The organism is Arcticibacter eurypsychrophilus, from assembly GCF_001730525.1.
GTDB lineage: Bacteria > Bacteroidota > Bacteroidia > Sphingobacteriales > Sphingobacteriaceae > Arcticibacter > Arcticibacter eurypsychrophilus.
In genome coordinates this window covers 1-44,078 of sequence record NZ_MDFN01000038.1, presented here as the reverse complement: position 1 = coordinate 44,078, position 44,078 = coordinate 1, and the positions used below count along the sequence as shown (strand labels likewise).

The window sequence follows — 44,078 nt, the reverse complement described above, 5'->3', positions numbered from 1 at the left end:
AAGGGAGAAACTTACAGGAAGGAAGCTTTTGCCGTCAAAATATCCCAGTACCAACATCCGGTACCCCAGCACATAACGCATGGATACATGGTCCCATAAACGGCTGATGTTTTCCATTATGGTGCCCGACTTGGGCAACAGGCTGTCATCAATGATCAGCATCCGGTGCCCTGGAGCAGCACCAGTTCCTTTGGCTAAACAGATTTTTACAAATCGCCCTGCGAATCCAAACAGCAGCTTCTCCCAGTTGATTTCATGCATCTTTTTCATCCTATAAAAGCTATCCTTACGGGCTGTGAGTGGTGTACTACTGCTTTGTAAAAGAGAATGCATATTCGTTTTTCCGGTAAAGGGTACTATTAAAAGCATACCGAGTAAATCGGAAATCTTAAACCCTTTTTTCTTAAGTGGATCCAGTGATTTGTATATAGATTTAAATTCAAAGAACGATAACCAGTTTAGAAAACGTAATGTTATATTTTCCTTACAATCAAATTGTATTTTATTTCAGAAATTCTATTGGTATCTTTGGAGTGCAGCATGTTTTTTTGTTTTGTTTTGCGACTTTAATATACTCATTTTTAGTGTATTATTCAAAAAAACTGCTGCTTTTCTATGCACTAAATACCTATAAAAGTCTCCTGCGAAGTTTTAGTTAATAATTCAATTGTGTATGCCGAACCACTTATTTTATATCTAATAAGTTTGAAGATATCGTAATCTGCATAACGTCCTTTTGATTTTCATTATTCTTTTTTCATTGCTGGCGTCAATTCATATTCCTGAATTTAATAGGAGTTTTCCCCGTTTTTTGCTTGAACAGTTTATTAAAGTATTGAGGATAATCAAAGCCTAATTCATATGCGATCTCACTAACAGATTTATTTGTACTTATCAGCTTGCTTTTAGCTTCCTCAATTAAATAAAAATGAATATGGTCCTGAGTATTTTTACCGGTTTCTTTTTTGAGTAAATCGCTTAAATATCCAGGTGATAAATGCACCTGTTCGGATAGGTATTTTACAGTAGGCAAGCCCTTTTCTTGCTTATTGTCCTGGTTGTAATACTCGGTGAGAATTTTCTCAAACTGAACGAGCACTGAATTATTGGAACTCCTCCTTGTTATAAATTGCCGTCCGTAAAAACGGCTGCAATAATTGAGCAGCAATTCAATCGTGGAGACGATAATGTCTTGGCTATGTACGTCTATATTTTCTTCAAGATCAGTGTTAATTTTGGATACGCAGTCATATAAAACATGCTTTTCCTTTTCGGACAAATGAAGTGCTTCCGAAGTTTCATAAGAAAAAAAGCTGTAGTCCTTCATTTTGTCATTTAAGGAAGTTGGCCGGATTAGATCAGGATGAAAGAATAATCCCCAACCCATTATGTTTTCTGACGCTTGCTCATTATTGTCAATTTCGATGACCTGATTGGGTGCCATGCAGATTAAACTACCATCCTGAAAATCAATGGTCTTGCGACCATACTTGATTTTATTATCAGGGTAGTTTTTAAACATGATTGAGTAGTAATCTGCAGACATTTTTATTTCACAGTCTATTTGCTGATTCACTTTGCTAAAGTCTACCACACCAACTAGAGGATGGTGGATATCGTTACCCAGTCCGAATAGTAAAAATATCTCCGAGATCGTTTGTAAATGAATAATTTTACTCATCATGTCATAGGGGTTTTCGTAAATATGATGATTATTGAAGCCATTACCAATGCAATGGTTCCAATAATCAGGTTAAAGGGACTAAATTCCGAATTGGGCTTTTATTCCTGCCTCAAAAGATTCATCATCATTCTGCTTGTGATTTGCGATCATAAATTCCGCATCTTCGCCTGCTATATATCTCAATTGCGTAGTATCATCTGTGGCTGCTTGGTAAATGACATTAGCAATAACACTTGCCGGTGAAGCATTTTGAAATAAGGACTGCATAGCTGACATGATTTTTCCAATAAAGGGTTGGTATTCTGTGTAAGTTTCATTGTTGCTAAAATCAAGGGAACGACCCGTAAAGTCAGTAGTGATAGCACCTGGCTCAATAATCTTTACTTTACCTCCAAATTCTGAAACTTCGTATTTCAAGGATTCAGAAATACCTTCCACAGCAAATTTAGTTCCGTGGTACAGAGCTCCTAACGGAAACGCCATTTTGCCTCCAATAGAAGAAATGTTAATGATTGTGCCGCTGCTATTTCCACGGAAATGTGGTAGCAATGCTTTGGTAACATCTAAAAGGCCAATCACATTTGTATTAAACTGACGGATGATTTTCTCTCTTGAAAAAGATTCTAAAGGGCCATAGGCACCATAACCCGCATTATTAAGTAGGACATCAATCCTTCCAAATGTTTCGATCCCCTTATTTACCGCGGTTTCAATAGAATCTAAATCCAAAACGTCCAGTCTGGTTACCAGAACATTTTCTAAGAGATTTAATTCAGTTTCACTTTCAGGTTTACGCATGGTGGCAATAACGTTCCAACCTTCCCGCTGAAATAGTTTTGCTGTTTCTTTTCCTAACCCACTGCTTGCTCCTGTTATTAAAATTGTCTTTCTCATTTCTTTGATTTTAAATTATGATATAAAGGTCGAATTAACGAATTGATGACAGCTAAGACGAATTCAGGAAATTTGTATTGTTTTTACTGAACTTTGTGCCAAAAGGGGGAAAAGACAGCCGTAAAATAGGTATATATGGCGCCTGAGCTTTAGGAGTCGATACTCTTGGTTCGCAGCATGATTAAACTACGTACCAGTCGACGCCACATTGATTTTATCAAAATTCCCTCCTTTTGTGATCAGCTGAAGACTTTCATAGTCTAATACAGATTCAAAAAGAGTCAGTAATATTGGGAACAGAAGTGTGATTGTATCAATTATCAAAAACTCATTTCATTAATCAAACGATAATTTTAGTTTTTGATAATGAGTAAATGATAAATATTGAACAGTGTTTTAACCTACTTAAAGTCAACATTCGTTTATGGCTTACTGCCTAATAATGAGATATGTTAGAGCCGCATAATTATAATATAAAGCTCCCTATATACCGCAATATTTATTAGATAAAAAAGGCTAAATGTAATACGATTAATCACATTTTTAAGTTTCTTCTAATCTACAAAATGCCACATACAGCTGCATATTTACAATTATCAACCATAGATGAAACCCTTGAAAGAACAAAGCCGACATCCTTCACATGGCCAATGTCAAAAACCCAGGGAAAGTAGAATTAGCAGAGAAAAAATATCCAAAAAAAAATCATGGAAGCTTCGTAAAACTGGACCGCTCCTTACTGTATTAAAAAAAAGAAATACCATTAGAATAGTGGACTCATTGAAACCGCTATTCCTTAGTTTTCTTAAACCAAACTCGCTTTCCTGGCAAATTATCAGGAATTACTGCCAATGATTTTACCGCTTTAACGCTCGCAGCAATTGGTGTTCCTAACCGAAAGTCAAGGCCGAGCAAGAGGAAATTTCCTTTATAAAACATCACTGTGATCTTTCCTTCCCTGCCAGGATAATCGGATGGTTGCATATTAACCTCTTTCAACGGGTATTGTGAAGGCTTTTCGGATTGAAAAGCACCAATAATAGCGCAAGGGCTGAACGCTGCACTATTCAGCAAAATGCTTTCATCTGTTTGACAAATAGTGGAGTAGAGCATTAGCGACATGCTTACCATTGCCAAACAGCCATCCGGAACGGACTCAGTAAAGTTGATCACCTGTCCTTTGAAGTTTTGATATCCTTCCAGATCAAGATCCTGAAAGCCCAAATTTTCATAATATTCTTCCCTGAAGTTAAAAGCCACAAGCATTAACCGGATCCGGTGCTTCATATAGGCCCCGTTTGCTCCTTTGGGCCTTTTGATCTCTGTTTTAGTGTTCAATGAACCTAACGTAACGCTCACCAAACCTGCTGCGTTTCTACCAACCGAGTGGCTCATCTGCAGCACTTCATGCAGTTTACTGTTCGCATTAAAGTCCAAACCATTAAGCGCAGAAAGGTCGCCATCATGCAAATCCCTTTTCCCTTTCTCTCCGCTTACATTATTGAGTATCGAACGGTACACCAATTGCGTACTCCTATAAGCTGCCGTTCCATCCTTAAAAAAATAAGCCGGTTCAAATGCAGTCCGAATTACTGCCGCTGCTGAACTCGAAAGACCAAACTCGGTAGCACTCCTGATTGTTTTTTCGGTTTGCTTAAATGTTCTTGCTTTGCCCTGGATGATGTTCTTTCCTCGGCACTCAAGGTAAATCACCGACCCTGCGGTTCCGTGTAGCATTCCTCTTTTATCTATAGTTGCCATATGATTAAAATTTATTTTCATAAAGAAACTATATAGAAATTTAAGAAGTGAAAGTAACACCAAATCTTCCTAAATCTTCTTTAATACAGCAAAAATTTCCAAAATAAGGTATGGATTTACAAGAGAGATTCTTATGTACTAATTTGACCAAAATCCCAAACTATAATCATACAGGATAGCTACTGAAATGAATCTGATTCTCAGCATTAAAAAAGCAATAAGAATCACTTGTAAGTCCGACTTTAGCTACCCAATACCGGACTTATTCCAGAGGCTTATTGCATTCTTACTAGACCATTTAACTATCAGGTATCATCATTACTTTGTTATTTTTTATAGAGATTGACTGCAAGCATGGTGCAACGCGTTATATTTGCTATTCAATCACATACAAAAATAACCCCATGCTGACCCACCACGTACTTTTCTGGCTTAAAGCCGACATGACTATTGATCAAAAGGTTGCTTTCAAACAAAGTCTTGAAGCATTAAAAAGAGTTGAAACCGCAAATTCAGTTTTCATTGGAACTCCGGCTCCAATTGAAAGGGCAGTTGTAGATTCAAGTTACACCTTTTCACTAACGGTTATTTTTGATGACCTGGCCGGCCATAATGTATATCAGACCCATCCGCTGCATTTAGCTTTTCTTGATTCGTTTAGAATGTATTTCGAAAAAATAGTGATATACGACGCCGAATAATTCCTCATTGATAAAAAAAAGCTTTTTTTTTTAAAAAAACACAATTTAGCTTTACTGTAAAGATTACTTTCAAACATCAAAATCGTCATTTTTAAATTATTAAATCCTCAGGATAAAGCCTTTAAAAGCAGAAATTCTGAGGATTTAATAATTTAAAATCAATCTATATCGAAAAAATAATAAAAATTGATTAACTTTCATTGTAAAAAAAAACCCTTCAATTGCTCAGCAAGAAAACAAGGCACATTTGCGCGTAAACTGATTATAAATCCTTTCTTTGATATCATATAAAAGAAAGCACATAAGCATGACAATCAATGGATTTCAACGAAAAAAACAAGTTAAATTTAGGTCTGCTCCCTAAAACACCAACCGGAATTTTAGGGCTTGATGATATTACCGGAGGTGGATTGCCTAAAGGTCGCCCAACCTTAATTTGCGGCGGAACAGGATCAGGAAAGACTTTGATGTCGCTTGAATTCATCGTAAATGGCGCAACCAAGTATGATGAACCCGGCGTTTTTATGGCTTTTGAAGAGAAAGCGGAGGAGTTGATTATGAATGTGGCTTCTTTAGGCTTCGATCTGGCCGCTTTGGTTGAAAGTAAAAAGGTAAGTCTGGACTATGTGTATATCGACCCAAATGCGATAGAGGAAACCGGACAATATGATCTGGAGGGTGTATTCATCCGACTTGGGTATGCTATTGATCAAATTGGGGCAAAACGGGTAGTGCTGGATACGGTTGAAAACTTGTTTTCTGATTTGACGAATGAAACCACTATAAGGGCAGAACTTCGCCGGTTATTCCAATGGTTAAAAGAGAAGGGAGTTACAGCAATTATAACCGGAGAGAAAGGCGACAAATTACTGACTCGTAGAGGGTTGGAAGAATATGTCTCCGATTGCGTAATATTCCTTGATCACCGGATTATAAATAAAATTTCCACTCGTCTATTGCGAATAGTAAAATACCGGGGATCCACACATGGTACAAATGAATATCCTTTTTTAATCGATAGTGACGGAATCTCGGTTTTACCGATCACCTCCCTCAATATGGATAACGTGGCTTCATCGGAAAGAATTTCTACAGGAATTACAGGTCTGGATAGCATGCTGGGTGGACAAGGTTTTTTTCGTGGTAGTAGTATTTTGATTTCGGGAACAGCGGGAACAGGAAAAACGAATATTGCAGCCACTTTCGCTTCTAGTATATGTGACAAAGGTGAAAAATGTATTTATTTTTCCTTTGAAGAATCAGCTAACCAGCTCATTCGTAATATGACATCCATTGGTTTGGATCTTCAGAAACACATTGACGCAGATTTGTTGGAAATCATCACCTCCCGCCCTACGATGTTCGGTCTGGAGATGCATTTAGTTGACATGCATAAAAAGATTTCGGAAATCAAACCTAAGGCCGTAATTATTGACCCAATCACTAATCTGGTTACAGTGGGTTCTGTAAATGACGTAAAAGCCATGTTGATCAGGCTGATTGATTTTTTGCAAAAAGAACAAATTACTGTACTATTTACGGCTTTGACAATCAATAATAGTGTGACAGAACAAACCTATGAAGTGATATCATCACTCGTAGATGCCTGGTTATTGGTACGAGACATCGAATTTAACGGCGAACGCAATAGAGGGGTTTGTGTGATGAAATCAAGAGGAATGAAACACTCGAACCAAATCAGGGAGTTTATCATTACCGATGACGGACTAGATTTAGTTGAGGTGTACCTTGGTTCTGATGGTGTCTTGACTGGCTCCGCTAGGGAAGCACAAATCTTAAAGGAACTTACAGGGGATGTGTTGAAGGGTTATCAGAAAACACGTAAGGACCGTGAAATTTCTAGAAAGAAACAGATTTTAGATGCCACAATTTTGACTTTAAAAGCCAAGTTTGAATCTGCAGAAGAAGAATTAAACCGTACCTATACAGAAGAACTGTTAACACGGGATATCCAGGAAAAAAACAGAAAAGAAATTACGCATATCAGGGGTTCATCGCCTAAAAAAAATAACGAAGATAATGAGCCCAATATTGAAACATAAAAAAGAATTTAATGTGACAAAAAACGAAGCTTTCCTTATTTTTTTGGAAATTAGATTTCTTTTTAATTATAAAAAGAAGTAAAAGCTGTATACATACAAATTGATCAGGAAATATTGTGTTGAAAGAAGTTGTAAAAAAAATTGAATCTCCTAATAACTTTGTATTGCGGTTATTTGTTGCAGGTGCTTCGGCAAACTCTGCAAGGGCGATCTCCAACATCAAGTCCGTCTGTGAATTATATCTTAAAGACAGATACAATCTGGAGATTATCGACGTTTACCAGCAGCCCCTTATTGCAAAAGAAGAGCAGCTTATTGCTTTACCGCTTCTGATCAAGAAAAACCCGCTACCTGGGAGCAGATTGGTTGGTGACATGTCCGACTTAAAAAAAGTACTTAAAGGCCTTGGAATCAATGAAGATATTTAGTTTATGGAAACGAAAACGCTGCCGGAACTCATCGCTATAATTTATGAGTTAAGAGCAAAGCTCAATGAAACGCAAAATACAATTGACGCCATTTTTAATGGAGAAATCGATGCTCTTGTTGTTCCGAACAAAAATGGGCATCAGCTATACACATTAAAAAATGCTGATCGCAACTACAGGGTGATTGTTGAAAATATGACCCAGGGAGCTTTAACGCTGGATAGCAACGGGGTAATTTTATACAGCAATTCCCGTTTTGCTTCCCTATTGAATTTTCCCCTAGAGCATGTTATCGGGGTTCCTTTTGAAAACTTCGTTCCTGACGAGTTCAAAGCGGCTTTCAGAAGATTATTGAATAAGGGATGGAGGGAAAATATCAAAGACGATCTGTACCTTATGGGAAAAAACTTTGAGCGGATTCCTTTTCTTTTATCCTTAACAAAACTGGAATTTGATAAAGGCGAAGTGATTAGCATCATTTTAACAGACCTCTCTTTAATAATAGAGACCGAAAATCAATTAAAAGCTAAAAACATCGAGCTGGAAAAGGCTCAGTACATTACCGCGAAACTGAATAAAGAACTGAAGGATACAGTGAAAGAAAAGACCCGGGATCTTTTAATCAGTCAGCGTAATTTTAAGTTTTTAGCGGATAACATTCCGGTCATGGTATGGACAGCTGATCGGGATGGAAAATTCGACTACTTCAATCAGCAGTGGCTTGACTATACCGGTCTAAGTGTGGATGACTCTAAGAATGACGGATGGATGAAGGTAGTCCATCTCCATGATATTAAGGCGAGCATGGAGTCATGGCAAGCTGCTTTAGCTACCAGCATGCCTCTGGAAACAATGTGCCGAATAAGGAAAATAGATTCAGGTGAATATTTATGGCATCTGACCAAAGCTATCCCCTTTTTTGATGAAAATTCCCGTATCATAGCCTGGTTTGGCACCATGACCAATATTGAGGAACAAAAACAAGCTCTGGCTAAAAAGGATGAGTTTATTGGAATAGCTAGTCATGAGTTAAAAACCCCTCTCACGAGTTTGAAGGGTTATATGCAGCTGATCAGTGCTTATAAACAAAATGAATTGCCTCCAATTATTAAACAATTTGCAGGCAAAGCGAATGAAGCGATCGGAAAGTTGGCCAATCTGGTTAACGACCTGCTGGATGTAAGTAAAATTCAGATGGGAAAACTGGAGTTTAACACGTCGTTGCTGAACGTTTCGGACTTGATTCAACTATGCATCGAAAGTGCTCAATTCATGTATCCCAATTATATTATTTCAGTACATGGAAAAAAAAATGGCATAGTTACAGGCAATATGGAAAGGCTCGAACAGGTAATGATGAATTTAATCAGTAACGCAGTAAAATATTCTCCTGTAAACAAAGAAATTGATATTGAAACTGAAGTGACCGAAACAGAGGTAAAGGTTTCGATTAAAGACTTTGGAATTGGATTGTCAGATCATCAGAAAGAACGTATATTCGAACGTTTCTACCGGGTGGAGGATAATACCTATTCTACAAGCGGCTTAGGTATTGGCTTATATATATCATCAGAAATCATTAAAGCCCATAATGGAAAGATCGGGGTTATGAGCAAACTAAATAAAGGCTCTACGTTCTATTTTATTTTACCTATCCATGAATAAAGAATTTTACGAATATATTTTTACAAAACATCAAAAGACGGAGGCTGTTCCTTCGAATAAAGAGATAGCAGGTTGGGCATTAGGTTTGATCAGGATTTTGTATCCGGAACAGTCTAAAAGTTTTTTTTACTCCATACACGACATTGAGGTTGAGGTAAAAGCTCTGGAAATCAAGCTGAAAGAAATAATGGACTCTACACGGGCCTGTGAAGATTGTAATAATGAGCAGACGGCAAGGGAGTTTTTTAATCAAGTTCCGGAATTATACCGGATCTTAAACACCGATATTAGCTCCATACTGAGTGGCGATCCGGCTGCTAAAACTGAATTTGAAATCATCAGGGCTTATCCGGGGTTTTATGCTATTTCATTTTTCAGGATTGCCCATGCCTTATTAAAGTTAGATGTTCCTTTGTTGCCCCGTATATTGACAGAGTTTGCGCATTCTAAAACAGGGATCGACATTCATCCGGGGGCGACTATTGGCGAGTATTTGTACATTGACCATGGAACAGGGATCGTAATCGGTGAAACTTCCGAGATCGGATGCCACGTTAAACTCTACCAGGGAGTGACATTGGGCGCTTTGAGTGTCGAAAAAACAATGGCATCTAAAAAAAGACATCCTACGGTAAAAGATCATGTTGTTATTTACTCCGGAGCTACCATTTTGGGTGGCGATACGATAATTGGTAAAAACAGTATCATAGGCGGAAACGTTTGGTTAACGAAAAGTGTGCCACCGGGATCAGTGGTATATCATGAAACACAGTTCAAAGTTGTTGAACGTAAGCTTTAATTTTAATGGCTGGAATAATTGATTTAGTAGGGAATACCCCGATGGCTGAGCTGACAAGGCTCAATACCAATAAAAATGTAAAAATATTTGCGAAGCTCGAGGGTAACAATCCGGGTGGAAGTGTAAAGGATCGGGCAGCGCTGAATATGATTAAAAGTGCACTGGATCGTGGTGATATCAAACCGGGAACGCGCCTTATTGAGGCTACCAGTGGCAATACAGGTATCGCATTAGCCATGATGGCCCGTTTATTTGGTCTGGAGATTGAACTCATTATGCCTTCTAATTCCAGCCGGGAACGTACCGTTACGATGAAGGCATTCGGTGCAAAAGTGAAATTAATGGACAGTATGGAATTATGCAGGGATTATGCAGAGGAAAAAGGAGCAGAACCTGGTTACTTTCTAATGAATCAGTTCGCTAATCCGGATAATTACCTGGCGCATTATAAAACCACAGGTCCTGAGATATGGAAGGACACAGCCGGGAGCATCACTCATTTTGTAAGTTCGATGGGCACGACGGGAACTATCATGGGCAATTCTATGTTTTTAAAAGAACAAAACCCAGAAATTCAGATTATTGGATGTCAGCCTACAGAAAACTCCTCCATTCCCGGAATACGAAGATGGCCTGCAGCTTATCTGCCCAAAATATTTGATGCCTCAAGAGTAGATCACATTATTGATATTTCACAGGCAGAGGCCACAGACATGACCCGTAAACTGGCTAGAGTGGAAGGAATCCTTGCAGGGATGAGTTCGGGAGGAGCCGCATTTGCAGCGTTAAAGGTTGCGGAAACAATTGAAAAGGGCTTAATTGTTTTTATTGCTTGCGATCGTGGTGACCGTTATTTGAGTACAGATCTTTTCGGCTAAATAATTCAACCTCAGATTAATTATCCTTAATAAGTTCAAAATAATGACATCAATCAATTTCGTTGATTTGTCTTTATACAATCTCAAAGATTATTTACATTTACCCCATATTATTAAACCAAAATTAACTGAAACATGATAATTATAGCTGACGGTGGATCAACGAAAACAAATTGGTGTCTTCTTAATGATGATAACAAGAAAATCTACTTCAATACGGAGGGTTATAACCCCTATTTCGTAACTAGTGCGTATGTTGAGGACTCTTTAAAGAAAAATCTTCCTGAAGACCTAGAATTTGATAAAATAACAGAGGTTTACTTTTATGGAGCCGGGGTTCATAACAAAGAAAAAGCAGATCAGCTGAAGAGTGCCATGTCAACTGTATTTGTACATAGTGAAATTTTTGTGGGTCACGATTTATTAGCCGCTGCCCGTGCTCTACTTGGAAAAAGCACTGGTTTTGCCGCCATCCTTGGAACAGGAACTAATACCGGTATTTATGATGGAAACGAGATTGCTTTTCAGATCGATTCAGCCGCTTATATTTTAGGGGATGAAGGTAGCGGTTGTTACATAGGTAAAAAGCTATTAACCGACTATTTAAGGGGTTATATGCCTCAAGCAGTAAGAGACTCATTTTGGGAGACATTCCATCTGACTCCCGATGATATTCAGGAAAATGTGTATAGCAAACCTTTGGCTAATCGCTTTTGTGCGAGCTTTAGTAAATTTGTGTATGATAATACCGATAATATCGCTTACACACATAACCTGGTAAAAACATCGTTTACAGATTTCTTTAAAAACATTGTCAGCCATTACCCTGATTACAAAACACTTGAACTGAATTGCATTGGTTCAGTGGCTTATAATTTCAGAAATGTGCTGGAAGAAGTGGCTGAAGAGTTTGGCATGAAGATGGGCACCATTATTCGTTCACCTATAGATAATTTGGTTAAATTCCATATTGATCACAAAGTAGCATAAAATAAAAGGGGGGTGAATAACCCTCCCTTTTATTCTTTAGAAAAAGTAAGTTCTTTTTTAAAAAGTTTATTATAGGTACGGCGATCAAACTTATAAAAGGTAGCCGCTCTAAAAGCAACTCCATGCTGTTTTTCATCCAGCTCCTTAAGGATACCATTGCTTAGCATTTTCTTTCTGAAATTTCTTTTATCCAGCTTTTTATTCAGGATGGCTTCATACACGTTTTGAAGCTGAGTGAGCGTAAATTTTTCAGGAAGGAGTTCAAAGGCAATAGGCTCGTAGCTAATCTTTCTTCGGATCCGATGGAGGCTTTTTTCAAAAATCAGTGAATGATCAAAGGCTAATGCTGGAATTTCATTGACCGGACACCAGAATGCTTTTTTTACAAATGGAGTGTTGGGATGTAAACTACCTTTGCTATTAATGCGGATCATTGCATAATAGGCAACTGTTATCACGCGGCCTTGAGGATGGCGGTTTACATCTCCGAAGGTATAGAACTGTTCCAGAAAGATATCTGTTAAACCAGTAAAGTTAAACAGGATCCGTTCTGCTGCTTCTTGAATACCTTCGTTTTTCTCGACAAAGTAGCCGGGTAAAGCCCACCAATCTTCAAAAGGCGGGTCATTACGTTCAATCAATAAAACTTTGAGTGCACCTTCATCAAAACCAAAGATGACGCAGTCAATTGAAAATATAGAATCAAATTTAGAGAGCATTGTGTTAATAGTTAAATCTTATAATGATTTTCATCACAAATACGGAAAAAAAAATCAAAAATTCTCTTAGTGTAACCTACACACAGTATATTAGCAAAATAAAACAAAAAATAATATGTCCGAGATAAAAAAAATAGGTGTTTTTACTTCAGGTGGTGATGCGCCCGGCATGAATGCTTGTATTCGGGCTGTTGTTCGAACAGGCATCTTTCTTGGCAAAGAGGTGGTTGGCATTTATCAGGGTTATCAGGGAATGATTGATAAGAAATTTATCAACATGGATGCCCGCTCAGTACGTAACATTATACAACTGGGTGGAACTGTATTAAAGACAGCGAGATGTGCAGAGTTCAGGACTCCTGAAGGTAGAGCAACAGCGTATAAAAATTTAAAAGAAGAAGGAATCGACGCTTTGGTCGCTATAGGTGGCGATGGAACATTTACAGGTGCGGAACTTTTATCCCGCGAATATGATATTCCTATTATCGGGATTCCGGGAACGATTGATAATGATCTGTATGGATCAGATTTCACATTGGGATACGATACAGCTACAAATACTGTACTGGAAGCGATTGATAAAATTCGTGATACAGCGGCTTCACATGACCGCCTTTTCTTTATTGAAGTAATGGGTCGTGATTCAGGTTGTATTGCCTTACATGCTGGTGTGGCAGGCGGTGCGGAAGCTATTTTATTGCCGGAAAAAGAAACGGCTATTGATGATCTTATTTTAAAGCTCGAAGAAGGTGCTTTAAGCAATAAGAGCTCCAGTATCGTGATCATTGCAGAAGGGGAGAAAAATGGAGGAGCTTATAATGTGGCCAAACGCGTTAAGGAAAGGTTTAACTTCTACGATATTAAGGTAACTATTTTAGGACATTTGCAAAGAGGAGGAACTCCAAGTAGTTTTGACCGTGTATTAGCTTGTCGTTTGGGTTACGCTTCAGTAAAGGCGCTTGTTGCAGGTGAATCAAGAAAGATGGTTGGTTTACGCGGAAACCTAATTCAGCTTACCGATATTGTTGAATCTATAAATAATCATTCATACAAACTGGAAGATGATCTTCTGGAGATGTCAGCAATTCTATCTATATAAAGATGATTGCTGTTGTTTATAGTGGTTCACGAAATGCAGACTGGAAACTTTCAGAAAAAGGAATTATAGTTTGCGACATAAAGACTCCCGGCATCAATCCTTTTCTTAATGACGGGAAGGCAATCACCGCTTTATTAAGCAAAAACAATCTTTTAATTACCCATGCTGAAGATATAAAGCGTATTTATTTCTTTGGAGCAGGCGCATCTTCGAAAGGAAGACAACAAGTGGTAGCAGATGCTTTTGCCTCTTTTTTCAAGAATGCTAAAATATCAATTGACCATGATCTGAAAGCTTCGGCGTTGGCAACCTGTGGAGATCAGCCTGCAATTGTAGGTATTCTTGGCAGCGGCTCTAATGCGGCTTACTTTGACGGTAAAAAGGTTAAAGAAAACAACTATGGCATGGGTTATATCCTTGCAGATGAGGGTTCTTCAAACTGGTTGGGAAGAAATTTGTTACGTGATTACTTTACGGGGACAATGCCTAAGGAATTTGAAGCTATATTTGTAGAACGATACAAACCCGATAGAAAGTTGATCCTGGAAAAGATTTACAAGCAGGCAAGTCCGGTGTTATTTTTAAGTTCTTATAATGACTTTTTAATTGAACACTTTGATCAATTATATGTTAAACAGTTAATAGAGAGAGGACTTACTCTATATTTCGAAAGTTTTATCATACCATTAACAAATAAATACCCTGGTTTACCGCTGCATTTTACAGGGCCTGTAGCTGATGGTTTTCAGCAAACGTTAAACAAAATTGCAGTAAAGTACAATCTTACTATATCATCGGTTATTAAAAGACCGATATATAATATTTTAAATTATTACACGAATAAAAATTAATAACATGAAAATTGGAATTAACGGCTTCGGCCGAATTGGTCGTTTAGCATTTAGAGCAGCTGTAGATCGCGCTGATATCGAAATTGTTGGTATTAATGATCTTGTTGAGCCAGAATACATGGCTTACATGCTAAAATACGACTCAACCCATGGTCGCTTCAACGGAACCGTTGACGTGAAAGATGGTAATTTAATTGTTAACGGAAAAACGATCCGTGTTACAGCTGAAAAAGATCCTGCTAATTTGAAATGGGATGCAGTTGGTGCTGAAGTAATTATTGAATCAACAGGTTTATTCCTTACTCAGGAATCAGCTGGAAAACATATTACTGCAGGTGCTAAGAAAGTTGTAATGTCTGCTCCAGCGAAAGATGATACCCCTACATTTGTAATGGGTGTAAATCACTTGGAACTTAAGGCTGATCAACACATTGTTTCTAATGCATCTTGTACTACTAACTGTCTTGCTCCTATTGCTAAGGTATTAAATGATAAATTTGGTATCCTTGAAGGTTTAATGAGTACTATACATGCAGTTACTGCTACACAGAAAACTGTTGATGGTCCTTCTGGTAAGGACTGGAGAGGTGGACGTGGTGCTTACCAAAACATCATTCCTTCATCAACCGGCGCTGCAAAAGCGGTTGCTTTAGTTATCCCTGCTTTAAAAGGAAAATTAACAGGTATGTCTTTCCGCGTACCAGTTGCTGACGTTTCTGTAGTTGACTTAGTTGTTCGCTTAGAAAAACCAGCTTCTTACGAAGCAATCAAAGCTGCAATGAAAGAAGCTTCCGAAGGTGAATTAAAGGGTATCCTTGGTTACACTGAAGATGATGTTGTTTCTCAGGATTTCTTATCTGATTCAAGAACTTCAATCTTTGACGCTAAGGCTGGTATCGCATTAAACGATAACTTCGTTAAGGTTGTGTCCTGGTATGATAACGAATGGGGATATTCAAACAAAATAATTGACTTGGCTCAATTAGTTGGAAAATTCTAATTCCAGATATCTATAAAAAAGCCTTGCAGAATCTGCAAGGCTTTTTTTGTTTCCACTCATTCTACCAGAACTTAGACTGGCGGTTGAAGCGTTTGAGGATTAATGCTGACAGCGGAGGCAGGTTTAACAGGACAGAGTGTTCCTTTCCTTGCCAAGGTATTTGTTGAGTAGATATGGCGTAATTTAATTCAAAACCACTTCCATAATATTTGACTTCATCTGAATTGAATATAATTTCCCAATCACCATGAAGCGGAATACCGACACGGTAGTTCAAGCGGGGAATTGGGGTCATGTTTAATACGATAATGAGTTTTTCGTCCTTAATATTTCCTTTTCTGCAGTAAGCCAGAACGGATTGTTCTGCATCTCCGGATTCTATCCATCTAAATCCTTCCCACTCAAAGTTTTTTTCATAAAGGGCACCCTCTGTTGTATAGAGATAATTCAAATCTTTGATCACTTGTTTAATGCCTTGATGGGGCTTAAAGTCAAGTAAGTGCCAATCAAGAGACTGCTCATAGTTCCATTCAGAGGTTTGACCAAATTCAGCTCCCATAAACAGCAACTTTGTTCCGGGATGAGTAAACATATAACTGTACATCAATCTGAGATTGGCAAACTTCTGCCATTCATCTCCGGGCATTTTGTATATTAAAGACTTCTTTCCATGCACCACTTCATCGTGAGAAAGTGGTAACATAAAATTCTCGGTAAAGGCATAAACGGTACTAAATGTAATTTGACCGTGGTAATACCTTCTATGTACCGGATCCTGCTGAAAGTAGCTCAAGGTATCGTTCATCCAGCCCATCATCCATTTCATACCAAAGCCTAGTCCGCCAGTAAATACAGGCTTACTTACTCCTGGAAATGCGGTAGACTCCTCTGCGATGGTCTGAACGTCGGGAAACTGTCCGTATACCGCTATATTCAATTCCTTTAAAAAGCTGATCGCTTCAAGATTTTCGCGGCCTCCAAATTCATTAGGAATCCATTCACCTTCTTTTCTGGAGTAATCCCTATACAGCATTGATGCAACCGCATCTACACGTAAAGCGTCTACATGATAGCGATCCAGCCAAAAAATAGCATTACTGATTAAGAAAGAACGTACTTCGTTCCGTCCGTAATTAAAGATATATGATTTCCAATCAGGATGGAATCCTTCTTTTTCATTTGCGTGTTCAAATAAATTCGTGCCATCAAACTTATATAATCCATGCATATCGCCTGGAAAGTGCGATGGCACCCAATCCATCACCACACCGATACCATGATTATGCAGTTGTTCGATGAGATACATGAGGTCCTGCGGGGTGCCATATCGGGAGGAAGCGGCAAAGAAACCGGTGATCTGATATCCCCATGATGGATAATAAGGATGTTCCATCAGTGGCATAAACTCAACGTGAGTAAATCCCATTTCTTTGATATAAGGGACGAGTTCATCGGCCATGGAGCGATAACCAAGAAACTTTTCCGGATCATCAGGACTCCTTTTCCACGAGCCTAAATGTACTTCATATACAGACCATGGTTTATTAAGCCCATTATTTTGAAACCGGTTCTCCATCCAGTTCTCATCAGTCCATTGATACCAGGTATCCCAAACGATACTGGCTGTATGAGGCGGCTCCTCCCATCTTAAGGCATAGGGATCTGCTTTTTCCAACGACTCTCCCGTATTGGATTTTATTAAATATTTATAAACTTCGCCAGTAGATATGCCAGGAAAAAAGCCTTCCCAGATACCTGAACTGTCCCATCTGCTAAAGAGCGGACTTGCAGTATGATTCCAACCGTTAAAGTTTCCGATAACAGATACGCCAAGTGCATTTGGTGCCCAGACTGCAAAGTAAGTTCCCGAAACTCCCTCCTCATTTTTGACAACATGTGATCCTAGTTTATCATAGAGCTTGTAATGCTTCCCCGCTTTGAATAAATGAATGTCAAAATCAGTAAAACGAGAATAAGCAATGGTGGGTGCAGTTGTAGTAGCTAAACTTTTCTTCCGGCTTTTCATTATATGTTCTGAGTAGATTAAATTAACACCTGTATTTCTTTAAAGTTTTTATTTGCTTTAATACGTACCCGTTTTAAAGCATCGAATTCCAATTCTACTTTTTGTTCTCTTCCGTCGATAATCACCCGCGTAGGCAGAAAAGGCAAACCTATAAATTTTATATCGTATGTTTCATACCTTGGTGTATATAGGCCTTCGGAGAATTGACGGATACTACAGCTGCTGGCATCACCCTTGACGACAAATTTCTTTTCCGTGTAAATGTCCTGTTCGTAGGCAAATGTATCTCCATGGTCTTCATAATAAAATGAGTTCACCTCATAGGATGAAAAGTAGACCTGGAATTTTATTTCATCAAGGTCAATTTCATTGACATACTGCATTACAGGCCACTCCGGAATAACGGAACCTGCTTTTACGCAGATAGGCATACTGTCCAGTTCTGCTTGTATAACATGCTCTTCTCCGCCTTCGCGTTTTTCATGCGTCCAGTAATCATACCAGGTACCGGGAGGAAGATAAACGACTTTTGAGGTTTGTCCAGGATTCAAGATAGGAGAAATAAGAATTTTATCGCCAAAGGTAAATTCTTCCTCTCTGAACCTATTTCCTTCTTTATCTTGCTCAATCATGACAATAGGCCTTAAGATAGGGAATCCAAATTTATGATTTTCCCAGAAAGCAGAGTAAATGTAGGGAAGTAGTTTGTATCGTAACTCAATAAACTTACGGTTCAGTGCTTCATAGGTCTCCCCAAAGCTCCAGGGTTCTCTCTCTCGGGTATCTCCTGCAGAATGCGCCCGCATGAAGGGAGTAAAAACGCCCAGCTGGATCCACCGGGTAAATAATTCGCCATCGGGCTCACCTGTAAAACCTCCGATATCGGTTCCACAGAAAGAAACTCCTGATAAGGATAAGCGGGTGCATTGAAGTAAAGCCAGCTTCAGATGGTCCCAGGAAGCCAGATTATCTCCGGTCCATACCGAGGAATACCGTTGGACGCCAGCATAACCAGCCCTGGTAATGGTAAGCGGGCGTTTATTTTTATATAATTTTTTTAATCCATCATAAGTGGCCCTCACCATTTGCATCCCATAAACGTTATGGGCTTTGCGATGTGAGCCACGCAGACCATCATATTGATGCCTGACATCGTCAGGAAAAGTGCCTGAGCCGAAAACAGCGGGTTCATTCATGTCATTCCAAATACCTGCAACACCGGTTTCAACAAGGCCTTTGAACAATCCACCCCACCATTTCCTGACTTCGGGGTTGGTAAAATCAGGAAACTGACATCGGCCAGGCCACACATGGCCTTCCATAAAGTAATCATCGCTTCTACGACAGAAGTACTTATTGTCTTTACCTTCTTTGTATACCCAATAATTTTCATCCACCTTAATACCTGGATCGATAATAACCACCGTTCTGAAACCATTATCCGCAAGTTCCTTCACCATTCTCTTCGGATCGGGGAAATACTTTTTGTTCCAGGTAAAGCATCGGTATCCATCCATGTAATCAATGTCAAGGTACAGCGCATCACAGGGGATTTTCTTTTCACGGAAAGTCTGTGCCAGTTTCATCACTTTACTTTCGGGATAGTAACTCCAACGGCATTGATGGTACCCCAGCGCCCATAGAGGAGGCATAGGATGAGTTCCGGTGAGTGTGTGGTATCTTTTTACCACATCCATCATATGAGGCCCGTGAATGTAATAATACTGCAGTTCTCCACCTTCAGCCCAAAAGCTTGTTTTGCTTTCTTCCTCGTGGCCAAAGTCAAAGTATGTTTTATAGGTATTGTCAAAGAAAATTCCGTAAGCTGTAGATTCTTTCAGGCCTATGTAAAAGGGGATAGAACGATATAAAGGATCCTGATCGCGGGCAAAAGAGTAAGTATCTGTATTCCAGTTTTGGAACCGTCGACCACGCATATTAAATTTGGTGGGTTTATCACCTAATCCAAAATAAGCTTCATCTTTATGGCTCTTTTTGGTACAATAAACGTAATAGCCACCATAATCTACGTTTTCCTCCCAATGCATAGCAGAGAAATCTTCGTTGATCATGTTTTGTTGATTATCAGCAAATGAGATCAGGAATTCTTTTTTACTGATTATGCAGGAAACCGTATTGGTTTCTACTATATAATCAAGTTCGGTTTCTTTTAAAGAAAACAGGGAAGCCGTATAGGTGATTTTAGGTACAGCATAGGAGAAATCTTCAAGAAATGTACTTTGAGGTGCCATGCGGATCCGAATAATCTCATCGCTAACGACCTTTACCTCGACGGTAGACTCTCCATCGGAGAAGAAAAAGTCATTATCGACCTGTTTATATTCTTTAACCTGCTGCAGATACCTTTTCTCAATGGGCTTTAAACCTACTATCGGATTGTTTACGTGCTGAACTCCTTCTTCTAATTGCTCTATGGTGATCTCCGGTAATGATATTTTATCTTTTTCGTCCATTGTTTATTATACTAAGCCTAACCAAGTGTTGGGGTAAATATAAATAAATGCATTTTAAATCTTGTTACCTTTGTAGTGTGGAAAAATCTTTTTCGGAACGTATATTCTTAAATCATTCTTCAGAGGAATTTAAGCAGCTTGCATTAACGATATTCCAGTATCAAATCACCAATAATCCGACATATGCTGCTTTTGTAAAGGGAATAAAAAAAAGTGGGGAATCTATACGTCATTTCGAAGAAATCCCCTATATGCCGGTTGAGTTTTTTAAAAACCACACGATATTATGTGGAAATGAGGAGCCTGAAGAGGTATTTAAGAGCTCGGGTACTACTGGAATGGTTCAAAGTAAACATCCGGTAAAAGAAGTTTCTATCTATCAGGAGAGCTTTAGGAAAGCTTTTGAACTTTTTTACGGTGCTGCAGAGGACACCATTATTCTGGCCTTGCTGCCTTCTTATTTGGAAAGAACGGGTTCCTCGCTTATTTATATGGTGGAGGATCTGATCGGGCTTAGCAACAACACGTCCAGTGGTTACTTTTTATATAATCATGCGGATTTGTTTGCCACCTTAAAACAGTTAAGACAGAGCAGTAAAAGAGTAATTTTAATTGGTGTAACCTATGCTTTACTGGATTTTGTAGAGGCTTACAAAATTTCGTTTCCTGATTTGATTGTGATGGAAACGGGTGGAATGAAGGGCAAGCGTAAAGAAATGATTCGGGAAGAGCTACACAAGCAATTAGCTGAAGGTTTTGGGGTTCCGTGTATTCATTCGGAGTATGGCATGACCGAATTACTTTCTCAGGCCTATTCAGATGGTAATGGAGTTTTCAGATGTCCACCCTGGATGCGCATTGCGATACGGGATATCAACGATCCGCTGTCTTTGCTTAATGCGGGCGTTACGGGTGGCATTAATATTATTGACCTGGCGAACCTGCATTCGTGTTCATTTATTGCTACACAGGATTTGGGTAAAAGACAGGAAGATGGTTCTTTTGAGGTAATTGGCCGGTTTGATAACAGTGATATTAGGGGTTGTAATTTGTTGGTGCAATAGGATTTGAATAACAGCTTCTCAAAATCATTTTCAGTAATGAGCCATTGTCTATTAACGAAATCAAATGATACAATTACCAATGTACAACCTTAACTATTTCTGTGGATTACGTGGAATTTTTTTAATTAAACTACGGCAACTGTACTTTGATTTAATTTATCTTAAAATGAAAAGTTTGAGATGCTTTTTTACAAGTCCTCAAACTTTTCAGCAAGCCTATTCTGCTACAAGTAAAAAGTAGTTTTTCTTTCCTTTTTGTACTATAATAAACGTTTCATTAATCAAATCAGAAATGTTAACCAAACCGTTAACATCGTTTATTTTCAATTTATTAATGGAAACGCCTCCACCTTGAAGCATTTTTTTAGCCTCTCCTTTGGATGGAAATACCTGTGTATTTTCGGCAAGCAGCTCAACTAGATTCAGTCCAGCTGAAAGTTGTTCCTTCGCAAAGGTATATTGTTGAATACCTTCAAAGATTTCAAAGATTTCCTCGTTTGTTAATTGGGTAAGAAACTCAATTGGGCCATTTCCAAAAAGGAAATTTGAGGTATTCAACGCTTTTTCAAGAGCTGCTTCTGAATGGGTCCTGATTGTTATTTCATTCGCTAATGCCTTTTGAATCAGGCGCAGATGGGGAGCCTCGTTATGTTCCTGTTCAATCGTCTCGATTTCTTCCTGTGATTTCAATGAAAATATCCGGATCCAGTTTTTGGCATCATCGTCAGTGGTATTTAACCAGAACTGGTAAAATTTGAAAGGTGAGGTTTTTGCTGCATCTAACCAGATTGCACCTCCTTCTGTTTTCCCAAATTTATTACCGTCTGCTTTTTTAATCAATTGTGTCGTGATCGCAAATGCGGTTCCTTTTCCAATACGGCGAACAAGTTCAGTTCCTGTTACGATATTACCCCACTGATCAGACCCTCCCATTTGAACCTTGCAATTTTTATTTTGCCATAACCAGTAGAAATCATATCCCTGGATCAACTGGTAGCTAAACTCAGTAAAAGAAAGGCCAGTTTCACCTTCAAGACGCTTTTTTACAGAATCTTTGGCCATCATGTAGTTCACTGTAATATGCTTTCCTACATCCCGGATAAAGTCTAAAAAGTTGAAGTTTTTAAACCAATCATAGTTATTCACCATTTCTGCACTGTTTGTTCCGCAGTCGAAATCAAGAAATTTCCTAAGCTGACTTTCCAGTGCCTGCACATTCTTTTGAAGGGTATCTTCGGCTAACAAGTTTCTTTCGGCAGATTTACCGGAGGGGTCGCCCACCATCCCGGTTGCCCCACCTACGAGTGCAAATGGCTTATGACCAGCCTTTTGAAAATGAATAAGGGTCATGATTTGTGTCAGATGGCCCACATGCAGAGAATCGGCAGTTGGATCAAAGCCTATATAACCCGACACCATACCTTTATTTAATTCTTCTTCTGTTCCTGGCATGATATCATGTAACATGCCTCTCCACCTGAGTTCTTCTATAAAATTCATTTCCTTTAATTGAAGGCGCAAAGATAGAAAATCTGAGAGTTAATAACCTTTAGCTTCCAAGAATCAATAAATCTTATTATATTGTAACAAACTCAAGCAAGCAAATTCCATGAACTTCCTATCTCATTTTTACTTTGACAGATTTGAAGATAATCCATACAGGATCATGGGAATGGTATTGCCCGACCTGCTTAAAAATGCGAACAAAAGCTGGAATCCGAGACCGGAGAAAAAGGAATATTTATTTGTGCAGGACAGTCTTCAGGTCCATATTATGGAAGGCTGGAAACGACATTTACAGGTTGACCGTTACTTTCATTCTTCCGAATTCTTTTGTCACCATACCCATATATTGAGGCTTAAAATCGCACCTTATTTAGAATTATCAGAGGTACGTCCCTCATTTGTAGCTCACATCGCTTTGGAGCTTATGCTGGACAACCTGCTGTTAACTGAAACCAACATGAATTCTGCACAATTCTATCACTGTCTAAAAATCGCAGACAAGAAAGTGATAGCAAATTTTCTATTATTGAATGACATTCCAGATTCAACTGTTTTTTTTCGTTTTTTAGATGAGTTTATAAAGTCTAAATACCTTGAAAGCTACCGGAATCCAAAAGATATCATGTATGCTATAGGCAAGATTTGCTTAAGGATATGGCCCGATCCTTTTACTGAGGAGCAGAAATTGCAGCTCACACTGATCCTTATTTCTTATTTAGAAGACCTTCGATCTAGTTTTTTAACCATTTTCAATCAAATTGAGGTACAACTGGAACCTTATAAAGAATATAAATAATACAAAAATGCTAACTTCGTTTTATGTCAATTATTGATATTAAAAGCCAAATAGAAGCCCTCACTACTGAGTTAATTCAGCATAATTACAATTATTATGTACTTGCACAGCCCACTATTACAGACTATGAGTTTGATATCAAGCTTAAGCAACTAATTGACCTTGAAAAGCAACATCCAGAACTTCAGGACCCTTATTCCCCTACACAACTAGTGGGTGGAGAAATCACTAAAGAATTTAAAACAGTAACGCATAAATGGCCCATGCTTTCTTTGGGGAATACCTATAATGAGCAGGATCTCAGGGAATTTGACGATCGGATAAAGAAAGCTATCGGATCTGATTTTGAATACGTTTGTGAGCTTAAGTTTGATGGCCTTTCCATTAGCCTGACCTACGAAAGTGGAAAGCTGATAAGGGCTGTTACACGTGGAGACGGAACAAAAGGAGACGACGTTACCTCAAACATCAAAACAATAAAGGCTATTCCGCATACGATAAAAGCAAATGATTACCCTGATAAATTGGAGATCAGAGGAGAGGTTTTTATGCATCGGGCTGCTTTTGAGCGTTTAAATAATGAACGGATCAACAATGATGAAGTACCTTATGCAAATCCACGAAATTTCGCTTCAGGTACTGTAAAGCTTCAGAATTCTGCTGAAGTAGCTCGTCGTCCCCTTGATTGCTTTCTGTATTTTTTATATACCGAAAAAAGACTTTATAGGACGCATTGGGAAAGTTTAGAAGCTGTAAAAAATTGGGGTTTTCATGTTTGTGAACATAACAAACTTTGTACTGGAATTGATGAAGTATTAAAGTTCATTCATTACTGGAATACCGAACGGTTCAATCTGAGCTATGATATTGATGGCATAGTGCTTAAAGTGAACAGTTATGCTCAACAGGAAGAACTTGGCTTTACGGCTAAATCTCCGCGTTGGGCAATTTCTTTTAAATTTAAGGCACAAGAAGTGGAAACGGTATTGGAATCTGTGAGTTATCAGGTGGGACGAACCGGAGCTGTAACTCCTGTTGCCAATTTAAAACCTGTTTTGCTTGCAGGCACGACCGTTAAACGGGCAACACTTCATAATGCAAATGAAATAGAGCGCCTGGATTTGCACGAAGGTGATACTGTTTTTGTTGAAAAGGGGGGTGAAATCATTCCTAAGATCACTTCGGTTAATACACTGAAAAGAAAGGAGGGCAATCTTAAAATTGTTTATCCTGATACTTGTCCTGAATGTGGAAGCAACCTCATAAGGAAGGAAGGCGAAGCCGCTTTTTACTGTCCGAATGATGAAGCTTGTCCCCCTCAGATCATGGGAAAAATTCAACATTTTTGTAGCCGCAAGGCCATGAATATCGATGGCATTGGGAGCGAAACGATTGAATTATTATACAAACAGGGACTAATTGAACACATTAGTGATATATATTCTCTTTATCAAAAGCCTGATCAACTAAAAGACTTAGCTCGCTTTGGGGAAAAGTCCATTTATAATATGCTGGAAGGTATTGAGCGTTCCAAGCAAATGCCTTTTGAAAAGGTACTTTTCGGCTTAGGGATCCGGTATGTTGGCGAAACTGTAGCCCGGAAATTAACGATCTACTTTAAAAATATTGATAGTTTGCAAAATGCAAGTTATGAAGAGTTAATAGCGGTAGATGAAATTGGAAGCCGGATTGCTGAAAGTATTGTAAGTTATTTTCAGGGAAACAGGCATAATGACCAAATTATTTTATTACGTGATGCAGGTTTACAATTCATACGGGAGGAAGAGGAACTTGTATTGTCCAGTGATAGATTGACAGGAAAGACATTTTTAATTTCAGGAGTCTTTGAACAATATAGCAGAGATGAACTAGCTTCACTAATTGAAATGAACGGTGGAAGGATGCTTAGTAGCATATCCGGAAAATTAAACTACCTGTTAGCTGGTGAAAATATGGGTCCTTCAAAATTAGAAAAGGCAACTAAATTAAAAATCCCTATCATATCTGATGTGGATTTAATAGACATGTTAAAGGTTTAATCTTTATTTACATAAATACCTATTAACTTAGCAGACTAATATAAACTCGGTTTAAGCAACCATAGGCAATACGAATGAACAAATTTCATGGAACTGGGGTCGCTATGGTTACCCCGTTCGATCAGGAAGGATCAATAGATTTTCAGGGCTTAAAAAAACTGATTAATTTTCAGATAGAAGGGGGAGTGGAATATCTCGTATCCCTGGGAACAACTGGAGAATCCGCCACTTTAACAAAAGAAGAAAAGAAATCGGTATGGAAATTTACCACGGAAACAGTGAATGGACGGGTTCCATTAATTGCTGGGATTGGTGGAAATAATACAAGGGAAGTAGTTGAAGGATTGAAGCAGTTTAATCCTACCGGTTACGATGCCATCCTCTCGGTAAGTCCTTATTATAATAAACCTACCCAGGAAGGCATATATCAGCATTATAAAATCCTGGCTCAGGAAACACCTTTGCCCCTTCTAATTTACAATGTACCTAGTCGCACAGGAAGTAATGTAGCTGCTGAGACTACTTTAAGGCTAGCTAACGATTGTAAAAACATTATTGGGGTCAAAGAGGCTTCAGGTAATATTGAACAGTTTTATGCCATCTTACGCAGCAAACCAGAAGAATTTTTATGTATTTCAGGAGATGATGCTTTGACACTTCCTTTGATGGCTATGGGTGGGAATGGAATAATATCGGTAGCAGGAAATGCTATTCCAGGCCTATTTTCCGATATGGTGCGGTTATGTCTGAAGGGAGATTTCAAACAGGCTGCTCCTTTGAATCTAAGACTAACGAAGTTTATCAGTTTACTGTTTGTAGAAGGAAATCCAGGCGGAGTTAAATCGGCATTACAACATTTAGGCATCTGTGCTGATCATCTCAGATTACCTTTATATCCAGTTGGGCAGACAACCAGCCTAGCTATAAAGAAAGAGCTAGAGAATCTTGTTTAATTAAAAAATTCTCATTAGAAAAAAGAGAGCCTCATAAATGAAGCTCTCTTTTTTTTTAATATATTATTTCTTAGCTGGAACTGAATTCTTGGAGTCCTGGACTTCCAGACGAATAGATTGAGCAAGATTTTTCATATCCTGTAATCCTTTTCTTAACCTCGTTCCTGCAGCACTATTACCTTTGTTGTAAAATTTGTCTGCATCGCCGTCTAAACCTGTTAATAGGTCTTTTAGCTCTTTAAATCTTTCATAATTTGCCATAATAAGTTAGTTTTAGTTCCTTTTTCTAAATACTAGCTAAAGTAATAGCTTTTTTTAAAATAAAAAATAAATATCATTAATTAGGGCAAAAACTGTAAATAAGCTAGATGCTTCTCAATTAAACAATTAAGCCTTTACGACATTCTGTTCTTTATAATAACCACTTTGAAGCTTAACAGCAACTTCAGAAAAAGCATCCAGAGTTACTTGAACATCTTCCAAAGTATGTGCAGCAGTAGGGATAATACGAAGCTCAATCAATCCTTTAGGAATTACAGGATACAATACGATGGAACAAAAGATTCCATAATTTTCTCTTAAATCCATGGTGATAGCAGTTGCTTCATTCAGTTCGCCTTTTAGGAAAACCGGTGTTACCATGGTATTGGTAATACCTAAATTAAAACCTCTTTCCCTTAAGCCCTTTTGAAGAGCAGTAGCTATTGACCATAGTTTTTCACGAAGTTCTGGTTTTGACTGTAACAATTCAAGCCTCTTACGTAAACCAATCACCATCGGCATTGGAAGCGCTTTAGCATAGGTTTGAGAACGCATATTATAGCGCAGATAGTTGATTATGGTTTCGTTTGAAGCAACGAAAGCACCTATTCCAGCCATCGATTTAGCAAAGGTTGCAAAGTAAACATCTACGCCATCGATACAATTTTGCTCTTCATGTGTACCAGCACCAGTTTTACCCATGGTACCAAAGCCGTGCGCATCATCAATTAACAAACGGAATTTGAATTGTTCTTTTAATGCAACGATCTCAGCAATTTTCCCCTGAGCACCAGACATACCAAAAACACCTTCAGTGATGACTAAAATACCACCCCCAGTTTGTTCCGATAACTTTGTTGCGCGCTCTAATTGTTTTTTACAGCTTTCTATATCATTATGTTGGTAGACAAATCGTTTACCCATATGTAACCTTAAGCCATCTATAATACAAGCATGACACTCTGCATCATACACAATTACGTCAAACCTATCGACTAGTGTATCAATAATAGACAACATCCCCTGATATCCGTAATTCAATAGAAAGGCATCTTGTTTTCCAGTAAACTTAGCAAGGTCCTGTTCCAGGGCCTCATGGTTATTTGAATTACCGGACATCATCCGGGCACCCATAGGGGCTGCTAATCCGAATTCCTTTGCTCCTTGCGCATCTGCTTCTCTTACTTCAGGATGATTTGCCAGGCCCAGGTAGTTATTTAAACTCCAAACCAAGTGCTCTTTCCCTCTGAAAAGCATATGAGGACCGATTTCACCCTCTAATTTTGGAAATGCAAAATATCCATGCGCCATTTTTTGATGCTGGCCTAATGGTCCCATGTTCTGGGAAATCTTTTCGAATAAATCCAACTTTTTAAAATTTAATAATTTCAATTATAAAGATACAAAGTTAACAAATTTAAAAGCCTTGAATTAATTAAATCATACAAAAGCAAAAGCCCTTATTTTCGGTAAGGGCTTTTGCTTTTGTATGATTTAATTAATCTACATTATCGTGTAAAAAGGAATTGTTAGGCCTTATTTCAGTAACACCATCTTCATTGGACAATGTAAAACGGGAAATCTGTGATTCAGAAGAATGAGGTACTTGCTGAAGTGCCAATTGCTTTCTTTTGTAAGCCGGCTCAACTTCAAGCTCCTGCAGACCGTTGGCAGATCGAAGCTTCATACTTAAATCTTTCAATCGCAAGATACGCTCGCGGGATTTGCGTAACTGCTCCTCTATCGACTCATCCGTTTTGTGTTCATCCGGATTGTGCGCAACAGATTCGACAGGTTGTTCGGGCTGAATATCATGAACTGCCGGTACTACCTCAGCGGTTGATTCATTAAATTGATATTCATTGCTTTCTGAAACTTTATACCCAAAGTCAAAAGGCTGTTCCTCTACAGTTTTCTCTTCTTCCTGTAAGCTATGCCTGATTAGTTTTGGCTTTTCTAAAGTTTTATTATCTTCTTTATTTGTTTTATGGGTTTGTGCACCAAACAAATCAACCTGCACTTCAGGAGCAAAACGAATTAATGGAGTTTCATCATCCTTTGTTTCTTCGGCATCATCCAGAAAAACATTAATGGGCCTTACCATTGGTGCATTATCAGGAGTAAGGAGAGATACTTTTTTTTGCTGGCTCTTTTCTACTTCGCGCTCTTCTTTGGTTTGAAAACCTGTTGCTATAATAGTAACAGACAATTTCTCGCCCAAGTTCTCGTCCATACAATTACCCCAAATCAGATCGGCAGCTAAACCAGCTTCTTCCTGAATGTAATCGGTAATTATAGTTACTTCATCCATGGATACTTCCCTGGATCCGGAGCTTATATTTAATAGGATATATCGCGCTCCCTCAATTTCATTGTCTTTCAATAAAGGAGAAGCTAATGCTCCTTCAACAGCCTTTAAAGCCCGGCTTTCACCTTCAGCTGAGTAACTACCCATGATAGCCACTCCACTATTGTTCATAACCGTTCGAACATCTTTAAAGTCAACATTTATATACCCTGGAATTGTTATGATTTCTGCAATACCTTTTGCTGCTGTCGTTAAGATATTATCTGCTTGAGCAAATGCAGCACTTAAGGTTAAATTACCAAAGATTTCACGCAGACGATCATTGGAAATGACTAGGTAAGAATCTACATATTTTTTAAATTCTTCCAAGCCTTCTTCTGCCTGCATCTTTCTACGTTTGCCTTCAAAAGAAAAAGGTGTAGTTATGATACCAACGGTAAGGATATCTAGTTCCTTCGCTGCTTTAGCAATAATCGGACTGGCACCTGTACCTGTGCCACCACCCATTCCTGCTGTTATAAACAACATTTTGGTAGTGCTTCCAAGCATACGCTTGATATCTTCGATATTCTCTATCGCAGAGTTCTTCCCTACTTCAGGAATTGATCCTGCTCCCATTCCTTCAGTGAGACTCGCGCCTAGCTGAACCTTGTTTGGGATTGGACTTAGCTCTAAGGCTTGAGCATCAGTATTACAAATGATGAAGTCAACACCTGTAATTCCTTGCCTATACATATGGTTCACTGCATTACCGCCGCCACCACCAACACCAATTACTTTTATAATTGATGATTTTTCTTTTAACATTTCAAACTGCATATCGCTATAAATCAATAGAGTAGATTAGGAATTCTAACATTTATTCATCTTTGTAATATTAAATAATTTTACACAATAGTTACCAACATATGTTAAAATTGTGGAAAAATAATGTCATGTTAATAATTACTTAAGATAATCCTCGTCTTTTATATCATCTCTGATAAACCGGGCACCGGTCTGTACTAATCTATCAAACAGCCCAATAGACTTTTTAACCTTAGTAGTTTGAGGAGATTGAACAAAAACACCTGGCTGTTTCATCATTTCCTCTACTTCTTCCGCTTTTTGAATACCCTTTATCAGAAGTCCTATACCAGTAGCATACAGTGGACTTTTTAAATCGTCGTATATATTTTTGGGCAAGATTTCATTTTTAGCCAAATGTTCATTTGGGTATCCAACACGGCAATCCAACCCAGTAACATATTCAACCAGTTGAGACAAATGTTTTAATTGAGCACCACCACCAGTAATCACAATTCCTGCAATTAGTCTTTTCTCATACCCCGATGCCTTAATTTCATAATAAACATGTTCGATGATCTCTTCCATTCTTGCTTGTATTACATAAGCAAGGTTTTTAACAGAAATTTCTTTTGGTTCCCGGTCTCTTAAACCCGGAACGGATATAATTTCATTATCCTTATTTTCGTCTGCAAGAGCGGATCCAAATTTTGTTTTAAGAAGCTCTGCCTGAGGTCTCATCACCGCACATCCTTCACGGATATCCTCTGTCACACTATTCCCTCCGAAAGGAATTACAGCGGTATGCCGGATGATACCTTCATGAAAAATCGCGATATCAGTAGTACCACCACCTATATCTACCAAAACAACCCCTGCTTCTTTTTCTTCGTCACTCAATACAGCGTCTGATGATGCAAGTGGCTCAAGAATCAGTTCCTGAGTTTCAAGATTTGCGTTCCTGACACATTTCAAAATATTCCTGACGGCACTAACATGTCCGGAAATAATATGGAAGTTAGCTTCCAAACGAACGCCAGCCATGCCAATCGGATCTTTAATTCCGGGCTCGTTGTCGATAGTAAACTCTTGAGGAAGCACATGAATAATTTCCTCACCTGGTGGCATTACCAACTTGTACATGTCTTCAATCAGCTTATCAATATCTTTCCGCTGAATTTCATTTTGCAGATCTTTTCTGGTAAAGATCCCTCTGTGCTGTAAACTTTTGATATGCTGACCAGCTATACCTACGTTTACAATCTTAATTTCCACATTTGACTGAGCAGCTGCAATTTCTACTGCTTGTAAAATACCATGTACCGTTTTCTGTATATTGGCTACCACTCCGCGGCTTACACCAGCAGATTCAGCCTTTCCCAAACCTAGTATTTCTATCTTTTTGTGTCCATTTCTTCGACCAACTATTACACAAATTTTAGTTGTTCCAATATCCAATCCTACAACTATAGGTGAATTTTTTGATGATGTAGTACTACCTTTATCCATAACTAAGGTGTTAAATTATTTTCTTATTGTTGTGTCTTTAATGTTTTCTTTTTTGATTGCAGCTGAAATTATCCATGAACTATCTGCAAGATTTTTTTCACAAATAATCTGATTGGTATACTTGATGTTAATAGTCTTATAGGCATTCCATCCAACTGCAGGCATCGCTTTTTTGTAAAAAGCTTTCAAATTATTAAATCGTATTTCCAGAGAATCTGCATTCCCTAATATAATCTTCTGATCACCAACCCTGGGCACAAGCTCTATTTCGTTTTGTTGATTTACGTATAACTGTTCAATCTGATCCTTCCATAATGTATCCTTCTCTATGTAAAGCGCTATTTTGTACAAATCACGAGCAGTACTTGTTTTTAAAGAATCCATTTTCTTTGTATAACTCTCCATGATATATCCATTTGCAACCAACACATGAGGAGTATAATCCATAGACGGTGGAAGTTTATTTCCCAACCTGTCGATATAAAAATTTTGATTGGTATAATTTATTACGCGTAGGATGGGTTCGCTTTGGATCACTTTAATGTGAACAGTACCATCCATATCGGCAAATACCTCCGCATCCTTGATATAAGGATTCTTCTTTAACAGGGCTTCTATTTTATGTGTACTAATTTCTTGAAATAACTTACCCAATAATAAACCTGAATGCTCTTGAATAATACGGTTCACTTCTTTACGATCGATAAAGCCGGCAGTTCCAGGAATAATCACTTTAATATCCTTACATCTAAGCTGACCTTTCTTTACATTGATGAAACTGATAAGCGTTATCAATCCGCCCAGACAAATCAGCCAGGTAAATAAATACAAAATCCGCTTCCATGCAATTCGCTTAAACATGAGACATTATTTTCTTTATAGGTTCAACCATTAAATCAATATCGCCAGCTCCAACAGTTAAAAGGAGTTCTGGTGGATTTTCAGAGATTAAGAGGAGTGCATTCTCTTTTGTACTTAAAACTTTAGTCTCACTCTTTACCAGGTTTAAAATAATTGCAGAAGTAACCCCCTCTATTGGAAGCTCCCTTGCAGGGTAAATATCCAGCAGAATCAAATGATCAGCTAAACTTAAAGACTCAGCAAAGCCAACTGCAAAATCAAGTGTGCGGCTATATAAATGAGGTTGAAACAATACGGTTAACTTTTTTTCAGGATACAACCGTTTTGCAGCAGCAATACAAGCCTTCAATTCTTCCGGATGATGTGCGTAATCATCAATATAAATATGCTTATTGTTTTTTACAATATACTCAAAGCGACGTTTTACACCTTTAAAATCAGCTATAGCTAACTTAATTTTTTTAGCTGGAATTTGCAGATATAATGCAACCTGAATAGCCGCTACCGCATTTTCAATATTATGAACACCAGGTAAAGGCATCTCTATATCATTAATTTCAATGCCTAAGCCAATAAAATCAAAGTAAAACTGTTCATTTTCAATCTTGATATTCTTTGCGCATACGTCTGCCTCCTCAGATGCAGAATAACTGATTCCTCCTTTTAAAGGAAGATTTATCTTATGTATTAAGCGGCCGCCCTCCTTGAGCTGTGAAGCAAAAAGCCGGAATGATTCTTCTAAGTGTTCAGCTGTACCATATATATCCAGATGGTCTGCATCCATTGAAGTAACTACTGCAATATCAGGATGTAAAGTCAGGAAAGATCGATCGTATTCATCCGCTTCTACGACCATAATATTGTTCTTTCCGAACAATGCATTGGTATTAAAATTGGAAGATATACCGCCTAAAAAAGCGGTACAGTCATTTCCTGTATGACGTAATATATGAGCAACTAAGGTAGATGTTGTCGTTTTCCCATGAGTTCCAGCAACAGCAATAGTAAACATGCCTTTACTTATAATGCCAAGAACTTCAGAGCGCTTCTTCAAAAGATATTGATTATTCCTGAAGTAGTTTAAAATAATAGAATTTTGAGGAATTGCAGGCGTATAAATAATCAAAGTAGATTCTTTATCGGCTCCAATAGTATTAAGTTGATCCAGCGTGTCTATGTAGGAGATTTGAGCCCCCTCATGAGTAAGATTACTGGTAAGAGCAGTAGACACACGGTCATAACCAGATACATGGCATCCTCTTTTAAGAAAATACCTTGCAAGTCCACTCATTCCAATGCCTCCGATCCCTACCAGATAAACGTTTTTAATCTTACTTAATTCCATATTAACCTGCTATTAACAATACCTCTTTTGCAATCTGCTCATCTGCGTCTGGCAATGCCATCCCGCCTATCTTCTTGCTCATCTCCATACATATCTGCTCATTTTTCACCAAAGAAATGGCTGCATTGATCAACTCTTCTGACGCTTTACTATCTGTAATCATAATTGCCGCATTTTTAATAGTCAATGCCAATGCGTTTTTAGTCTGATGATCTTCTGCTACATTAGGAGAAGGAACCAGAATTACTGGTTTCTTAACCACATATAATTCGACAATTGTACCTGCACCGGCTCTGGATATAATTACATCTGCTGCTGCATATGCAAGATCCATACGATCCAAAAATTCCACAATGCACACATTTACAGGGAGCTTATCTCCTACTGAAGCCAATATTGACGTATAGTAATATTTTCCTGTCTGCCATATCAGTTGAACATCTTCTTGAATAAACTGATCGATCCCTTTCAGCATACACTCATTTAAAGTCCGGGCACCCAAGCTTCCACCAGTTACCAAGATGGTTTTCTTATCCAATGACAATCCAAAACTTCGTAAACCCTCTTCCCTTTTTCCTGCTATATCTACCGCCTCTTTCCGAATAGGATTTCCCGTGATCATAATTTTATCTGCCGGAAAAAACTGACTCATACCAGAGAAAGCCACACATATTTTCTTTGCATTTTTACCCAACCACTTATTTGTTATTCCAGCGTATGAATTTTGTTCCTGAATCAAATAAGGCACTTTCATCATTCCTGCCATATAAAGCAGCGGACCTGAAGCATATCCTCCAACGCCCACAGCTGCGTCTGGTTTAAAGTCCCTGATAACTGAACGGGCCTTCATCAAACTACTGATCACCTGGAATGGTAATGCCAGGTTTTTCAAAAGAGACTTTCGTTGAAATCCTCGAATATCCAATCCTACAATAGTATAACCTGCTGCTGGAATCCTTTCCATTTCCATTCTTCCAAGAGCACCGACAAAAAGAATCTCAGTAGAAGGATCAATACGTTTCAATGCATTAGCAATAGCTATTGCAGGAAATATATGTCCCCCTGTTCCTCCACCACTGATTATTATTCGTTTTGCCATTTTCTTAACTACCATTATCCCATCGCAGGTATCTCACCTATGATCACTTTTGCGTCCTTTTCTAATTTCTTTTCTTCAATATCACGACTCACACTTAATATTATTCCAAATGCGACACTTGTAAACAGAATAGAGGTTCCTCCCATACTTACTAGTGGAAGGGGAACTCCTGTTACCGGACCTAACCCAACTGCTACTGCCATATTTGCAAATGCCTGAATGGTTAAGCTGAAACTTAGTCCTGCTGCCAATAGGGCACCAAAGGCCTTAGGACTAGCCGTGACTATTAATATGCACCGATATAAGAGCACCAGATAAATAAATACAACCAAAAAGCCCCCAACCATTCCATACTCTTCAATGATTAAAGCATATATAAAGTCAGAGTAAGGATGCGGCAGAAAATTACGCTGTGTACTATTTCCCGGACCCTTACCAAAGATTCCTCCTGTTGCAATCGCTATTTTAGCCTGATTAGCCTGAAATGATTTGTCAGGATCAGCCTTTTCGGGATGCATATACACATCTATACGCGATTTGTAGGTAGCACTTCTAGGCCCAAAAAACACTACACCCATTAATAACACAAATCCTGCCATGCATACAATAGCTATTTGTTTAATACTGATCCGGCCAATAATAAGCAACAAAATACTTACACCAAACAGCATCATAGCCGTTGATAAATTAGCCAGTGCAATCAATATAAAAACAACTGAAACCGATCCCATAATAGGCAAAAATGATTTTTTTACATCTTTAATCTGTTCCTGCTTTTTGGTCAATGTCCGGGCCAGGAAGGTAATCAGCGCAAGCTTAGCAAGATCCGAAGTCTGGAACGTCTGATTAATAATAGGTATTGTTACCCAGCGACTGGCTTCATTTACATTATTTCCAAAGATCAGAGTGTACAACAACAACGGGACAGTAACGATCATCAGCACTTTAGAAATCCCAGCATAATAGCGATAGTCAAGTAAATGCGAAAAATACATTAACGCAAGCCCACCTACAATCATCACTAAATGCTTAAACAAATATTGCTCAGTGCCAACCCCCTTTTTATAAGCAAGGGTTCCAGTTGAACTGTAAACAGCCAACAATGACAAAATAGAAAGCAATATCACAATAAGCCATATCCAGCGATCGCCTTTTGTTTTACTTAAAATAGCTTCTACCATAACCTGACTATATATCTTTTTTTTACACGATTATAATTCCTTTATTGCAGCCTTAAACTGATCACCACGATCTTCATAATTTTTAAAAAGATCAAAACTTGCACAAGCTGGCGACAGCAACACTGTATTTCCCTTTTTTGCCAGATGATAGGCCATTTTCACAGCGTCCTGAGCAGAAAAAGTATTGACAATCACATCTACGTATTCTTCAAAAGCCTCATGAATGCGTTTGTTATCTTTTCCCAGACAAACGATTGATTTCACCTTTGCTTTGACAAGATCTTTCAGCATACTATAGTCATTTCCTTTATCTACACCTCCCAGAATCAAAATCACATCTGTAGTCATGCTTTCTAAAGCATACCAGGTTGAATTTACATTAGTGGCCTTAGAATCATTAATAAAATTTACGCCCGATATTTTACCAGCATCTTCTAATCGATGTTCAATATTTTTGAAGTCGCCCATACTTGCTCTTACGTTTTCATTTCGTAATTCAAGTACCTTGGCTACAATACCAGAAGCCATAGAATTGTAGATATTGTGTTTCCCCTGTAACGCTAGATCTGTAATTGTCATCTTAAATTCTTTTTCTGTGTCAAGTTTAATTATTATCTGCTCATCTTTTACATAAGCTCCTATTTCAACCTCTTTTTGTATGGAAAATGGATAAGTCATCGCTACTGCAGGATGACGCTTTAAAATATTAATGGTCTCAGGATCATCTGCACAATAAATGAAAACATCCTTTTCTGACTGATTTCTTATGATTCGAATCTTGGATTCAGCATAATTTTCCATCTTATAATCATACCGGTCCAAATGATCAGGCGTGATGTTTAAAAGTACTGCTACATCTGCTTTAAACTCATACATATCATCCAGCATGAAACTGCTTATTTCCAAAACATACCAGTCAAAATCCTTTTGAGCGACCTGGCGCGCATAACTCTGCCCTATATTACCGGCCAAGCCAACATGTAATCCTGCATCCTTTAAAATGTGATAAGTAAGCATAGTAGTAGTGGTCTTACCATTCGATCCGGTGATGCAAATTGTCTTTGCATTTGAATAGCGAGAAGCAAACTCGATTTCGGATATAATAGAGATCCCTTTTTCCCTGATTTTTTTTATCAGAGGTGCTTTTTCGGGTATACCAGGACTTTTTATCACTTCATCTGCAGTAAGAATTCGTTCTTCCGAGTGCTGCTGTTGTTCAAATTCAATTCCTGCATCCTCCAACTCCTTCACATACTTTGGAGATATAGGTCCAGAATCGGATACAAAAACTTCGAATCCTTGCTTTAAGGCGAGAACGGCAGCTCCCGCTCCACTTTCACCTGCTCCTAAAATCACTATATGATGCTTAGAATCCATTATCTTAGTTTTAAGGTTATTATAGTTAATACCGCAAGAATAATCCCCACAATCCAAAAACGGGTTACAATTTTTGACTCATGATATCCCTTTTTTTGATAATGATGATGTGCAGGAGCCATCAGAAGAATACGGCGGCCTTCACCTGATTTTCTCTTTGTATATTTAAAATAAGACACTTGTAAAATCACGGATAAGGTCTCAAAAAAGAACACTCCACATAACAAAGGGATAAGCAATTCTTTCCTGATCATAATTGCAAAAACTGCAATAATTCCTCCTATTGCCAGACTTCCTGTATCTCCCATAAAAACCTGTGCCGGATATGAATTATACCATAGAAATCCCACACAGGCTCCAACAAATGCCCCAGCAAAGATCACCAGTTCACCCGAATTCGGAATATACATGATATTGAGATACTCAGCCATGATGGTGTTACCTGACACATAGGCCAATATGGCCAAAGTAACCCCTATAATCGCCGAAGTTCCAGTTGCAAGACCATCAATACCATCCGTTAAATTCGCACCATTTGATACCGCTGTTACAATAAAAATCACGAAAAACAGAAAAACAACTAAGGCGTACTTTTCATATCCCTGACCTAAAAAAGTTAGAAACTTCGCATAATCAAATTCATTATTCTTCACAAAAGGAATATTCGTCATCGTTGACTTCAGGTTCTGTGTGAAGTAGTATGCATTTCCCTTTTGATGAACTTCCAAAGGACTTACATTTGTAGTTGGTAACGTCACCTGTTGTCTCACCACAATATCAGGATGAAAATACATCGTCCAGCCCACTATAAGGGCAAGACCAATCTGACCCATTATTTTGAATCTTCCCGCTAAACCTTCCTTGTCCTTCTTAAAAACCTTAATATAATCATCAATAAAACCAATTATGCCCATCCATACTGTAGTAATCAGCATCAGGATGATATATATGTTTTCCAGTTTAGCAAAAAGAAGAGTGGGGATTAGAATACCCAGCAAAATGATAATCCCACCCATTGTAGGGGTTCCCTGTTTCTGCATTTGTCCCTCAAGACCTAAATTCCTTACTGTTTCACCTACTTGCAGCTTATGCAGCATGCTAATCAACTTTGTTCCAAAAATAGTAGTAAACAGAAGGGAAAATATAATTGACATGGCTGTACGGAATGAAATGTATTGAAACACTCCGGTACCTGAGAGACCGTATTCTCTATGTAACCATGTAAATAAATAATATAACATTAGCCTATCTGTATTAATTGTTCTGTTAAAATTTTCTTATCGTCAAATGGATATTTAACGCCATTGATTTCCTGATACTTTTCATGGCCTTTACCTGCAACCAGAACAATATCACCAGCCTGCGCAAGATGACAGGCCGTACGAATTGCTTCTGCCCGATCAGCGATCACTAAAACCTTTCGCTTATTCTCCGGACTTATACCAGATTCCATTTCCATGATAATCTCCAACGGATCCTCAGATCTTGGGTTATCCGAAGTAATAATTACTTTATCACTCCAGTCACAAGCGATCTGAGCCATTGGTTTTCTCTTCGTTTTATCCCTGTCGCCACCACAACCAATAACGGTAATCACCTTCTCAATTCCCTTTCTTACCGTATGAATGGTACTTAATACATTTTGAACAGCATCTGGTGTATGTGCATAGTCTACAATGCCGATAATTCCATTTGGTGTATTGATACAATCAAAACGACCTTCAGCACTGGTTAATCTGCTTAATATGGTAAGTACCCGCTGACTATCCTGCTCAAGCAGCATAGCTGTTGCATATACACTAATCAAATTGTACGCATTAAAATTACCGATCAGTTTAAACCATATTTCCTGTCCATTAATTTCAAGCAAAAGTCCTGTAAGTTCATTCTCAATCACTTTAACCTTGAAATCAGCAACACTTTTAAGCGCATATGACTTCTTGTACGCTTTTGTATTCTGAAGCATAACACTTCCATTTCGGTCATCTGCATTCGTTAAAGCAAACGCAGACCTCGGTAGGCCGTCAAAAAATGCTCGCTTAGCCTTCAGATAGGAATCGAAAGTTTTATGAAAGTCCAGATGATCATGTGTGATATTAGTAAAAACCCCTCCGGTAAACTCTAATCCCGCAATCCGATGTTGTGAAATAGCATGAGAGCTAACCTCCATAAAACAATAATCGCAACCGGCTTCTACCATATCTGCCAGTAAACTATTTAATTCTATTGGGTCCGGAGTGGTATGTGTAGCCGGAATAATGGTATTATTAATGTAATTTTCAACTGTTGAAAGTAGCCCAACCTTATAACCCAGCTCTTTAAAAAGCTTAAATAATAAAGTAGCCACAGTAGTTTTCCCATTCGTACCCGTTACCCCTACTAACTTCAAAGAAGCAGAAGGATTATCATAGTAATGCGTAGCAATAGTACCCAAGGCCTCAGCAGAATCTGCCACAACAACATAACAGATATTTTCAATCCGTTCTTCAGGTAAACTTTCGCATACTACAGCGATAGCACCCAACTCAATAGCCTTTGCTATAAATGTATGACCATCAGATAAAGTACCCTTTACTGCAATAAATAAAGAACCAGGCACAACCTGACGTGAATCAAAGTAGATTTTGTCCACAGTAATCTTATCAGAACCCTTTATTTCCAAAACTGGAATACCGATTAATAATTCAGTAAGTGTCTTTATCATTTCAGTTCGATGGTTATAGGGTATCCCTTAATAATCCGGGTACCCGCTTCTAATGATTGTTTAACTACTTTTCCGCTTCCTTTAACAATAGGACGCAATCCAAAATCACTTAATAGAAATATTGCATCTTTTAATCCCATTCCTGAAATATCAGGAACCTGTTTTGAATTCACAATAACTCCCCTTACAGAAGCACCATTGCTGGTATCCACAGGATGTATAAATTCACTATTGGAGGCATAAAACGCTTTAATTCCCAATGATTTGTAAACCTGACGAGTAGCTTGATTCTGTCCAGCTTTTGATGAAGGTAATTTTGTATTCCCAACCAGTCTTTCCTGCACATGGCTATACATTGCCTTATCATTCGCATAAACTTTATCAGCCACTTCCCGAAAAACCGGCCCTGCTACTAAAGCAGCATAGTAAGCGCCCTTAGGATTATTCAATACCACAATCATTGAATATTTTGGCTTATCTGCTGGAAAATAGCCAACAAAAGAAGCTTGGTATGACCTTTTTGTACGATATCCAAGAGCACCGTTGGCGATCTGGGCAGTACCTGTTTTACCAGCTACCTTATACAACGAGTTTTTTATAACCTCTTTACCTGTCCCAATTTCTACAACTCCCTCCAGCATAGCTTGAAGCTTTCCGATAGTAGCATCCGAACAAATTTTCTCGTCTATCACATTTGCGGTAAAGCTTTCTATCGTATTACCTAATCTTCTAATCTCTTTCACAAACAGCGGTGCAATCATTTTACCATTATTTGCCACTGAATTATAAAACGTTAGCATTTGAAGCGGGGTCATTTTCATTTCATAACCGTATGCCATCTGTGGCAACGTCAAGCCACTCCAACTTTTAGAGTCTGGATTTTTAATTAAGGGACTACCTTCACCTGGTATCTGAAGTCCCAATTTTTTATTCAAATGAAGCTTGTAAAGATGATCTGTGAACTGTCTTGGATTATCTCTGTAATTCTGATGAATAAGTTTAGCTACAGCAGCATTTGATGATTGCTCAAAAGCTTGTTTTACCGTAAGAATACCATTTCCCAAATGAGAGTCCTTAATGGTATGCCGGTATACTTTATATGTACCACCCTGACAATCAATCAGAGAATTGGTATCTACTTTATTATCCTCAAGAGCGGCCATATAGGAAGCCAGCTTAAAGGTTGAACCAGGTTCAGCGCTCTCAGCAATTGCATAGTTTAATTTCTCCTCATATATTCCTTCGGAAACACGGGTAGCATTGGCAATAGCCTTTATTTCACCTGTGGAAACCTCCATTAAAATCACACAACCATGATCCGCATCACTCTTAATCAGCTGTTTTCGTAACGCATTCTGAGCAACATCCTGAATATTGATATCGATTGTCGAAATAATGTCAGCACCATCTTTAGGCGCAATTTCAATATCTTTATTTACAGGCATCCATATACCACCTGCAATACGTTGCATCAATCGCCTGCCGCTTTCTCCGTTTATGTAGTCCCCATACGCACCTTCCAATCCCACTGGTTGAACGTGCACATTTTTATAACCAATCGTTCTTGCCGCTAATCCTTTAAAGGGCAGAATTCTATTATTTTTCTGAACTGCAATTAACCCGCCTTTATATTTTCCTAAATTAAAAATTGGAAAAGTCTTGATCTGCTTCAATTGCTGATGGGAAACATTTCTTTTTAGCAAGAAATACCTGGACCCTTCCCTGCGGGCCTGCCGTAACAGATTCGTATATTGCCTTTCCGTTTTATCTCTAAAAAAAAGAGATAACCGTTCGGCTAATGAATCTACTCTCTCGTAAAAATCTTTATCTTTCTCGATTCCCCCAGCCTTTAAATCAAATCGAAGTTCATACTCAGGTACCGAGGTAGCCAAAAAACTTCCATCTGATGATAGAATATTGCCCCTCACTGCTTCAACATTTACATATCTGGTCGACAGGCTGTCGGCCATTGCCCTCCACTTGGCTCCTTCTGTAACCTGAAGATGAAAAAGTTTAAACAGCACAGCAAATGCCAGTAGAACAATTAGTCCAAAGGCAATATAAACACGCAATAAAATGTCAGTTCTGATATTCATAATCCAAATCTGCTTATTTATTATTTTCTCTCTATTTGATCCGGATAAAATCCCGAACCGATGTGCTGTGTATTAAATTACTACTCGTCGCAAGACCATCCCGAAACGTTTACTTATCTTCAATAATCAAAGGGACCATTAGCTTTTTGGGTGGCTCTACCGGTTCTTTAAGCCCAAGCGTATCCACTTTCTTTGCTACTTCAGTCTGCGTACTCTTCAACATTAAATCTGCATTCAACGTCTTGTAATCCCAGCTTAATTCTTTAACCTCTTTATTTAACTTATCAATCGACCTGATATTCTTTTCTGTAAAATGTCGATTACCGATATATATCATACCCAAAAAGGCAATAAAAATCACAAATGGCATCATTTCAGAAGCTGCTTCTTTCGAAATCACCCCCTCTGTCAGCATAAGCGTAAAGAAGTTTCTTGGCATCACCACTTTCGGTAGAGCCTCAGGAATAACATCCATCTCCTCCTCTTCTTCTTCTTTGCTTTCTCCCCTGAAACGATTACTCATACCACTTATCGCTTTTTTAGTTTAAAAATTCTCTATCTACAAGTCGCAATTCCACTATAACTTAACAGCTATTCTAAGTTTAGCACTACGTGCTCTGTTATTGATTGCAATTTCTGCCTCAGACGCCACTAAAGCTTTTCTATTCACTGATTCCAGAGGCCTTTGCATATTACCATAAAAGTCTTTTTCAACTTCACCTCTGAATTTCCCTTTAGCAATAAAATTCTTTACCAACCGGTCTTCCAATGAATGATAAGACATCACCACTAACCTTCCGCCTGGCTTTAACACTTCGGCAGCCTGAATCAAAAATTCTTGCAAAGCTTCTAATTCCTGGTTAACCTCAATCCGCAAGGCCTGAAAGGCCTGAGCCAAATACTTATTCTCTTTCCCCCTGGGAATCCGATGCTTTATAACTTCTTTGAATTCCGCTATTGTTTCTATTTTCTTATTTAATCTGGAAGTAACCAGCGTGCGCGCAAGCGATTTTGCATTTTGAATCTCTCCATACATGCCAAAAATACGATGCAAATCTTCTTCACTATACGTATCAATCACTTCTTTTGCAGTTATTGGTGCCGACTGATCCATTCTCATATCCAGATCCGCATCAAACCGCGTAGAAAAACCCCGCTCTGGCTGATCAAACTGGTGGGATGAAACACCAAGATCAGCCAGAATACCATCTACCTGCATTGCCTCATGTAAGCGGCAATAATTCTTCAAAAAGCGGAAGTTCTGATCTATAAAGGTTAACCGATCATCTTGTATAATATTTTTCTTTGCATCTTCGTCCTGGTCAAATGCTAACAATCTCCCACTGGCATCCAGATGTTTTAATATTTCCCTGGAATGGCCTCCTCCTCCATAAGTAACATCAATATAAGTACCTGCTGGTACAATATTCAAACCTTCTATGCACTCATTCAGCATAACGGGATTATGATATTCAGACATCGGCACGTTTCCTTTCTGCATTGCCCATTACTTCCTGGGCAAGCTTTGAAAAATTCTCCGGCACATTGTCCAGCTGAGCATCATAAGCATCCTTAGCCCACAACTCTATTTTATTGAATTGTGAAGACAAAGTAACGTCAGCATTTACCCCTGCATAATCCAAAAGAGACTTGGGTAATAAGATTCTTCCCGCAGCATCTAAGGATAGATCTGTAGCTCCTCTCATAAAGTACCGGATAAATTGCCTGTTCTTTTCTTCAAATGGATTAAGCTTACTTAAATCTTCCATAATTCCATCCCACTCTTTTCTGCCGTAAATAACTAAATGCTTCTCAAATCCTCTGTTCACTACCAGTCCATCTTTCTCTGCCTCAGGCATTTGTTTCCTAAGACCGGCTGGTATCATCAGCCGCCCTTTTGTATCAAGCTTACATTCAAATTCACCTAATAAATGAGACATGGACCATTATATTATAATTAAGGATAAAAGTACACACTTTTACCACTTCTTACCACATTACCCCACAAAAAAGTTATTAACAAGTTTAATGACATTTTTCAAGGGGAAATGGTCCGGTAAATGTTATGAACGTATTCAATTGTTAACAATACCAGATGAAACAGACCTGTTGTTTAAGGATATATTAGAATATACTGTTGTCCGGTAAAAGAAAAAAGGTT

36 protein-coding genes and 1 pseudogene are annotated in these 44,078 nt (G+C 38.4%); 14 read left to right on the top strand and 23 right to left on the bottom strand.

Annotation, left to right across the window (positions count from 1 at the left end; genetic code table 11):
• The 4 genes and pseudogenes from BFL47_RS17275 to BFL47_RS17255 all read right to left on the bottom strand — a co-directional run.
• Window positions 1-542: pseudogene (locus BFL47_RS17275) on the bottom strand (IS4 family transposase); the annotation flags it as partial.
• A gap of 227 nt (window positions 543-769) precedes the next feature.
• The gene (locus BFL47_RS17265) at window positions 770-1,684 is read right to left on the bottom strand and encodes a helix-turn-helix domain-containing protein (protein ID WP_211480979.1); all 915 of its coding nucleotides are present in this window, start codon (window positions 1,682-1,684) and stop codon (window positions 770-772) included.
• 78 nt (window positions 1,685-1,762) lie between these two features.
• On the bottom strand, window positions 1,763-2,578 hold the full coding sequence (locus BFL47_RS17260) for an SDR family oxidoreductase (RefSeq protein ID WP_069661046.1): 816 nt from the start codon (window positions 2,576-2,578) through the stop codon (window positions 1,763-1,765).
• 789 nt (window positions 2,579-3,367) lie between these two features.
• Window positions 3,368-4,339 carry a hypothetical protein gene (locus tag BFL47_RS17255; RefSeq protein ID WP_069661045.1) on the bottom strand — a complete coding sequence of 324 codons (972 nt, stop codon included), beginning with the start codon at window positions 4,337-4,339 and terminating at the stop codon, window positions 3,368-3,370.
• 404 nt (window positions 4,340-4,743) lie between these two features.
• Between BFL47_RS17255 and BFL47_RS17250 the strand changes: the two genes are divergently transcribed.
• The 7 genes from BFL47_RS17250 to BFL47_RS17220 all read left to right on the top strand — a co-directional run bounded on the left by BFL47_RS17250 (window position 4,744) and on the right by BFL47_RS17220 (window position 11,863).
• A complete protein-coding gene (locus tag BFL47_RS17250) occupies window positions 4,744-5,040 on the top strand; it encodes a Dabb family protein (RefSeq protein ID WP_069661044.1) in 297 nt (98 codons plus the stop codon).
• Between the two features lie 317 nt (window positions 5,041-5,357).
• Window positions 5,358-7,103: a circadian clock protein KaiC gene (gene kaiC, locus BFL47_RS17245; protein WP_069661043.1), complete on the top strand. Its 1,746-nt coding sequence runs from the start codon at window positions 5,358-5,360 to the stop codon at window positions 7,101-7,103.
• Between the two features lie 119 nt (window positions 7,104-7,222).
• A complete protein-coding gene (locus BFL47_RS17240) occupies window positions 7,223-7,531 on the top strand; it encodes a circadian clock KaiB family protein (RefSeq protein ID WP_394332420.1) in 309 nt (102 codons plus the stop codon).
• Between the two features lie 3 nt (window positions 7,532-7,534).
• Window positions 7,535-9,196, top strand: coding sequence for a PAS domain-containing sensor histidine kinase (locus BFL47_RS17235; RefSeq protein WP_069661041.1), 1,662 nt, complete (start codon window positions 7,535-7,537; stop codon window positions 9,194-9,196).
• Entirely contained in the window at window positions 9,189-9,995 is an 807-nt protein-coding gene (epsC, locus tag BFL47_RS17230) for a serine O-acetyltransferase EpsC (RefSeq protein ID WP_069661040.1), read from the top strand. The genes BFL47_RS17235 and epsC overlap by 8 nt, the downstream gene beginning before the upstream one ends.
• 5 nt (window positions 9,996-10,000) lie before the next feature.
• Window positions 10,001-10,873, top strand: a complete 873-nt coding sequence (cysM, locus tag BFL47_RS17225; RefSeq protein WP_069661039.1) for a cysteine synthase CysM — start codon at window positions 10,001-10,003, stop codon at window positions 10,871-10,873.
• Between the two features lie 135 nt (window positions 10,874-11,008).
• Window positions 11,009-11,863: an N-acetylglucosamine kinase gene (locus BFL47_RS17220; RefSeq protein ID WP_069661038.1), complete on the top strand. Its 855-nt coding sequence runs from the start codon at window positions 11,009-11,011 to the stop codon at window positions 11,861-11,863.
• 29 nt (window positions 11,864-11,892) lie between these two features.
• Here the strand turns inward: BFL47_RS17220 and BFL47_RS17215 are convergent, their stop codons facing one another.
• Complete coding sequence (locus BFL47_RS17215) at window positions 11,893-12,582, bottom strand: NUDIX hydrolase (protein ID WP_069661037.1); 690 nt, start codon at window positions 12,580-12,582, stop codon at window positions 11,893-11,895.
• Between the two features lie 115 nt (window positions 12,583-12,697).
• Here BFL47_RS17215 and pfkA point away from each other — a divergent pair, with 115 nt between their 5' ends.
• The 3 genes from pfkA to gap are packed head-to-tail and all read left to right on the top strand — an operon-like array spanning window position 12,698 to window position 15,532.
• Window positions 12,698-13,681, top strand: a complete 984-nt coding sequence (pfkA, locus tag BFL47_RS17210; RefSeq protein WP_069661036.1) for a 6-phosphofructokinase — start codon at window positions 12,698-12,700, stop codon at window positions 13,679-13,681.
• Window positions 13,682-13,683: 2 nt separating this feature from the next.
• The gene (locus BFL47_RS17205; protein WP_069661035.1) at window positions 13,684-14,532 is read left to right on the top strand and encodes a hypothetical protein; all 849 of its coding nucleotides are present in this window, start codon (window positions 13,684-13,686) and stop codon (window positions 14,530-14,532) included.
• Window positions 14,533-14,536: 4 nt separating this feature from the next.
• Window positions 14,537-15,532: a type I glyceraldehyde-3-phosphate dehydrogenase gene (gene gap, locus BFL47_RS17200; RefSeq protein ID WP_069661034.1), complete on the top strand. Its 996-nt coding sequence runs from the start codon at window positions 14,537-14,539 to the stop codon at window positions 15,530-15,532.
• Between the two features lie 61 nt (window positions 15,533-15,593).
• Here gap and glgB read toward each other — a convergent pair whose 3' ends face one another.
• The gene (gene glgB / locus BFL47_RS17195) at window positions 15,594-17,558 is read right to left on the bottom strand and encodes a 1,4-alpha-glucan branching protein GlgB (RefSeq protein ID WP_069661033.1); all 1,965 of its coding nucleotides are present in this window, start codon (window positions 17,556-17,558) and stop codon (window positions 15,594-15,596) included.
• Between the two features lie 17 nt (window positions 17,559-17,575).
• Entirely contained in the window at window positions 17,576-20,032 is a 2,457-nt protein-coding gene (locus BFL47_RS17190; RefSeq protein ID WP_069661032.1) for a glycoside hydrolase family 31 protein, read from the bottom strand.
• A 77-nt stretch (window positions 20,033-20,109) separates the two neighbouring features.
• Here BFL47_RS17190 and BFL47_RS17185 point away from each other — a divergent pair, with 77 nt between their 5' ends.
• A complete protein-coding gene (locus tag BFL47_RS17185; RefSeq protein ID WP_083257252.1) occupies window positions 20,110-21,096 on the top strand; it encodes a LuxE/PaaK family acyltransferase in 987 nt (328 codons plus the stop codon).
• Window positions 21,097-21,312: 216 nt separating this feature from the next.
• On the opposite strand, the gene tyrS is transcribed toward BFL47_RS17185, so the two are convergent.
• Entirely contained in the window at window positions 21,313-22,596 is a 1,284-nt protein-coding gene (gene tyrS, locus BFL47_RS17180; protein ID WP_069661030.1) for a tyrosine--tRNA ligase, read from the bottom strand.
• Window positions 22,597-22,705: 109 nt separating this feature from the next.
• On the opposite strand from tyrS, the gene BFL47_RS17175 reads away from it, so the two are divergent.
• From BFL47_RS17175 to dapA, 3 genes are all read left to right on the top strand, one after another.
• Window positions 22,706-23,398: a hypothetical protein gene (locus BFL47_RS17175; RefSeq protein WP_069661029.1), complete on the top strand. Its 693-nt coding sequence runs from the start codon at window positions 22,706-22,708 to the stop codon at window positions 23,396-23,398.
• Window positions 23,399-23,421: 23 nt separating this feature from the next.
• Window positions 23,422-25,437: an NAD-dependent DNA ligase LigA gene (gene ligA, locus BFL47_RS17170; protein WP_069661028.1), complete on the top strand. Its 2,016-nt coding sequence runs from the start codon at window positions 23,422-23,424 to the stop codon at window positions 25,435-25,437.
• A 74-nt stretch (window positions 25,438-25,511) separates the two neighbouring features.
• Window positions 25,512-26,390, top strand: coding sequence for a 4-hydroxy-tetrahydrodipicolinate synthase (gene dapA, locus BFL47_RS17165; RefSeq protein ID WP_069661027.1), 879 nt, complete (start codon window positions 25,512-25,514; stop codon window positions 26,388-26,390).
• Window positions 26,391-26,453: 63 nt separating this feature from the next.
• On the opposite strand, the gene BFL47_RS17160 is transcribed toward dapA, so the two are convergent.
• The 15 genes from BFL47_RS17160 to mraZ all read right to left on the bottom strand — a co-directional run bounded on the left by BFL47_RS17160 (window position 26,454) and on the right by mraZ (window position 43,857).
• Window positions 26,454-26,651 carry a histone H1 gene (locus tag BFL47_RS17160; RefSeq protein WP_069661026.1) on the bottom strand — a complete coding sequence of 66 codons (198 nt, stop codon included), beginning with the start codon at window positions 26,649-26,651 and terminating at the stop codon, window positions 26,454-26,456.
• Between the two features lie 126 nt (window positions 26,652-26,777).
• Complete coding sequence (locus BFL47_RS17155) at window positions 26,778-28,019, bottom strand: aminotransferase class I/II-fold pyridoxal phosphate-dependent enzyme (protein WP_069661051.1); 1,242 nt, start codon at window positions 28,017-28,019, stop codon at window positions 26,778-26,780.
• A 130-nt stretch (window positions 28,020-28,149) separates the two neighbouring features.
• Window positions 28,150-29,778, bottom strand: a complete 1,629-nt coding sequence (ftsZ, locus tag BFL47_RS17150; protein WP_069661025.1) for a cell division protein FtsZ — start codon at window positions 29,776-29,778, stop codon at window positions 28,150-28,152.
• Window positions 29,779-29,904: 126 nt separating this feature from the next.
• Window positions 29,905-31,254 (bottom strand): cell division protein FtsA, encoded by a 1,350-nt coding sequence (gene ftsA, locus BFL47_RS17145; RefSeq protein WP_016195989.1) that lies wholly within the window; start codon window positions 31,252-31,254, stop codon window positions 29,905-29,907.
• Window positions 31,255-31,269: 15 nt separating this feature from the next.
• Window positions 31,270-32,115 carry a cell division protein FtsQ/DivIB gene (locus tag BFL47_RS17140; protein WP_069661024.1) on the bottom strand — a complete coding sequence of 282 codons (846 nt, stop codon included), beginning with the start codon at window positions 32,113-32,115 and terminating at the stop codon, window positions 31,270-31,272.
• Window positions 32,108-33,460: a UDP-N-acetylmuramate--L-alanine ligase gene (gene murC, locus BFL47_RS17135; protein ID WP_069661023.1), complete on the bottom strand. Its 1,353-nt coding sequence runs from the start codon at window positions 33,458-33,460 to the stop codon at window positions 32,108-32,110. The genes BFL47_RS17140 and murC overlap by 8 nt, the downstream gene beginning before the upstream one ends.
• A 1-nt stretch (window position 33,461) precedes the next feature.
• On the bottom strand, window positions 33,462-34,559 hold the full coding sequence (gene murG, locus BFL47_RS17130; RefSeq protein WP_069661050.1) for an undecaprenyldiphospho-muramoylpentapeptide beta-N-acetylglucosaminyltransferase: 1,098 nt from the start codon (window positions 34,557-34,559) through the stop codon (window positions 33,462-33,464).
• Between the two features lie 14 nt (window positions 34,560-34,573).
• On the bottom strand, window positions 34,574-35,740 hold the full coding sequence (locus BFL47_RS17125) for an FtsW/RodA/SpoVE family cell cycle protein (RefSeq protein ID WP_069661022.1): 1,167 nt from the start codon (window positions 35,738-35,740) through the stop codon (window positions 34,574-34,576).
• A 30-nt stretch (window positions 35,741-35,770) separates the two neighbouring features.
• Complete coding sequence (gene murD / locus BFL47_RS17120; protein WP_069661021.1) at window positions 35,771-37,117, bottom strand: UDP-N-acetylmuramoyl-L-alanine--D-glutamate ligase; 1,347 nt, start codon at window positions 37,115-37,117, stop codon at window positions 35,771-35,773.
• On the bottom strand, window positions 37,117-38,358 hold the full coding sequence (mraY, locus tag BFL47_RS17115) for a phospho-N-acetylmuramoyl-pentapeptide-transferase (RefSeq protein WP_069661020.1): 1,242 nt from the start codon (window positions 38,356-38,358) through the stop codon (window positions 37,117-37,119). The genes murD and mraY overlap by 1 nt, the downstream gene beginning before the upstream one ends.
• Window positions 38,358-39,821, bottom strand: coding sequence for a UDP-N-acetylmuramoyl-L-alanyl-D-glutamate--2,6-diaminopimelate ligase (locus BFL47_RS17110; protein ID WP_069661019.1), 1,464 nt, complete (start codon window positions 39,819-39,821; stop codon window positions 38,358-38,360). The genes mraY and BFL47_RS17110 overlap by 1 nt, the downstream gene beginning before the upstream one ends.
• On the bottom strand, window positions 39,818-41,917 hold the full coding sequence (locus BFL47_RS17105) for a penicillin-binding protein (protein ID WP_069661018.1): 2,100 nt from the start codon (window positions 41,915-41,917) through the stop codon (window positions 39,818-39,820). The genes BFL47_RS17110 and BFL47_RS17105 overlap by 4 nt, the downstream gene beginning before the upstream one ends.
• A gap of 109 nt (window positions 41,918-42,026) precedes the next feature.
• A complete protein-coding gene (locus BFL47_RS17100) occupies window positions 42,027-42,440 on the bottom strand; it encodes an FtsL-like putative cell division protein (protein ID WP_069661017.1) in 414 nt (137 codons plus the stop codon).
• Window positions 42,441-42,494: 54 nt separating this feature from the next.
• Window positions 42,495-43,418: a 16S rRNA (cytosine(1402)-N(4))-methyltransferase RsmH gene (gene rsmH / locus BFL47_RS17095; RefSeq protein WP_083257250.1), complete on the bottom strand. Its 924-nt coding sequence runs from the start codon at window positions 43,416-43,418 to the stop codon at window positions 42,495-42,497.
• Window positions 43,390-43,857, bottom strand: coding sequence for a division/cell wall cluster transcriptional repressor MraZ (gene mraZ / locus BFL47_RS17090; RefSeq protein WP_069661016.1), 468 nt, complete (start codon window positions 43,855-43,857; stop codon window positions 43,390-43,392). Before mraZ ends, rsmH begins: the two co-directional genes overlap by 29 nt.
• Window positions 43,858-44,078: the final 221 nt, after the last annotated feature.

Bases quoted from the DNA above. Each gene is read 5' to 3' on its own strand.
- BFL47_RS17265 (WP_211480979.1), bottom strand. From the start codon at position 1,684: ATGATGAGTAAAATTATTCATTTACAAACGATCTCGGAGATATTTTTA.
- BFL47_RS17260 (WP_069661046.1), bottom strand. From the start codon at position 2,578: ATGAGAAAGACAATTTTAATAACAGGAGCAAGCAGTGGGTTAGGAAAA.
- BFL47_RS17255 (WP_069661045.1), bottom strand. From the start codon at position 4,339: ATGGCAACTATAGATAAAAGAGGAATGCTACACGGAACCGCAGGGTCG.
- BFL47_RS17250 (WP_069661044.1), top strand. From the start codon at position 4,744: ATGCTGACCCACCACGTACTTTTCTGGCTTAAAGCCGACATGACTATT.
- kaiC (WP_069661043.1), top strand. From the start codon at position 5,358: ATGGATTTCAACGAAAAAAACAAGTTAAATTTAGGTCTGCTCCCTAAA.
- BFL47_RS17235 (WP_069661041.1), top strand. From the start codon at position 7,535: ATGGAAACGAAAACGCTGCCGGAACTCATCGCTATAATTTATGAGTTA.
- epsC (WP_069661040.1), top strand. From the start codon at position 9,189: ATGAATAAAGAATTTTACGAATATATTTTTACAAAACATCAAAAGACG.
- cysM (WP_069661039.1), top strand. From the start codon at position 10,001: ATGGCTGGAATAATTGATTTAGTAGGGAATACCCCGATGGCTGAGCTG.
- BFL47_RS17220 (WP_069661038.1), top strand. From the start codon at position 11,009: ATGATAATTATAGCTGACGGTGGATCAACGAAAACAAATTGGTGTCTT.
- BFL47_RS17215 (WP_069661037.1), bottom strand. From the start codon at position 12,582: ATGCTCTCTAAATTTGATTCTATATTTTCAATTGACTGCGTCATCTTT.
- pfkA (WP_069661036.1), top strand. From the start codon at position 12,698: ATGTCCGAGATAAAAAAAATAGGTGTTTTTACTTCAGGTGGTGATGCG.
- BFL47_RS17205 (WP_069661035.1), top strand. From the start codon at position 13,684: ATGATTGCTGTTGTTTATAGTGGTTCACGAAATGCAGACTGGAAACTT.
- gap (WP_069661034.1), top strand. From the start codon at position 14,537: ATGAAAATTGGAATTAACGGCTTCGGCCGAATTGGTCGTTTAGCATTT.
- glgB (WP_069661033.1), bottom strand. From the start codon at position 17,558: ATGAAAAGCCGGAAGAAAAGTTTAGCTACTACAACTGCACCCACCATT.
- BFL47_RS17190 (WP_069661032.1), bottom strand. From the start codon at position 20,032: ATGGACGAAAAAGATAAAATATCATTACCGGAGATCACCATAGAGCAA.
- tyrS (WP_069661030.1), bottom strand. From the start codon at position 22,596: ATGAATTTTATAGAAGAACTCAGGTGGAGAGGCATGTTACATGATATC.
- BFL47_RS17175 (WP_069661029.1), top strand. From the start codon at position 22,706: ATGAACTTCCTATCTCATTTTTACTTTGACAGATTTGAAGATAATCCA.
- ligA (WP_069661028.1), top strand. From the start codon at position 23,422: ATGTCAATTATTGATATTAAAAGCCAAATAGAAGCCCTCACTACTGAG.
- dapA (WP_069661027.1), top strand. From the start codon at position 25,512: ATGAACAAATTTCATGGAACTGGGGTCGCTATGGTTACCCCGTTCGAT.
- BFL47_RS17160 (WP_069661026.1), bottom strand. From the start codon at position 26,651: ATGGCAAATTATGAAAGATTTAAAGAGCTAAAAGACCTATTAACAGGT.
- ftsZ (WP_069661025.1), bottom strand. From the start codon at position 29,778: ATGCAGTTTGAAATGTTAAAAGAAAAATCATCAATTATAAAAGTAATT.
- ftsA (WP_016195989.1), bottom strand. From the start codon at position 31,254: ATGGATAAAGGTAGTACTACATCATCAAAAAATTCACCTATAGTTGTA.
- BFL47_RS17140 (WP_069661024.1), bottom strand. From the start codon at position 32,115: ATGTTTAAGCGAATTGCATGGAAGCGGATTTTGTATTTATTTACCTGG.
- murC (WP_069661023.1), bottom strand. From the start codon at position 33,460: ATGGAATTAAGTAAGATTAAAAACGTTTATCTGGTAGGGATCGGAGGC.
- murG (WP_069661050.1), bottom strand. From the start codon at position 34,559: ATGGCAAAACGAATAATAATCAGTGGTGGAGGAACAGGGGGACATATA.
- BFL47_RS17125 (WP_069661022.1), bottom strand. From the start codon at position 35,740: ATGGTAGAAGCTATTTTAAGTAAAACAAAAGGCGATCGCTGGATATGG.
- murD (WP_069661021.1), bottom strand. From the start codon at position 37,117: ATGGATTCTAAGCATCATATAGTGATTTTAGGAGCAGGTGAAAGTGGA.
- mraY (WP_069661020.1), bottom strand. From the start codon at position 38,358: ATGTTATATTATTTATTTACATGGTTACATAGAGAATACGGTCTCTCA.
- BFL47_RS17110 (WP_069661019.1), bottom strand. From the start codon at position 39,821: ATGATAAAGACACTTACTGAATTATTAATCGGTATTCCAGTTTTGGAA.
- BFL47_RS17105 (WP_069661018.1), bottom strand. From the start codon at position 41,917: ATGAATATCAGAACTGACATTTTATTGCGTGTTTATATTGCCTTTGGA.
- BFL47_RS17100 (WP_069661017.1), bottom strand. From the start codon at position 42,440: ATGAGTAATCGTTTCAGGGGAGAAAGCAAAGAAGAAGAAGAGGAGGAG.
- rsmH (WP_083257250.1), bottom strand. From the start codon at position 43,418: ATGCAGAAAGGAAACGTGCCGATGTCTGAATATCATAATCCCGTTATG.
- mraZ (WP_069661016.1), bottom strand. From the start codon at position 43,857: ATGTCTCATTTATTAGGTGAATTTGAATGTAAGCTTGATACAAAAGGG.